Annotated in this window: 52 protein-coding genes (1 of these 52 running past the window's edge); 24 read left to right on the top strand and 28 right to left on the bottom strand. The window is 61.4% G+C overall.

The window, feature by feature from the left end:
- Positions 1-164, top strand: the 3' portion of a protein-coding gene (locus AC07W7_RS06040; protein WP_495038927.1) for a hypothetical protein. It extends 1,030 nt beyond the left edge of the window; only the last 164 of its 1,194 coding nucleotides appear in the window; its start codon lies off the left edge, out of view; its stop codon occupies positions 162-164.
- Positions 165-333: 169 nt separating this feature from the next.
- Here AC07W7_RS06040 and AC07W7_RS06035 read toward each other — a convergent pair whose 3' ends face one another.
- The 9 genes from AC07W7_RS06035 to AC07W7_RS05995 all read right to left on the bottom strand — a co-directional run bounded on the left by AC07W7_RS06035 (position 334) and on the right by AC07W7_RS05995 (position 9,467).
- Positions 334-1,491 carry a phospholipase D-like domain-containing protein gene (locus AC07W7_RS06035; protein WP_495038926.1) on the bottom strand — a complete coding sequence of 386 codons (1,158 nt, stop codon included), beginning with the start codon at positions 1,489-1,491 and terminating at the stop codon, positions 334-336.
- Between the two features lies 1 nt (position 1,492).
- Entirely contained in the window at positions 1,493-2,083 is a 591-nt protein-coding gene (locus tag AC07W7_RS06030) for a YceI family protein (RefSeq protein WP_076964905.1), read from the bottom strand.
- Positions 2,084-2,150: 67 nt separating this feature from the next.
- Positions 2,151-2,921 carry an IclR family transcriptional regulator gene (locus tag AC07W7_RS06025; RefSeq protein ID WP_076964906.1) on the bottom strand — a complete coding sequence of 257 codons (771 nt, stop codon included), beginning with the start codon at positions 2,919-2,921 and terminating at the stop codon, positions 2,151-2,153.
- A gap of 55 nt (positions 2,922-2,976) precedes the next feature.
- A complete protein-coding gene (locus AC07W7_RS06020; RefSeq protein ID WP_495038925.1) occupies positions 2,977-4,413 on the bottom strand; it encodes an amidase in 1,437 nt (478 codons plus the stop codon).
- On the bottom strand, positions 4,410-5,720 hold the full coding sequence (locus AC07W7_RS06015; protein ID WP_495038924.1) for a citrate-proton symporter: 1,311 nt from the start codon (positions 5,718-5,720) through the stop codon (positions 4,410-4,412). Before AC07W7_RS06015 ends, AC07W7_RS06020 begins: the two co-directional genes overlap by 4 nt.
- 58 nt (positions 5,721-5,778) lie before the next feature.
- Positions 5,779-6,954 carry a M20 aminoacylase family protein gene (locus AC07W7_RS06010; RefSeq protein WP_495038923.1) on the bottom strand — a complete coding sequence of 392 codons (1,176 nt, stop codon included), beginning with the start codon at positions 6,952-6,954 and terminating at the stop codon, positions 5,779-5,781.
- Positions 6,955-7,062: 108 nt separating this feature from the next.
- The gene (locus AC07W7_RS06005; RefSeq protein ID WP_169865470.1) at positions 7,063-7,377 is read right to left on the bottom strand and encodes an amidase; all 315 of its coding nucleotides are present in this window, start codon (positions 7,375-7,377) and stop codon (positions 7,063-7,065) included.
- Positions 7,374-8,456, bottom strand: coding sequence for a serine hydrolase domain-containing protein (locus AC07W7_RS06000; RefSeq protein ID WP_495039000.1), 1,083 nt, complete (start codon positions 8,454-8,456; stop codon positions 7,374-7,376). Before AC07W7_RS06000 ends, AC07W7_RS06005 begins: the two co-directional genes overlap by 4 nt.
- A 132-nt stretch (positions 8,457-8,588) precedes the next feature.
- On the bottom strand, positions 8,589-9,467 hold the full coding sequence (locus tag AC07W7_RS05995) for an acyl-CoA dehydrogenase middle domain-containing protein (RefSeq protein ID WP_495038922.1): 879 nt from the start codon (positions 9,465-9,467) through the stop codon (positions 8,589-8,591).
- Positions 9,468-9,597: 130 nt separating this feature from the next.
- Here AC07W7_RS05995 and olsB point away from each other — a divergent pair, with 130 nt between their 5' ends.
- Both olsB and AC07W7_RS05985 read left to right on the top strand, forming a co-directional pair.
- On the top strand, positions 9,598-10,353 hold the full coding sequence (gene olsB, locus AC07W7_RS05990) for an L-ornithine N(alpha)-acyltransferase (RefSeq protein WP_057439788.1): 756 nt from the start codon (positions 9,598-9,600) through the stop codon (positions 10,351-10,353).
- The gene (locus AC07W7_RS05985; protein ID WP_169865466.1) at positions 10,353-11,144 is read left to right on the top strand and encodes a lysophospholipid acyltransferase family protein; all 792 of its coding nucleotides are present in this window, start codon (positions 10,353-10,355) and stop codon (positions 11,142-11,144) included. The genes olsB and AC07W7_RS05985 overlap by 1 nt, the downstream gene beginning before the upstream one ends.
- Positions 11,145-11,233: 89 nt before the next feature.
- On the opposite strand, the gene AC07W7_RS05980 is transcribed toward AC07W7_RS05985, so the two are convergent.
- Positions 11,234-11,818, bottom strand: coding sequence for an acyl carrier protein phosphodiesterase (locus tag AC07W7_RS05980; RefSeq protein WP_495038921.1), 585 nt, complete (start codon positions 11,816-11,818; stop codon positions 11,234-11,236).
- A 154-nt stretch (positions 11,819-11,972) separates the two neighbouring features.
- Here AC07W7_RS05980 and AC07W7_RS05975 point away from each other — a divergent pair, with 154 nt between their 5' ends.
- The 3 genes from AC07W7_RS05975 to AC07W7_RS05965 are packed head-to-tail and all read left to right on the top strand — an operon-like array spanning position 11,973 to position 14,546.
- Positions 11,973-12,287 carry an ArsR/SmtB family transcription factor gene (locus AC07W7_RS05975; RefSeq protein WP_495038920.1) on the top strand — a complete coding sequence of 105 codons (315 nt, stop codon included), beginning with the start codon at positions 11,973-11,975 and terminating at the stop codon, positions 12,285-12,287.
- 10 nt (positions 12,288-12,297) lie between these two features.
- The gene (locus AC07W7_RS05970; RefSeq protein ID WP_495038919.1) at positions 12,298-13,464 is read left to right on the top strand and encodes an MFS transporter; all 1,167 of its coding nucleotides are present in this window, start codon (positions 12,298-12,300) and stop codon (positions 13,462-13,464) included.
- A 26-nt stretch (positions 13,465-13,490) separates the two neighbouring features.
- A complete protein-coding gene (locus AC07W7_RS05965; RefSeq protein ID WP_076964916.1) occupies positions 13,491-14,546 on the top strand; it encodes an alkene reductase in 1,056 nt (351 codons plus the stop codon).
- Between the two features lie 252 nt (positions 14,547-14,798).
- Here the strand turns inward: AC07W7_RS05965 and AC07W7_RS05960 are convergent, their stop codons facing one another.
- Positions 14,799-15,431: a TetR family transcriptional regulator gene (locus AC07W7_RS05960; RefSeq protein WP_495038918.1), complete on the bottom strand. Its 633-nt coding sequence runs from the start codon at positions 15,429-15,431 to the stop codon at positions 14,799-14,801.
- A 265-nt stretch (positions 15,432-15,696) separates the two neighbouring features.
- Here AC07W7_RS05960 and AC07W7_RS05955 point away from each other — a divergent pair, with 265 nt between their 5' ends.
- The 7 genes from AC07W7_RS05955 (at position 15,697) to AC07W7_RS05925 (ending at position 27,170) form a co-directional block, all read left to right on the top strand.
- The gene (locus AC07W7_RS05955; protein ID WP_495038917.1) at positions 15,697-16,836 is read left to right on the top strand and encodes an efflux RND transporter periplasmic adaptor subunit; all 1,140 of its coding nucleotides are present in this window, start codon (positions 15,697-15,699) and stop codon (positions 16,834-16,836) included.
- Positions 16,837-16,839: 3 nt separating this feature from the next.
- A complete protein-coding gene (locus AC07W7_RS05950; RefSeq protein WP_495038916.1) occupies positions 16,840-20,007 on the top strand; it encodes an efflux RND transporter permease subunit in 3,168 nt (1,055 codons plus the stop codon).
- Complete coding sequence (gene adeC, locus AC07W7_RS05945) at positions 20,007-21,464, top strand: AdeC/AdeK/OprM family multidrug efflux complex outer membrane factor (protein ID WP_076964920.1); 1,458 nt, start codon at positions 20,007-20,009, stop codon at positions 21,462-21,464. The genes AC07W7_RS05950 and adeC overlap by 1 nt, the downstream gene beginning before the upstream one ends.
- A 166-nt stretch (positions 21,465-21,630) precedes the next feature.
- On the top strand, positions 21,631-22,881 hold the full coding sequence (locus tag AC07W7_RS05940) for an OprD family porin (RefSeq protein WP_495038915.1): 1,251 nt from the start codon (positions 21,631-21,633) through the stop codon (positions 22,879-22,881).
- A gap of 187 nt (positions 22,882-23,068) precedes the next feature.
- Entirely contained in the window at positions 23,069-24,511 is a 1,443-nt protein-coding gene (locus AC07W7_RS05935; protein WP_495038914.1) for a M91 family zinc metallopeptidase, read from the top strand.
- Between the two features lie 86 nt (positions 24,512-24,597).
- Positions 24,598-25,497 (top strand): polysaccharide deacetylase family protein, encoded by a 900-nt coding sequence (locus tag AC07W7_RS05930; RefSeq protein WP_495038913.1) that lies wholly within the window; start codon positions 24,598-24,600, stop codon positions 25,495-25,497.
- A 113-nt stretch (positions 25,498-25,610) separates the two neighbouring features.
- Positions 25,611-27,170, top strand: a complete 1,560-nt coding sequence (locus AC07W7_RS05925) for a M91 family zinc metallopeptidase (protein ID WP_495038912.1) — start codon at positions 25,611-25,613, stop codon at positions 27,168-27,170.
- A gap of 26 nt (positions 27,171-27,196) precedes the next feature.
- Here AC07W7_RS05925 and pcaC read toward each other — a convergent pair whose 3' ends face one another.
- From pcaC to pcaR, 11 genes are all read right to left on the bottom strand, one after another.
- Positions 27,197-27,589, bottom strand: coding sequence for a 4-carboxymuconolactone decarboxylase (pcaC, locus tag AC07W7_RS05920; RefSeq protein WP_076964923.1), 393 nt, complete (start codon positions 27,587-27,589; stop codon positions 27,197-27,199).
- Positions 27,590-27,599: 10 nt separating this feature from the next.
- The gene (gene pcaD / locus AC07W7_RS05915; RefSeq protein ID WP_076964924.1) at positions 27,600-28,391 is read right to left on the bottom strand and encodes a 3-oxoadipate enol-lactonase; all 792 of its coding nucleotides are present in this window, start codon (positions 28,389-28,391) and stop codon (positions 27,600-27,602) included.
- A gap of 10 nt (positions 28,392-28,401) precedes the next feature.
- Positions 28,402-29,766, bottom strand: a complete 1,365-nt coding sequence (locus AC07W7_RS05910; protein ID WP_495038911.1) for a 3-carboxy-cis,cis-muconate cycloisomerase — start codon at positions 29,764-29,766, stop codon at positions 28,402-28,404.
- Between the two features lie 10 nt (positions 29,767-29,776).
- A complete protein-coding gene (locus tag AC07W7_RS05905) occupies positions 29,777-31,072 on the bottom strand; it encodes an MFS family transporter (protein WP_076964926.1) in 1,296 nt (431 codons plus the stop codon).
- Positions 31,073-31,254: 182 nt separating this feature from the next.
- Complete coding sequence (gene pcaG, locus AC07W7_RS05900) at positions 31,255-31,821, bottom strand: protocatechuate 3,4-dioxygenase subunit alpha (RefSeq protein WP_495038910.1); 567 nt, start codon at positions 31,819-31,821, stop codon at positions 31,255-31,257.
- A gap of 1 nt (position 31,822) precedes the next feature.
- A complete protein-coding gene (gene pcaH / locus AC07W7_RS05895; protein WP_495038909.1) occupies positions 31,823-32,527 on the bottom strand; it encodes a protocatechuate 3,4-dioxygenase subunit beta in 705 nt (234 codons plus the stop codon).
- A gap of 28 nt (positions 32,528-32,555) precedes the next feature.
- On the bottom strand, positions 32,556-33,761 hold the full coding sequence (pcaF, locus tag AC07W7_RS05890; protein WP_495038999.1) for a 3-oxoadipyl-CoA thiolase: 1,206 nt from the start codon (positions 33,759-33,761) through the stop codon (positions 32,556-32,558).
- Positions 33,758-34,537: a CoA-transferase subunit beta gene (locus AC07W7_RS05885; protein WP_076964930.1), complete on the bottom strand. Its 780-nt coding sequence runs from the start codon at positions 34,535-34,537 to the stop codon at positions 33,758-33,760. The genes pcaF and AC07W7_RS05885 overlap by 4 nt, the downstream gene beginning before the upstream one ends.
- Entirely contained in the window at positions 34,537-35,394 is an 858-nt protein-coding gene (locus AC07W7_RS05880) for a CoA transferase subunit A (protein WP_076964931.1), read from the bottom strand. Before AC07W7_RS05880 ends, AC07W7_RS05885 begins: the two co-directional genes overlap by 1 nt.
- A gap of 214 nt (positions 35,395-35,608) precedes the next feature.
- Positions 35,609-36,955, bottom strand: coding sequence for a 4-hydroxybenzoate transporter PcaK (gene pcaK, locus AC07W7_RS05875; RefSeq protein ID WP_169865439.1), 1,347 nt, complete (start codon positions 36,953-36,955; stop codon positions 35,609-35,611).
- Positions 36,956-37,132: 177 nt separating this feature from the next.
- Entirely contained in the window at positions 37,133-37,975 is an 843-nt protein-coding gene (pcaR, locus tag AC07W7_RS05870; protein ID WP_076964933.1) for a pca regulon transcriptional regulator PcaR, read from the bottom strand.
- Positions 37,976-38,575: 600 nt separating this feature from the next.
- Here pcaR and AC07W7_RS05865 point away from each other — a divergent pair.
- Both AC07W7_RS05865 and AC07W7_RS05860 read left to right on the top strand, forming a co-directional pair.
- Positions 38,576-38,776, top strand: coding sequence for a hypothetical protein (locus AC07W7_RS05865; RefSeq protein ID WP_029297082.1), 201 nt, complete (start codon positions 38,576-38,578; stop codon positions 38,774-38,776).
- Between the two features lie 331 nt (positions 38,777-39,107).
- The gene (locus tag AC07W7_RS05860) at positions 39,108-40,583 is read left to right on the top strand and encodes an inorganic phosphate transporter (protein WP_076965342.1); all 1,476 of its coding nucleotides are present in this window, start codon (positions 39,108-39,110) and stop codon (positions 40,581-40,583) included.
- A gap of 129 nt (positions 40,584-40,712) precedes the next feature.
- Here AC07W7_RS05860 and ccoM read toward each other — a convergent pair whose 3' ends face one another.
- The 3 genes from ccoM to AC07W7_RS05845 all read right to left on the bottom strand — a co-directional run bounded on the left by ccoM (position 40,713) and on the right by AC07W7_RS05845 (position 41,531).
- Positions 40,713-40,829, bottom strand: coding sequence for a cytochrome c oxidase subunit CcoM (gene ccoM / locus AC07W7_RS05855; protein WP_029297086.1), 117 nt, complete (start codon positions 40,827-40,829; stop codon positions 40,713-40,715).
- 143 nt (positions 40,830-40,972) lie between these two features.
- Positions 40,973-41,203 carry a hypothetical protein gene (locus AC07W7_RS05850; RefSeq protein ID WP_130898270.1) on the bottom strand — a complete coding sequence of 77 codons (231 nt, stop codon included), beginning with the start codon at positions 41,201-41,203 and terminating at the stop codon, positions 40,973-40,975.
- Positions 41,190-41,531, bottom strand: a complete 342-nt coding sequence (locus AC07W7_RS05845; RefSeq protein WP_169898486.1) for an aspartate-semialdehyde dehydrogenase — start codon at positions 41,529-41,531, stop codon at positions 41,190-41,192. Before AC07W7_RS05845 ends, AC07W7_RS05850 begins: the two co-directional genes overlap by 14 nt.
- Before the next feature lie 218 nt (positions 41,532-41,749).
- Between AC07W7_RS05845 and rapA the strand changes: the two genes are divergently transcribed.
- Complete coding sequence (rapA, locus tag AC07W7_RS05840; protein ID WP_495038908.1) at positions 41,750-44,596, top strand: RNA polymerase-associated protein RapA; 2,847 nt, start codon at positions 41,750-41,752, stop codon at positions 44,594-44,596.
- Positions 44,597-44,913: 317 nt separating this feature from the next.
- Here the strand turns inward: rapA and AC07W7_RS05835 are convergent, their stop codons facing one another.
- The gene (locus AC07W7_RS05835; RefSeq protein WP_076964810.1) at positions 44,914-46,260 is read right to left on the bottom strand and encodes a spinster family MFS transporter; all 1,347 of its coding nucleotides are present in this window, start codon (positions 46,258-46,260) and stop codon (positions 44,914-44,916) included.
- A 245-nt stretch (positions 46,261-46,505) separates the two neighbouring features.
- On the opposite strand from AC07W7_RS05835, the gene AC07W7_RS05830 reads away from it, so the two are divergent.
- From AC07W7_RS05830 to AC07W7_RS05820, 3 genes are all read left to right on the top strand, one after another.
- A complete protein-coding gene (locus AC07W7_RS05830) occupies positions 46,506-46,874 on the top strand; it encodes a YkgJ family cysteine cluster protein (protein WP_076964809.1) in 369 nt (122 codons plus the stop codon).
- Positions 46,875-47,017: 143 nt separating this feature from the next.
- A complete protein-coding gene (locus AC07W7_RS05825; RefSeq protein WP_076964808.1) occupies positions 47,018-49,243 on the top strand; it encodes a putative bifunctional diguanylate cyclase/phosphodiesterase in 2,226 nt (741 codons plus the stop codon).
- A 208-nt stretch (positions 49,244-49,451) separates the two neighbouring features.
- Positions 49,452-51,632: a hypothetical protein gene (locus tag AC07W7_RS05820; protein WP_076964807.1), complete on the top strand. Its 2,181-nt coding sequence runs from the start codon at positions 49,452-49,454 to the stop codon at positions 51,630-51,632.
- 297 nt (positions 51,633-51,929) lie between these two features.
- Here AC07W7_RS05820 and AC07W7_RS05815 read toward each other — a convergent pair whose 3' ends face one another.
- Both AC07W7_RS05815 and AC07W7_RS05810 read right to left on the bottom strand, forming a co-directional pair.
- On the bottom strand, positions 51,930-52,235 hold the full coding sequence (locus tag AC07W7_RS05815) for a DUF2288 domain-containing protein (RefSeq protein ID WP_076964806.1): 306 nt from the start codon (positions 52,233-52,235) through the stop codon (positions 51,930-51,932).
- Positions 52,232-52,393 (bottom strand): hypothetical protein, encoded by a 162-nt coding sequence (locus AC07W7_RS05810; RefSeq protein ID WP_162843706.1) that lies wholly within the window; start codon positions 52,391-52,393, stop codon positions 52,232-52,234. The genes AC07W7_RS05815 and AC07W7_RS05810 overlap by 4 nt, the downstream gene beginning before the upstream one ends.
- A 183-nt stretch (positions 52,394-52,576) precedes the next feature.
- On the opposite strand from AC07W7_RS05810, the gene AC07W7_RS05805 reads away from it, so the two are divergent.
- From AC07W7_RS05805 to AC07W7_RS05785, 5 genes are all read left to right on the top strand, one after another.
- Complete coding sequence (locus tag AC07W7_RS05805) at positions 52,577-53,704, top strand: branched-chain amino acid ABC transporter substrate-binding protein (protein WP_076964805.1); 1,128 nt, start codon at positions 52,577-52,579, stop codon at positions 53,702-53,704.
- A 228-nt stretch (positions 53,705-53,932) separates the two neighbouring features.
- Positions 53,933-54,856: a high-affinity branched-chain amino acid ABC transporter permease LivH gene (livH, locus tag AC07W7_RS05800; RefSeq protein ID WP_057958729.1), complete on the top strand. Its 924-nt coding sequence runs from the start codon at positions 53,933-53,935 to the stop codon at positions 54,854-54,856.
- Entirely contained in the window at positions 54,853-56,106 is a 1,254-nt protein-coding gene (locus tag AC07W7_RS05795; protein WP_029297111.1) for a high-affinity branched-chain amino acid ABC transporter permease LivM, read from the top strand. The genes livH and AC07W7_RS05795 overlap by 4 nt, the downstream gene beginning before the upstream one ends.
- Entirely contained in the window at positions 56,103-56,870 is a 768-nt protein-coding gene (gene livG, locus AC07W7_RS05790) for a high-affinity branched-chain amino acid ABC transporter ATP-binding protein LivG (protein WP_032858084.1), read from the top strand. Before AC07W7_RS05795 ends, livG begins: the two co-directional genes overlap by 4 nt.
- Positions 56,871-57,572: an ABC transporter ATP-binding protein gene (locus AC07W7_RS05785; protein ID WP_029297115.1), complete on the top strand. Its 702-nt coding sequence runs from the start codon at positions 56,871-56,873 to the stop codon at positions 57,570-57,572.
- Positions 57,573-57,671 lie beyond the last annotated feature (99 nt).

Raw genomic sequence — 57,671 nt, 5'->3', positions numbered from 1 at the left:
TCCCAGAAACCACCAAATCGCAGGACCACAGCAATGAGTCCATTCTCAAGCAGCAAAACCTAATTAACGAGTTTGAGACAACTTATACAAACCAACAATATAAAAAACTTGCAGAAGAACAAGAAAAGCTAGCAATTGAAATCTCATCAATCACAAACCATTAACAATCACATAAAACACCTAAATAGAGTCTAACCCTGGCCCCTCCATGATTCAGGGGGCCAGTTACCGCGACACCCCAGGGCCAACTGGACTATTAGGCTGTCATGACATACCTGGTCGGCACTGCCACTGACCCAAGCCCCTCACCTTCATTTACCCTGAGGTGCCCTTCTAACCCCGCCGATCCAACACATTCACCACCAACCGATCAATCCACCCCCACACCCGCTGCTTCACCCGCCGCCACAAGGGCCGGGCCTTCCACGCTTGCAGGCTGACCGCCTGGCTCTGGGCAAAATCGCGCTCGAAACTGCCCGCCACCGCCAGCGTCAACTCCGGGTCCAGGGCTTCCAGGTTGGCCTCCAGGTTAAAGCGCAGGTTCCAGTGATCGAAATTGCACGAGCCGATGCTCACCCAATCGTCCACCAGCACCATCTTCAGGTGCAGGAAGCACGGCTGGTATTCAAAGATCTTCACCCCGGACTTGAGCAGGCGCGGGTAATAGCGGTGCCCGGCGTAACGCACCGACGGATGGTCGGTGCGCGGCCCGGTCAGCAGCAGGCGCACGTCCACGCCGCGCGCGGCCGCGCGGCGCAGGGCCCGGCGTACGCTCCAGGTAGGCAAGAAGTACGGCGTGGCCAGCCAGATACGGCGCTGGCCGCTGTTCAAGGCGCGGATCAGCGACTGCAAAATGTCCCGGTGCTGGCCGGCATCGGCATAGGCCACCCGCCCCAGGCCCGGCCCGGTTGCCGGCACTTTGGGCAGGCGCGGCAGGCCGAAGTGCGTGGCCGGTTTCCAGGCACGGCGGTGATCGTTGACCCGCCATTGGCGGTCGAACAGGGCTTGCCAGTCCAGCACCAACGGGCCGCTGATGTGCACCATCACCTCATGCCACTCACAGGTATCTTGCCCTGGGGTCCAGAACTCATCAGTAACCCCGGTGCCGCCCACGAAGGCGACGTGCTGGTCGATCAACAGCAGTTTGCGGTGGTCGCGGTACAGGTTGCGCATCCAGCGGCGCCAGCGCAGGCGATTGTAGAAGCGCAGCTCCACCCCGGCCTCGGTCAGGCGCCGCCGCAGGCTGAGGGTAAATGCCAGGCTGCCGTAGTCATCGAACAGGCAACGCACCTGTACCCCGCGCTCGGCCGCCTGCACCAGGGCCTGGACCATCGCCTCGGCACAGGCGCCCGCCTCCACCAGGTACAGTTCCAGCTCCACCTGATGCTCGGCACGGGCGATGCTCACCAGCATCTGCGGGAAAAAATTCGCGCCGTCGATCAGCAATTCAAAGCGGTTGGCGCTGCGCCAGGGGAACACCGCGCCGCCCATCTCAGCGCGCCGTGAAAATCAGTACCGCACCCACCGGCACCGACAGGCTGATCGCATCCAGGCCGGCAGCCTTGCGCAAGGTCTCGACACCGGCGAGCAGGTCAAAATCCCTGGCATGCAGCACCAACGGCTCCAGGGTCACCACCTGGAAACGCCGGTCGTCCAGGCGCGTGATCAGCAATTCGGCGTTGTAGGCCTGGGTCTTGCCATGCAGGGTGACCGACAGCGGCAGGCGCAACTCCAGCTGCGCGCCGGTGGCCAGGTCGTTGAGCGGCTGCAGGTTGATTTGCGCGTTGATCAGCGCATTGGGCTGAGCCTTGATCTGGAACAGCTCGTTGCGCATGCGCTCGTCACGCAGCGGGATGCCACTGTTGATCGACTCCAACTCGACTTCCACCTGCGCGGCACCTTTCTCGTCGACCTTGCCGTGCAGCACCAGGAAGCGCTGGACTTCGGAAATATCGGTGTTCTTGGTGGTGACGAACGACAGCCGTGAGGATTCGTTATCCAGATACCAGGCGGCCTGCGCAGGCATGGCGGCAGCGGCCAGCAGCAGGAAGGCCAGGGGCTTGAAGACGGATGCGTTGAACATTAATTAAACACTCGCGCGCAGAAAAACCTGCACAAACCTTAACTGGCCGGCTTGTTGTACGCAATGTTTAGACCAGTGCGTGCTGCACCCCTTGCACGGTCGCCTCCAGGCTCGCCAGATGCAAACTCAACACCCGCTCCACCGGCGCCTGGTGCATGGGCCAATGCAGCGCCATGCTCCCCACCAACCGCCCATTGGCCCGCACCGGCAACGCCACCGCGCGGATCAGGAATGGCAAGCGCACCGGGTATTCCCAGTACCCTTCGGTGCGCTGGCCAAACCCCTGGTGTTGGGATTGCTCGCAGGCGCGGTACTGATCGTCGGCCGCCACCTGTTCGCGACAGGCCAAGCGCTGCACCTCGTCAGCCGCCAGCTCGGCCAGGCACGCCTTGCCCATGGCCGAATGGAACAGGCTGGCATGCTGGCCAACGATCTGGCAGTTATTCGGGTACAGCTTGCGCAATACTGTGGGGATCGCGCTTTCCATGACTTCCAGGCGCTCGCCGTCAAAGTTCGACAGATCCGCCACCAGCCCGGTGCGTTCGCTGAGTTCCACCAGCCAGGGCGCCGCGCACTCCACCAGGCGCCGCTTGAAGCGTTGCTGGGTATCGCCAAACAAGCGCTGGGCACTGAGGCGATAGCGCCGGTCGCTCAGGCCGCGATAGATCCAGCCCTGTTCCTGCAAGGTCAGCAGCATCCGCGACACCGTGGCCTTGGGCAGGCAGGTCAGGTAATGCAGTTCTTCAAGCCCCAGGGCCTGGTGCTCGCCCAGCAGCTCGATGATGGCCAGTGCCCGCTCCACTGAACGTACAGTCCCTGTGTCGACGTTGCTGCCCATGGCTCGATCTCCGATTGCGGGTGGATGAACGAATTTCACAGCAAGATACAGGCCGTCACCCGCCCAGGCATTCCGGGGGGCGGCGCTGCACCCAGTGCGTCAGTTGCTCATGGGCATACGCCAGTTGCAGCACGGCGCGATCCGCCTGGGCCGGGCCGATGATTTGCAGGCCCATGGGCAAGCCTTGCGGGTTGAAGCCCACCGGTACACTCATGCTCGGCAAGCCGGCCAATGTCGGGCCGATCACCACCTCCATCCAGCGGTGATAGGTGTCCATGGCTTGCCCTGCCACGACGCGTGGCCAGGGTTGTTGTGCATCGAAAGGGAACACTTGGGCGGTGGGCAACAGCAGGAAATCGTAACGTTCAAACAACCTGGCCAGGGCGCGATACCAGTCACTGCGCGCCAGCGACGCCTGATACACATCCGCCGCGCTCAGGGCCAGGCCGCCCTCCACCTCCCATTGGGCTTCGGGCTTGAGCAACGCACGTTTTTGCGGGTCGGCATACGCCGCCCCCAGCGTGCCCTGCACCAGCCAATGACGATGGACCAGCCAGGTTTGCCACAGGCGCGCCATGGAAAAGTCCGGCTGGCAGCTTTCGACCGCGCAACCCAGCGCGCTGAAATCGCCGAGGGCCGATTCACACAGGCTCAGCACGCCCTCTTCCATCGGCAGATAGCCGTTGTAGTCCCCCAGCCAGCCCAGGCGCACGCCCTTGAAATCCCGGGCCAACGCCGTGCCAAAGACGCGGGGATCGTCCTTGAGCGACAACGGCACCCGCGAGTCATACCCGGCCTGGATGCTCAACAGTTGCGCCACGTCCGCCACACTGCGGCCCATCGGGCCCTCGGTGGCCAGTTGCTGGACAAACACCTCCGGCGCCGGGCCATGGGGCACGCGGCCCAGGGACGGGCGCAGGCCGAACACATTGTTGAACGCCGCCGGGTTGCGCAGCGAGCCCATCATGTCGCTGCCATCAGCCACCGGTAGCATGCGCAACGCCAGGGCCACCGCCGCCCCGCCGCTGCTGCCACCCGCCGCCAAGGCCGGGTCGTAGGCATTGCCGGTGGTGCCGAATACGCGGTTGTAGGTCTGCGAACCCAGGCCGAACTCCGGCACGTTGCTCTTGCCGATGATAATCGCGCCGCTGGCCCGCACCCGCGCCACGGCGATCGCGTCTTCGGTGGGCATCTGTTCGGCGAACAGGGGCGAACCCAGGGTGGTGCGCAGGCCTTTGGTCGCCGCCAGGTCCTTGATGGCCTGGGGCATGCCGTGCATCCAGCCACGGGAACGGCCCTGGTCCAGCTCAAGGTCACAGGTACGGGCTTCGGCCAGCACATCGGCTTCGTCACGCAACGACACCAGGGCATTGACCGAGGGGTTCAGGCGCGCGATCTGCGCCAGGTAGGCCTGCATCACTTCGTGGCAGGACACCTGCCGGGCATGGATCGCCCGGGACAGCCCGAGCGCATCCAGTTCAACGATGTTCAAGGTTTCACTCCCCTGGCAAAACGCGCCGGCGCCGCGGCCCTTGGCGCTTCCTGCATGCAGTAGGTGCCCAGCAGCGTCAGCACGCAAGCAAACAGCACATAAAACGCCGGCGCGACCGGTGTGCCCAACTCTTTGCTCAACCAGGTGACAATCAGCGGGGCGAAACCGCCGAACACCATCACCGCCACGTTATAGGCCACCGACACGCCGGTGGAGCGCACCTCGATGGGAAACTGCTCGGCCAGGGCCGTCGGCGCCGGGCCGAAGAAGCCGCCGATGACGGTGCACAGCATCACTTGCATCACCAGCAGGCGCTCGATGGACGGCGCCGCCGCAACCCACACATACAGCGGATAGACCATCACGAAGAACGCCAGGGTAAAGCCCATCAACACCGGGCGTCGGCCCAGGCGATCCGAGAGCAGGCCGGACAAGGGAATGACCACGGTCATCAACGCCACGGCGAACATCTGCACCATCAACACCTGATCCAGCGGCAGGCCAAGGTTCTTGTGGGCGAAGGTCGGCATATTCACCAGCACCACATAGAACGACACCGTCGCCCCGCAGGCCAGGCCCATGCTCACCAGGATGCTGCGCCGATGCTCACGCAGCACCGTCATCAGGCTCGGTGCCGGGCCGGTGGCCTGTTTGCGCGCTTGGATAAATTCCTCGGGGTCTTCCATGTGCCGGCGAATCCACAAGCCCACCGGGCCGATCAGCAGGCCGAACACAAACGGCAGGCGCCAGCCCCACAGGTCGAGGGTCTCTGGGGAAAAGAAGTGGGTGACCAACGCCACCATCGCCGCGCCGCCAAATACCGCCAGGCACTGCCCGACCAATTGCCAGGAGCCGTACAGGCCCTTGCGATGGGCCGGTGCGCTTTCCACCAGGAACGCCGTGGCGCTGGCATATTCGCCGCCGGTGGCAAAGCCCTGGAGCATCCGCGCCACCACGATCAACAGCGGCGCGCCCATGCCGATGGCGGCGTAGTTGGGCGCAAACACGATCAGCGCGATGGACACGGTCATCAAGCGGATAATCAACTGCATGGCGGCCTTACGGCCTTTGCGGTCGGCGTACATGCCGAGCAGGATGCCGCCCACCGGGCGCATAAAGAAGCCCACGCCGAAGGTGGCCAGGGCCATCAGCAGCGAGGCGTACTCATCGTCCGAGGGGAAGAACTGCCGGGCGATGATGCTGGCCAGAAAGCCATAGACGATGAAGTCGTACCACTCCAGCGCGTTGCCGACCACCGCCGCGACCACTTGCCGGGTGCGGGACACGCCTTTTATTGAAGTCTGCATGAGAACACTCCATTCAACCTGTTGAGGAAAGGTCCAGCGGCAGGAAAAAGGCAGGTGGTCAGGCCGGCTTGAGCCAGCTCTCGGCCAGGGCGCCCCAATAGGCGGCGCCGGTCAGCAGGATCTCGTCGTTGAAGTCATAGGCAGGGTTGTGGACCATCGGCCGCGACACGCCGTTGCCGATAAACAGGTAGCTGCCGGGGCAGCGTTGGAGCATCCAGGCGAAGTCTTCACTGCCCATCAACTTGGGCGTATTGGCGTCGACCGCCGCGTCACCGAGCAAGGCAATGCCGACCTGGCGGGCGAACTCGGTTTCGGCGCCATGGTTGACCAGCACCGGGTAGGCCGGGCGATGTTCGATCTGCGCGGTACAGCCAAAGCTGGCGGCCTGGGTCTGGATGATTGCCTTGACCCGCTCCAGCATCTGCTCGCGCACCGGCGCATTGAGGGCGCGCAGGCTCAGGCGCAGGATGGCCTGCTGGGGAATCACGTTGGCAGCCTGCCCCGCTTGCAGGGCGCCGACGGTCACCACTGCCGCTTCCTGGGCGTCGATATTGCGCGCCACCACCGTCTGCAAGGCCATCACCGTACTGGCGGCGGCCACCAACGGGTCCACAGTCAGGTGCGGCATGGAGCCGTGGCCGCCGACGCCTTCGAGGGTCACGGTGAGCAGGTCCTGGGAAGCCATCATCGGCCCGGTCCGCAGGCCCAGGTGGCCGGCGGGCAAGCCGGGCATATTGTGCATGCCGAACAACGCGTCGCAGGGGAAGCGCTCCAGCAAGCCATCGGCAAGCATCGCTTCGGCGCCGCCCTGGCCTTCTTCGGCCGGCTGGAAGATCAGGTTGAGGGTGCCGTCGAACTGACGCGTCGCCGCCAGGTAGCGCGCAGCGCCCAGCAGCATGGTGGTGTGACCGTCGTGACCGCAGGCATGCATGCAGCCGGTGTGTTGGCTGCTGTAGGCGACGCCGGTGTTTTCGATGATCGGCAAGGCGTCCATATCGGCGCGGATGCCGAGGGTGCGCGTGCTGCGGCCATTGCGTAGCACGCCGACCACACCGGTGTGGCCGATGCCGGTATGCACCTCAAAACCCCAGTTTTTCAGGGATTGGGCGACCAGGGCCGCAGTGCGGTTTTCTTCAAACCCGAGTTCAGGGTGGGCGTGGATGTCCTGGCGCACGGCGTGCAGGTCGCTGGCGACATCGCTCAGCCAATCCAGGATGTGCTGGTGTGGGCGCATGGTGATTCTCCTCGCAGGCGGGTATTCCCGTTCTTTTTTGTGGCACCACCACAGATAACCGCGATGGGCGTGCGAGGACAATCAAAGGTGGTTCCACCCTGTGGAACCTCAGGGCAGCAGGCGGCAACCCTGGCGCTCGCCCAGCCATTGGGCGCTGTGGCTGCGGCCCAGGCCGCTGGCGGTGACCAGGCGGGTGTCCGGGTGATCGGCAAACGCGCTGGTGGGGATGTATTGCTTCACGTAACCCAGGCAATAGTCCGCCGGGTTGCCCGCCACATACCGGCACGAGCAGTACTCCTTGGCGGTGTAGGCGGCGATGATGTCGGGGAAGGCTTGCAGGTTGACGCGCTCATGCCAGAGCCACCCCAGCAAGACAAGCAACAGCAGGAGCAACAGGCTGCTAAACGGACGGCGCCGGATCATGGTTGTACCGCCGCAAGCACGCGCTTAAGCAGTTCGTTGTGGCGATAGCGGCCATCGCGGTCGTCGCCGTAGCGCACGATCACCAGCTTGGCCTCGGGCAACACATACAACGCCTGGCCCCAATGCCCCAGGGCCGCGAAGGTATCGGCGGGCGCATCCGGCCAGGGCCTGGCGGCGCCCTGTACCTGGCGGTTGAGCCACCAGTGGCCGCCGGGCACGGCTTCGTCCTGGCCCGCCGTGTACTGCGCCAGGGGTTGGCGATTGAAGTCGACCCAGGCCTTGGGCAGCAATTGCCGCTCGCCCCAACGCCCGTCCCGTGCCATCAACAAGCCGACCCGCGCCAGGTCGCGGGCAGTGAGGTAGGCATAGGACGAGGCAACGAAGGTTTCAGTGGCATCGCTTTCCCACGTCGCACTGCGCATGCCCAAAGGCGTGAACAGCGCGGTCCACGGGTAATCGACATAGGCCTTGTGCCCGAGCATGCCCTTGAGGGCGGCAGACACGAGATTGCTGTCACCGCTGGAGTAGCGAAAGGCCTGGCCTGGTGCTGCGAAGGGAGTGCTCTGGGCGGCAAACTCCGCCATATCGGCGCGGCCACGGGTGTAGAGCATGGCCACCACCGAGGATTTCAGCGGGGCGTATTCGTAGTCTTCCTGCCAGTCCAGGCCCGAGGCCCAGTTCAGCAGGTGCGCCAGGGTGATGGTTGGGTGTTGCTTCATTGGCGGATAAAAGCGCGCGGCCGGGTCACTCAGTTTGAAGCGGTTTTCACCGTAGGCCACGCCCAGCACCGTGGCCATCAGGCTTTTGCTGATGGACCAGGTCAGGTGTGGCGTGGTGGCCGTGGTGGGTGCGGCGTAGCGCTCATAAATAATGGTGCCGTCGCGGATCACCAGCAGTGCGTCGGTGCGAATGCCGTCGCGGGTGATGTCATTGCGCGCCGGGAAGGCATAGTCCTCCAGCGCCTTGACGGCGGGGCCGGCCAGTTGCGGGCCCAGGGGCCAATCCTTCGCCGGCCAGGCCTGGGCATGTGCGGTAGCGGTGAACAGCAGCCAGGCGACGCACAGCAGGCCTTTGACCATGGACAAATACTCGGGGGGCATTCAAGCCCGCGAGCCTAATGCAGATAAATGACGGTTTGGCGACAGGCCTGGGAGCCACTCCGTAATGCCAGTGGGAGCGGGCTTGCCCGCACACACACGCTCATCCCACAGTCAGCGGGGGGCTGGGTTCAGGGCTTTTTCCAGGCGCTTGGCCCGGGCGCTGGCGGCCAGGTCCAGCACGGCCTGGTCGCGCTGCCACATGGCGGCCCACGCCCCTTCGGCCATCGCTTGATTGATCTGTGGCTTCAGCGCCTCGAACTGCGCAAACAATCCCCCCAACACCACATGCCCCGCCGCCGATGCACTGGGTTGGCGAATGACCTCGGCGCAGCCGGCCAGCAACGCCAGTAACTGCAGGCGCAGGGCCTGGGGCCAGGCACACTCCTGGCCGATGCCATGCAGCCAGGCGGTCATCGCGCTCAGTACATAGGTGTCCTCCAGGGTGCGGAAGGGTTTGACGTAATCGTCCCAGCCATCCCCCGGCAAGCGCTCGCAGGCGGCATGGTCGAGGTGGACGCGGCCGTGGCTGATATCGGGCATCAAGGGGATCGCGGGCAAGGGTTCCACCCGTACGCCGGGCTCGCCGGCCAGCACCACGGCCAGGGTCAGGCGCGGCTTTTCATCGGCAGCCTCGCAGCGGGCGGCGATCAACAGCCAGTCGGCGGCATCGCCGGCGGTGACGAAGTCCTTGCGCCCGCTCAGGCGCAGGTCGTCCAGGCGCGTTTGCATGTCCAGCGGGCGCAGGCTGCGCTGTTCGGTCGCACACAGGGCGCCCAGGCTGTGGGGCGCGCTGGGCCATAACGCGCGCAACGCCGCTTGATAGCCCACCAGAAACGCCAGGCCGGGCGTGGCCATCAGGCGCGCGCCCTGGGTCGCCAACTCGAAGGGCGTGACCTGCCCCAGGCGTTGCAATAAAACGCTGTAGCCCTCGGCCAGGTTAGCGTGGGCGGGCAGTCGGGCAGGTCGGTCGAGCAAAGCGTGCCAGGGCATGGAAGGCTCCTTGGGGGCTGTCATCTAAGCGTCACCGTAGATTCATGGAGATGACACCGGGGGTACATAGCCTGACTTTGCACAACAAAGTCGACTGGCCGCAACCCTGGCCGGCACCTGGAGACTCGCCATGACTCAGATCGCCCGCATCAGTGACACCGGCAATGAACGCCGTCTGCAAGCCGAACGCCTGATCGGCGCCCAGGCCTTGCAGGAAGCCCAGGCCTTGCGTTTCAGCGTTTTCAGCGGCGAGTTCAATGCCAAGCTCAAAGGCGCAGAACTGGGCCTGGACATGGATGACTATGATGTTCACTGCAGCCACATTGGCGTACGGGACTTGAACACCGGGCGACTGGTTGCCACCACCCGGCTGCTGGATCACCAGGCGGCCAGCACCCTGGGCCGGTTCTACAGCGAAGAAGAATTCAGCCTCCACGGCCTGCTGCATTTGCAGGGGCCGATCCTGGAGATCGGCCGCACCTGTGTCGACCCGGCCTACCGCAACGGCGGCACTATCGCGGTGCTGTGGGGCGAGTTGGCCGAAGTCCTCAACCAGGGCGGCTACAGCTACCTGATGGGGTGCGCGAGCATCCCGATGCACGACGGCGGCATCCAGGCCCACGCGATCATGCAGCGCCTGCGCGAACGCTACCTGTGCAACGAACACCTGCGCGCCGAACCGAAAAAGCCCCTGCCGAGCCTGGACCTGCCGTCCAACGTCATCGCCGAAATGCCGCCACTGCTCAAGGCCTATATGCGCCTGGGCGCGAAGATCTGCGGCGAGCCGTGCTGGGACGAGGACTTCCAGGTGGCCGACGTGTTTATCCTGCTCAAGCGCGACGAGTTGTGCCCGCGTTATGCGCGCCACTTCAAGGCGGCCATGTGATGGGCCGCCTACGGGTCTACGGGCGGATCGCCCGCGTACTGCTGGTGGTAAGCCTGGGCTTGAGCATGGCCGGGGTATTTGGCCTGTTCGAGCGCCTGGGAATCGCCAACTCCATGGTGCGGCGCCAGCGCTGGTCGCGGTTTTTCATGGCGCGCCTGAGCAACGCCCTGCCCTTTCGCGTGACCGTGCACGGTGAGCTGCCGCAACAGCCGATGCTGTGGGTCAGCAACCATGTGTCCTGGACCGATATCCCGCTGCTGGGCATGGTGACGCCGCTGTCATTCCTGTCCAAGGCCGAGGTGCGCACCTGGCCGGTGGCCGGCTGGCTGGCGGCCAAGGCCGGCAGCCTGTTTATCCGCCGCGGCTCGGGGGACAGCCAATTGATCCGCAAGCAGATGACCCGTCACCTGGAGCAAAAACACCCGCTGCTGATGTTCCCCGAAGGCACCACCACCGATGGCCGCAGCCTGCGCACCTTCCATGGCCGGCTACTGGCCAGCGCGATTGATGCCGAGGTGGCGCTACAGCCGGTGGCGATCCGTTATTTGCGCGATGGGCAGGTTGATCCGCTCGCACCGTTTATTGGTGACGATGATTTGCTCTCGCACCTGATGCGTTTGTTTGCCCATGATCAGGGCGACGTTGAGATTCATCTGCTTAAACCCATTGCCTGTGCCGGACAGGAGCGTGCGGCGCTGGCGTACCAGGCGCAGCAGGCGGTGCAGAAGGCGTTGTTTGGGCCGGTGCCACAAAGCCAGCAGGTGCCGGTTCGGCCGGCGTATGCGGCCTGAAGCAAACACGCAAAAAATGTAGGAGCTGGCTTGCCTGCGATAGCAGTGGCGACTGATACACCGCTATCGCAGGCAAGCCAGCTCCCACATTAGATCGGCGTGGATATTTGACTATCTGCATAGGCCTGCAATTGGGGATAGAACACCCGGAAATCCTCGCTCAACGGCTCATACAGCACCCGCAGTTCCTGCATCGCCTGGCCCAGTTCCTGGGGTTGGCTCAGGCGCCGGGAAATGCCCCGCAGCACGTGCTCCATCACCGCGAACTCGCGGTAGGAGCCCAGCCAGTCATCCGCCGCCATATAAGGGGCAATCTGCGCCAGGCGCCCCGGCAGTTGCGGTTCGGCCGCGAGCACCCGGTACACCTGGGAGGTAAAGCGTTCCAGTGGCTGGTCGGCATACTGTGCCCAATCGCGCGCCAGGCAATGGTCGAAGAACACATCGAGGACGATCCCCGCATAGCGGCGCCGGGTCAGGGTGAACCGTGACAACGCCTGCCCCACCAAGGGGTGGCTGTCGGTAAAGCGGTCGATGGCGCGATGCAGCTGGATCGCCGCCTCGATTTGCGGGGGGTACTGGCCCTGCAGGTGGCCTTTGACGAAATCTCCATAGAGGCTGCCCAGCAGTTGTGCAGGAAGTTGGCCGCCAAGGTGCAGATGTGCGAGATAATTCATGACGCGCAGTTTAGCACTGCCGCCAGCGTATCGTTATAACCCGATATACAGATTTATGCGGTTACAAGATCAAAATCGTATTGGTATATCGGGATATAGCGATTTAAAGTTCGCCTCATCGCGATATAACGTTTTACCCACACCGAGCCCTGCCATGTCCATTGACCTCGACGACATAATAAAAGCCCTGGCACACCCAGTACGGCGAGACATTCTCAACTGGCTGAAAGACCCGAAAGTGCAGTTCCCCGAGCAAGTGCACAACCACGAGTACGGCATCTGCGCCGGCCAGATCGACCAGCGCTGCGGCCTGTCGCAGTCCACCGTGTCGGCGCACCTGGCCACCCTGCAACGGGCAGGCTTGATCAGCAGCCAGAAAGTCGGGCAGTGGCACTTTTTCCGCCGTAATGAAGACGTGATCCAAGGGTTTATCCAAGCCCTTGCCGAAGAACTCAGCCCACCGCTGTAAAGGACCCCACATGCCTCTTTCGCTACTCATCCTGGCCTTAAGCGCCTTCGCCATCGGCACCACCGAATTCGTCATCATGGGCCTGTTGCCCGATGTGGCGGCCGACCTCGGTGTGTCGATTCCAGGCGCCGGCTGGCTGGTGACCGGCTACGCCCTGGGCGTGGCCATCGGTGCGCCCTTTATGGCACTGGCCACCGCCAGGCTGCCGCGCAAGGCGGCCCTGGTCGCGTTGATGGGTATTTTCATTATCGGCAACCTGCTCTGCGCCCTGGCCAGTGACTACAACGTGCTGATGTTTGCCCGGGTGGTGACTGCGTTGTGCCACGGCGCCTTCTTCGGCATTGGCTCGGTGGTGGCCGCCAACCTGGTGCCGGCCAACAAGCGCGCATCGGCGGTGGCCCTGATGTTTACCGGCCTGACCCTGGCCAACGTGCTCGGCGTGCCCCTGGGCACCGCGCTGGGCCAGGAAGCCGGCTGGCGCTCGACCTTCTGGGCCGTGACGGTGATTGGCGTAATCGCACTGATCGGCCTGATCCGCTTCCTGCCGGCCAAGCGCGATGAAGAAAAACTCGATATGCGCGCCGAACTGGCAGCCCTCAAGGGGGACGGGATCTGGTTGTCGCTGAGCATGACCGCACTGTTTGCCGCATCGATGTTCACCCTCTTCACCTATGTCGCGCCGTTGCTGGGGGATGTCACCGGCATCTCACCCAAAGGTGTGACCTGGACCCTGCTGCTGATCGGCCTGGGCCTGACCGTGGGCAATATCATCGGCGGCAAACTGGCGGACAAGCGCCTGGCGGCCACCCTGATCGGCGTATTTATCAGCATGGCCGTGGTGTCCACCGCACTGACCTGGACCAGCGTCGCCATCATCCCCACCGAAATCACCCTGTTCCTCTGGGCCACCGCTTCGTTTGCCGCCGTGCCGGCGCTGCAGATCAACGTGGTGACCTTCGGCAAGGCCGCGCCCAACCTGGTCTCGACCCTCAATATCGGCGCTTTCAATATCGGCAACGCCCTCGGCGCCTGGGTCGGCGGCAGTGTGATTGCCCACGGTTTCGGCCTGACCAGCGTGCCATTGGCCGCCGCAGCCCTGGCGATCCTGGCGCTGCTGGTCACGTTGATCACGTTCCACCAAAGCAGCGATGCCAACCTGGCCCCTGCGACCCATTAATCACTTAGAACAGACGAGTATTTGCGATGACGACTATTTTCGATCCGATCAAACTGGGTGATGTGCAGCTGTCGAACCGCATCATCATGGCGCCCCTGACCCGCTGCCGTGCCGACGCTGGCCGCGTGCCCAATGCCCTGATGGCTGAATACTACGTGCAGCGGGCCTCTGCCGGGCTGATCCTCACCGAAGCCACCTCGGTGACGCCGATGGGCGTGGGCTACCCGGACACCCCGGGCATCTGGTCCAACGACCAGGTGCGCGGCTGGACCAACATCACCAAGGCGGTGCACGGCGCAGGCGGCAAGATCTTCCTGCAACTGTGGCATGTGGGGCGGATCTCCCACGGGGCCTACCTGAACGGCGAAACCCCGGTGGCGCCGAGTGCGGTCCAGCCGGCCGGCCATGTCAGCCTGATGCGCCCACTGGCGGACTACCCGACCCCACGCGCCCTGGAAACCGCGGAAATCGCCGATATCGTCGACGCCTACCGCGTGGGCGCCGAGAACGCCAAGGCCGCCGGTTTTGACGGGGTGCAGGTGCATGGCGCCAATGGCTACCTGCTCGACCAGTTCCTGCAAAGCAGCACCAACCAGCGTACCGACGAGTACGGCGGCTCCCTGGAAAACCGTGCACGGCTGTTGCTGGAAGTGACCGATGCGCTGATCGAAGTCTGGGGCGCTGGCCGCGTGGGGATGCATTTATCGCCACGGGCCGACCTGCATGACATGGGCGATGACAACCTGGCAGAAACCTTCACCTACGTCGCCCGTGAACTGGGCAAGCGCGGCATCGCCTTTATCTGCGCCCGCGAGCAAGAAGCCGGCGACAGCCTGGGTCCGCAATTGAAAGCCGCGTTCGGCGGGCCGTACATTGCCAACGAGCTCTTCACCAAAGACAGCGCCAATGCCTGGCTGGCCTCGGGCAAGGCCGATGCGGTGGCGTTTGGCGTACCGTTTATCGCCAACCCGGACCTGCCGGCGCGCCTTAAGGCCGATGCGCCGCTGAACGAAGCCAACCCGCAGACCTTCTACACCCAAGGCCCGGTCGGCTACATCGACTACCCGACCCTGGCGCTCTGAGCGCGGCAACGCAAAAGCCCCGGCTCGCAAGAGCCGGGGCTTTTTATTGGATCGTGAAGCAATCGCGCGCCCACAGGTTCAGTAACACTCCTTCACAGCAATGCAACAATATCGCTACAAAATACTTAGCCGGCTACCTTTCAACCCGACCCCAGCACGTATATAACGTCACCCCACAAATAAGCCGGAAGGATGATTGACCGTCCTTGGGCTTTACTGTTGACACAAGCGGACGCAATTACGCATTTTGTATCAATTGCGCAGGTTGGGGCTCAGGCGCAGCATGTCCAGCCCGATATCCACTAGGCACTCGGCCTGCTGATACAGCTCAAAGCTGTCCGGCACCAATAGCCACTGACCGACCAGCCCATTGATATAGGCATGGATGCACACTGCTCCGCGAGCGGTGTCGAGGTTTTCCGGCAGTTGCCCGCGGTGGACTGCATTGCGCAGTGTCAGGACGATGCGCAGGTTGCACTCAAGGCTGTGGGTCTGGCGCTGACGGCGCATGTCGCACATGTCATCGGTAAATTCGCACTTATGGAACAGGATCTCATTAATGCGCCGAGTCTTCGGGTCCAGGGCCACCTGATGAAAAAGATGGATCAGCAGCTTGCGCATGCAGCCCAGCGGATCGACCTCATCCTCGCTTTCACTGGCCCTGGCCAATTCATCCAGGGGTTCGTGCAGCGTGTCGAGCAGTGCCTGCAACAGGTCCGATTTGTTGCTGAAATGCCAGTAAATCGCGCCCCGCGTCACGCCGGCCCGCGCCGCGATATCCGCCAGCGTCGTGCGCGCAACACCGCGCTCATAAAAGGCTTGCTCGGCGGCTTCAAGTATTTGGCTGCGCGTTTCCTGAGCTTCCTCTTTGGTACGACGAACCATGGCAGTAACACCTCAATCAGGACACGTGCGGGGGTGGATAACCACCTTCTGAATAATTATGGGACGACGCCTTCATGGGCGGCGAACGTACTAGAATCGAGGCTTGCAGCGTTGCTTTGTCAGGAATCCGCGAAGCCTGTCAAGAGTTTACAAACAACCATGAACGTAAGTATATTGCCTAGCAAGCTACTTATCTACTCACTGCCTGTTTTTTACCCTTCCACACTTCTTGTGCGTATCAAACGCGCCTGACCCGAGGATCTTCATGCAACTTAAGCCAGCTGTTACCGCTCTGGTCACTGCCGTCGCCCTGGCATCGCTGCTCAGCGGATGTAAAAAGGAAGAAGCGGCACCGCCCGCTCAAACCCCTCAGGTCGGCGTGGTCACTATTCAACCTCAAGCCTATACCCTGACCTCCGAATTGCCGGGGCGCACCACTGCGTTCCGCATCGCCGAAGTCCGGCCCCAGGTCAATGGCATCATTCTCAAGCGCCTGTTCAAGGAAGGCGGCGACGTCAAGGAAGGCCAGCAGCTTTACCAGATCGATCCGTCGGTCTATGAAGCCACGCTCAAAAGCGCCCAGGCCAACCTGCAGCAGACCAAGTCGATTGCCGACCGCTACAAGCAACTGGTCAACGAGCAGGCGGTCAGCCGTCAGGAATACGACACCGCCGTGTCCAACCGCCTGACCTCGGAAGCCAACCTGCAGAGCGCCCAGATCAACGTGCGCTATACCAAGGTGTTCGCGCCGATCTCCGGGCGCATCGGGCGTTCTTCGGTCACCGAAGGCGCGCTGGTCAGCAATGGCCAGGCCGACGCCATGGCGGTGATCCAGCAACTGGACCCGATCTACGTCGACGTCACGCAATCCTCCGCCGAGATGCTGAAACTGCGTCGCGACCTGGAAAGCGGCCAACTGCAAAAAGCCGGCGAAAACGCCGCCATGGTCAAGCTGACCCTGGAAGACGGCAGCGAATACAGCCAGCAAGGTCGCCTGGAGTTCTCCGAGGTGTCGGTCGACCAGACCACCGGCTCGGTCACCCTGCGTGCCGTGTTCCCCAACCCTGAGCACACCCTGCTGCCGGGCATGTTTGTCCACGCGCAATTGCAGGCCGGTGTGAACAGCAAGGCGATCCTCGCCCCGCAGCAAGGCGTGACCCGCGATATCCGGGGTATCCCGACGGCGCTGGTGGTGACCGCCGACAACAAGGTCGAACACCGCGTGCTGGTGGCCAACCGTACCGCCGGCGCCTACTGGCTGGTGGAAAAAGGCCTGAATGCCGGTGACCGTGTGATTACCGAAGGCTTGCAGTTCATCAAGCCGGGCATCACGGTTGACGCGAAGGAAGCCACCAACGCCAAGCCCGCCGGTACTGCTCCTGCCGCCGCTGGCAAAGGGGAGTAATACATGTCGAAATTTTTTATCGACCGTCCCATTTTCGCCTGGGTAATCGCCCTGGTGATCATGCTGGTCGGGGCCTTGTCGATCCTCAAGTTGCCCATCAACCAATACCCGGCCATCGCGCCAACCGCCATTGATATCCAGGTGACCTACCCAGGCGCGTCCGCACAAACCGTGCAGGACACCGTGGTGCAGGTGATCGAGCAGCAACTCAACGGTATCGACAACCTGCGTTATGTGGCCTCGGACAGTAACTCCGACGGCAGCATGACCATCACCGCGACGTTCAACCAGGGGACCAACCCTGACATCGCCCAGGTCCAGGTGCAGAACAAGCTGAACCTGGCGACCCCATTGCTGCCGCAAGAAGTGCAGCAACAGGGGATCCGCGTGACCAAGTCGGTGAAGAACTTCCTGATGGTGATCGGCCTGGTGTCCGAAGACGGCAGCATGACCAAGGATGACCTGTCCAACTACATCGTTTCCAACATCCAGGACCCGATTTCCCGGACGTCTGGCGTGGGTGACTTCCAGGTCTTCGGTTCCCAGTACGCCATGCGTATCTGGCTGGACCCGGCCAAGTTGAACAACTTCCAGATGACCCCGGTGGATGTCAGCAGTGCCATCTCCGCGCAGAACGTCCAGGTGGCCACCGGCCAATTGGGCGGCCTGCCAGCCCTGCCCGGCACCCAGTTGAACGCCACCATCATCGGCAAGACCCGCCTGCAGACCGCCGAGCAGTTTGAAAAGATCCTGCTGCGCGTCAACGCCGACGGCTCCCAAGTACGCCTGGGCGATGTCGCCCGTATCGAGCTGGGTGGCCAGAACTACAGCATCAGCGCCCAGTTCAACGGCAAGCCGGCCTCCGGCATGGCGATCAAGCTGGCCTCGGGCGCCAACGCCCTGGACACCGCCAAGGCCATCCGTGCCACGGTCGCGTCCCTGGAGCCGTTCTTCCCGCCGGGCATGAAGGCGGTGGTTCCGTATGACACCACCCCAGTGGTGACCGAATCGATTTCCGGGGTTGTCGATACCCTGATCGAGGCGATCGTCCTGGTGTTCCTGGTGATGTACCTGTTCCTGCAAAACTTTCGCGCCACCATCATCACCACCATGACTGTACCGGTGGTGTTGCTGGGTACGTTCGGTATCCTTGCGGCCTTCGGCTTCACCATCAACACCTTGACCATGTTCGGCATGATCCTGGCCATCGGCTTGCTGGTGGACGATGCGATCGTGGTGGTGGAAAACGTCGAGCGGGTGATGGCCGAGGAGCACCTGTCGCCCAAGGAGGCGACGGTCAAGTCCATGGGCCAGATCCAGGGGGCCCTGGTGGGTATCGCCCTGGTCCTATCGGCGGTACTGCTGCCGATGGCGTTCTTTGGCGGCTCCACGGGGGTCATCTATAAACAGTTCTCCATCACCATTGTGTCGGCGATGGCCCTGTCGGTGCTGGTTGCCCTGATCTTCACCCCGGCCCTGTGCGCCACCATGCTCAAGCCGATCGACCCCGAAAAACATGGCCAGCCCAAGCGCGGGTTCTTCGGCTGGTTCAACCGCACCTTCGACCGTGGCGTCCTGAGCTACGAGCGCGGCGTGGGCAACATGATCAAGCACAAGGCACCTTCGTTCCTGGTGTACCTGATCATCTTTGCCGGCATGATCTGGCTGTTCACCCGGATTCCAAGCGCGTTCCTGCCCGAGGAAGACCAGGGTGTGATCTTCGCCCAGGTGCAAACACCGGTCGGTTCTTCGGCCGAGCGTACGCAAGTGGTCATCGACGAAATGCGCGCGTTCCTGTTGAACGACAAGGAAGGCGAGCCGGGCGAAGGCAAGGCCGTGAAGTCGGTCTTTACCGTGAACGGTTTCAACTTCGCCGGTCGTGGCCAAAGTTCGGGCCTGGCGTTTGTCATGCTCAAGCCGTGGGACGAGCGGGATGCCTCGCTGTCGGTGTTCGAGGTGGCCAAGCGTGCCCAGGGCTACTTCTTCCAGACCTTCAAGGACGCCATGGTATTTGCCATCGTGCCGCCTTCGGTACTGGAATTGGGTAACGCCACCGGTTTCGACGTGTTCCTGCAAGACCAGGGCGGTGTGGGTCACGAAGCGTTGATGAACGCCCGTAACCAGTTCCTCGGCATGGCTGCACAAAGCAAGATCCTCGCCGGCGTGCGCCCCAACGGCGTCAACGATGAGCCGCAGTACGAGCTGACCATCGATGACGAGAAGGCCAGTGCCCAGGGCATCAGCCTGTCGAGCATCAACCAGACCCTGGCGATTGCCCTGGGTGGCAGCTACGTCAACGACTTTATCGACCGTGGCCGGGTGAAGAAGGTCTATGTGCAGAGCGAGGCTGCTGGCCGGATGTCCCCGGAAGACCTGAACAAATGGTTCGTGCGCGCCAATGACGGAAAAATGGTGCCACTTTCAGCAATTGCCTCTGGCAAATGGATCTACGGCTCGCCGAAACTGTCGCGGTACAACGGTGTAGCGGCAATGGAAATCCTCGGTACACCGGCACCGGGCTACAGCACCGGTGACGCCATGGCCGAGGTCGAACGCATCGCCAAGCAACTGCCGGCGGGTGTGGGCTATGCCTGGACCGGCCTGTCGTACGAAGAACGCTTGTCCGGCTCCCAGGCACCGGCGTTGTACGCCCTGTCGCTGCTGGTGGTGTTCCTCTGCCTGGCAGCGTTGTACGAAAGCTGGTCGATTCCGATTGCGGTAGTGCTGGTGGTACCGCTGGGCGTGATCGGTGCACTGATGGCGACCAGCCTGCGAGGACTGTCCAACGACGTGTTCTTCCAGGTGGGGCTGTTGGTCACCGTGGGCCTGGCCTCGAAGAACGCCATCCTGATCGTAGAGTTCGCCAAGGAGCTGCATGAACAGGGCAAGGGTATCGTCGAGGCAGCCATCGAGGCGTCCCGCATGCGCCTGCGTCCGATCATCATGACGTCCATGGCGTTCGTCCTCGGCGTACTGCCGCTGGCGATCTCCTCGGGCGCTGGTTCAGGCAGCCAGCACGCAATCGGGACCGGGGTAATTGGCGGTATGATCACCGCCACCGTCCTGGCGATCTTCTGGGTGCCACTGTTCTTTGTGACCGTGTCTGCCATTGGCAGCCGCAAAAAAACTGACAAGTCCGATACACCGCACACTCCTAAAGAGGCTGGCTAATGCGCAAGTCGCTACTTTCCCTGGCAGTCACCGCATTCGTGCTCAGTGGCTGCTCGCTGATCCCTGACTATCAGCGACCTGAAGCACCGGTTGCCGCCCAGTTCCCGCAGGGGCCGGCGTATTCGTCGGCCCAGGCGCCGAGCCAGGCCGCTGCCGAGCAAGGCTGGAAGCAGTTTTTCCATGACCCGGCCCTGCAACAGCTGATCCAGGTCGCGCTGGTGAACAACCGTGACCTGCGCGTCGCCGCGCTGAACATCGACGCCTTTGCCGCGCAGTACCGTATCCAGCGTGCCGACCTGTTCCCGGCCGTCGGCGTCAATGGCAGCGGCAACCGCCAGCGCGTTCCGGCACGGGCCTCGCAAACCGGCGAGTCGAACATCACCAGCTCTTACTCGGCGACCCTCGGGATCAACGCCTATGAGCTGGACCTGTTCGGCCGGGTGCGCAGCCTGAGCGAAGAAGCGTTGCAGAAGTACTTCGCCACCGAAGAAGCACGCCGCAGCACGCAGATCAGCCTGGTAGCCAGCGTGGCCAACGCCTACCTGACCTGGCAGGCGGACAAGGAACTGCTGAAACTGACCCAGGACACCCTGGCGGCGTACGAGCAGAGCTTCAAGCTCACCTCGCGCAGCAACGAAGTCGGCGTGGCCTCGGCCCTGGACTTGAGCCAGGCCCGCACCTCGGTTGAAAGCGCCCGCGTGCAACTGGCCCGCTACACCCGCCAGGTAGCCCAGGACGAAAACAACCTGACCCTGCTGCTGGGCACCGGCCTGCCGGCGAATCTCGCCACCCAGCCGCTGTCCGACGACCTGTTGAGCGAAGTACCGGCTGGCCTGCCTTCGGACCTGCTGCAACGTCGCCCCGATATCCTGCAGGCCGAGCACAACCTCAAGGCGGCCAACGCCAATATCGGCGCGGCACGGGCGGCGTTCTTCCCGAGCATCAGCCTGACCGCCAATGCCGGCACCCTGAGCCCGGACCTCGGCGGCCTGTTCAAGGGCGGCTCGGGCACCTGGTCGTTCGCGCCGCAGATCAACATCCCGATCTTCAACGCCGGTAGCCTGCGCGCCAGCCTGGACTACTCGAAGATCCAGAAAGAGATCAACGTCGCCACCTACGAGAAGTCGATCCAGACCGCGTTCCAGGAAGTCTCCGACGGCCTGGCAGCACGTGCGACCTACAACCAACAGTTGCAGGCCCAGCGTGATTTCGTCGAGGCCAACCAGGACTACTACCGCCTGGCCGAGCGTCGTTACCGGATTGGGGTGGATAGCAACCTGACCTTCCTCGACGCCCAGCGCCAATTGTTCGCTGCCCAGCAAACGCTGATCACCGACCGCCTGGCCCAACTGACCAGCGAAGTGACCTTATACAAGGCCCTCGGTGGCGGCTGGAACGAACAGACCGCGAAAAATGAGCCGGTGAAAGAAGAAGCGCCGAAGCTCAAGTTGTTCTAAGCGGCGTAGCCACACACGAAGCCCACCTTTTGGTGGGCTTTTTCATGGACGCACAGTTTCGTTCGATCACCGCCCAAAACCCGCCCTCCCCCAATTGAACCGCCCCACTCACGCCCCGCACCATGGCCCGCACCTGAAAACCACCAATAACAACAGGTTCCACGCCATGAACACCTTGCACCCTCGCCGGCTCTTGCTGGCTACCGCTGTCGCCAGCCTTGCCCTTCCCGCTGTCGCCGAGGAACACGGCTTTCTGGAAGATGCCAGCGCCCACCTCAACCTGCGCAATTTCTTCTTCAACCGCAATTTCACCCACCCGACCAAGGCCCAGGGCGGCGCGCAGGAGTGGACGCAGAGTTTCATCCTCGATGCCAAGTCCGGTTTCACCCAGGGCACCGTGGGGTTCGGGGTGGATGTGCTGGGCATGTATTCGCAAAAGCTCGACGGCGGCGGCGGCTCCAGTGGCACCCAATTGCTGCCCCTGGATCATGATGGCAAACCGGCGGACAACTTCGGCCGCCTGGGGGTGGCGTTCAAGGCACGGATTTCCCAGACCGAGTTGAAAGTCGGCGAGTGGATGCCGGTGCTGCCGATCCTGCGTTCGGACGACGGCCGCTCCCTGCCGCAAACCCTGCGCGGCGGGCAGATCACCTCCAAAGAGATCGCCGGCCTGACCCTGTATGGCGGCCAGTTCCGCGCCAACAGCCCGCGTGACGACAGCAGCATGACGGACATGTCGATGTTCGGTAAAACCGCATTCACCTCCGATCGCTTCAACTTCCAGGGCGCCGAATATGCGTTCAACGACAAACGCACCCAGCTCGGCGTATGGAATGCCCAGCTCAAGGACATCTACCGCCAGCAATACCTCAACCTGACCCACAGCCAGCCCGTGGGCGACTGGACCCTGGGCGCCAACCTCGGCTTCTTCTACGGCCAGGACGACGGCAGCGCCCGGGCCGGCAAGCTGCACAACAAGACCTGGTCCGGCCTGTTCTCGGCCAGGTACGGCGGCCACACCTTCTACGTCGGCCTGCAAAAACTTAGCGGCAACAGCGCGTGGATGCGGGTCAATGGCACCAGCGGCGGCACCCTGGCCAACGACAGCTTCAACGCCAGCTACGACAATGCCGAGGAAAAATCCTGGCAGGTGCGCCATGACTACAACTTCGCCCCCCTCGGCGTGCCGGGCCTGACCTTGATGAACCGCTATATCAGCGGCAGCAACGTGCACACCGCCACCGTCAGCGACGGCAAGGAATGGGGCCGGGAAAGCGAAGTGGGCTACACCGTGCAAAGCGGCAGCCTGAAAAGCCTTACCCTGCGCTGGCGCAATTCGAGCATGCGCCGGGACTACAGCAACAATGAGTTCGATGAAAACCGCTTGATCGTCAGCTATCCCATCAGCCTTTTGTAATGCTTGGAAAAACGGCAAAAAGACCCCGCGGTTTGCCAACTTTTCTCCGCCGGGCAAGCCTGTTCTATTACGCCCGGTAACAAAACATCGACAGGAGGACGGAACACTTTCATTCAAGCACACAACCTAGGTAGCACCGTTGCCACATCCTGCAAAGGCGGTCGTGCATAACTGAAAGGTACTTGCCATGAACTCTATCGCTCCACAGCACGCTATGCCTGCCTTTCCCATCCAGACCTCCGGGGCCGCCAATCCCCGCAGCGTGGATCTCACGTCGCAAAACAAGCAATCCGTGCTGCTCGATGACGGGAATCTCACTGTCCGCAAGTCCGTGGACGAGGTGCCACTCGGGCCCGGGAAGTCGATCATCCTAAATGACACCCTGACGTTTGAAACCGGCAACAAATCCGACACCATTTATCTTCGCAACCACACCGATGGACAGCTCAATGTCGAGGTAAACGGCAAGTCCTACTTCTTTGATGTCCGAAACGGCAAGGATGGCTCACAAACCAACCTCCATATCAAAAGCAATGGCGGTGATGACAACATAAAAATCGATGCCCGCGTCATGCTCCCCGTAAAGGTCGAGGCCGGCGATGGTAATGACAATGTACAAGCAGGTGGCGGTCCCAGCATGCTATTTGGCGGACGGGGCAATGACACCCTGCACCTGGGCAGTGGCTCCGGTTATGCCGAAGGCAACGACGGTGATGACACGATGATAGGAGGTTCGGGCCACAACGTCATGTACGGCAATAACGGCAACGACCGGCTATATGCAGGTGCCGGGAGCGCCAAGAAACAAAGCTATCTGGACGGAGGCAGTGGTAACGACCAGCTCTATGCCGGCAACGGTCATACGGTCATAAACGGCGGCAAAGGTGATGATTTGATGGTTGGCCATGACCGCACCACCTTTTACAGCGGCAAGGGCAAAGATACGGTCTGGTCCAACCATCGCAATGACCGCATCTACGCAAAAACCAGTGACCGGCTTATGGGTTCTTCCGCAGCCCTCATCACCCCGGTGACGCCGAGCGATGCAGGTAAAGAAGGCTTCAAGGCCCAGGGTTCAGAGGCGTTCAAACAACGCGTCGAAGATGACCTTGAACTCCTGCGCGGATCTCCCCTCGGCCAGAAAATGCTCGCGGGAATGGACGCCATCGGCAGACGAAATGGCGCACCGCTGCCAATTACAGAAGGCCCCATCAACCATTTTGACGACCGCCTATCGGAAGAGGAGACGAAGAAAAATCATATCAAAGACGGTGTCCCGAGCCGCCCCATCAACAATGGCATCCTGCAGTACAATCCATCCGATATCTACAGCGACCCCAAGGTCCCGGCTGCACCGATCATCACCTTGCAGCATGAGTCGGCACATGCCTGGAACGCCGGCACAGGGACCTTTTTACCAGGCCACACCCCAGAGCGGGTTGATGGAAAACCTCCAGTGAATACACCCAATGCCGAACGCCAGGCTGTCGGTCTACCGAGCACTGCCCCGCCGTTTGACTTTGACAACGATCCACTCACCCCGCCCGCCTCTACCAATCCCAAGCCGTTCACAGAGAACGGATTGCGCGAGGAAATGGGCTATGACCTACGCGAAAACTACGCAGACTGACAGTGTACGGGGCAGGCGCTTGCTGTATGTTGCCTGCCCCGATGCCCCAGGATGACAAGGACGCTCATCATTGACCCCAGAGCCTCATGAATCCCATTGCCACTGTGTTTGCAACGCTATTGATCAGCCTCACCCTCAGTGGCTGCATCGGCGCACCCGTTGCCTTGACGCCGCAGACCGCACAACGCCTGCAAGCCCAGGCGCCGATCCGTTTTCTGCTGACCTTCGATGACGGGCCCAGTGCCTCGGGGTACGCCAACCCTAGCCGTTCGGTAATCCAGGACCTGGCCCACAACCCGGTGCAGCCGGGGATCAAGGCGATTTTCTTTTTGCAGACCGAGGCCTGGCGTTCAGGCGGCAGCCCGCGGGGGCGTAAAACCATGGAGCGCGAGCACGCGGGTGGGCATATCCTGGCCTTTCACACCGCGACGCGCTGGCACAGTAACCATCGCCTGTTAAACGACGAAGACCTGGCCCAGACCCTGCGCCTGGGCGCGGCGACAATTGCCTCGATCACTGGCGCTGCGCCGAGCCTGGTACGCCCGCCCTTCTGGAACTACGACCTGCGCACTTTCGCCGCCTACCAGCGACACGGCATGCACATCTTGCTCACCGACTTGAGTGCCAATGACGGCAAGATCTGGGGTTTCAATGCCAGCCCCCAACGCCGGGCCAACCTGCTGCGGCAACTGTCGCTGGTGCGCGAACGCATTGCCCTGGGCGAACTGCCGACCGTGGACGGGGTGATTCCGGTGGTGGTGACCTTTCACGACATCAACCGCTATACCGCCCGGCACCTGCCGGAATACCTGCAGATCCTGATGGACAGCGCCCAGGCCAATGGCCTGAAGACCGCCGCCGAGCCGTTCTACACCGACCGCTCGGCACTGGAACGCGGGGCCCTGGCGCGCACAGTGAAGGATGCCTACGACGTGGTGCACTTGCCGGGGGTGTGGAACTGGGTGTGGGACGCCGACGCCCACTGAAAGCCGCACGGCCACCCGGGTCCTGAAAAAAATTGTATTGGTCCCCTGCGGAATCCTTAGCCACTGCTCAGCCACTAGTACTCAAAACGCACACACTATAGCGAGAGTACGTCATGGTAATAGCAACTAGCTTACAACCGTTAAATCTACCCCCTCCAAGCCAGCCTGCTGTAGCACTGGCGGGTAACTCCGTCTCGAATCCCATCACGATTCAAAGCCCGCCACTAAAAAAATTACATGCACAATTCACGTCAAGTTCAAAGTTGACCCCCGATCAAAACTACGTTGAAAAATATCCAGTCTATACAAACTCTTTCACCCTCTTTAGCGACAACCATATAAAAATAACCCATAAAGTCACTTGGGAAAAAACCAAGGATGATGGATATATAAACAGAAATAACGCTCTGCAAATCGTAACAGGTGATAATTCAGACCTCATAAAAGTCAACCCTTCGTCAGGCAACGACATTCACCTAGAAGTCAATGGCACTCACTACCTATTAAAAATCAACAACCATGAAGACTACCCAGAGCAATTGCACATCAAGTCAAAAGGCGGTGATGATCACATCAGGGTTGATCCTCGCGTCACTATCCCCATCACCATTGAGGGGGGTAGGGGCAACGACAGGATTGAAACCCTTGGCAGCGGTGCAACCCGTGTCTACGGCGGTGCAGGAGATGACGACATTACCTTGGGCAGCGGCGACAGCTACGCCGAGGGCAATAGCGGCAATGACAAAATGCGTGGCGGCACGGGCAAGACCGTCATGTATGGCAACAACGGCGCTGACCTGATGTTCTCCGGCCCCGGCAGCAAGGGAACGTTCAGCTATATGGATGGCGGCACGGGCAACGACACCATGATCGGCGCCAGCCCCTTGAACCTGATGCATGGCGGCCCCGGAGAAGACTTGATGTACAGCATAGGGCCGACCACGTTCTACACCGGTCGAGGCCGGGACACCGTGCTGGCAAACCATGCAAGCGACAGGATCTACGCCGACGCCGGTGATCGTGTCGCCAGGGTTGCCGGCTCTACCCTAAGACAGGTCCGAATAAACGATGCCGGCCACAAAGCCTTTAAAATCGAAGGCTCAGACAAGTTCAAACAACAAACCCAAGACGATCTTGAATTTTTCAGAAATTCGCCAACTGCACAAACAATGCTCACTGAACTGGACCAGGCGGCCGAACTCAATGGTTCCCCCGTCACCATTCGCGAGACCGGTGACCGCCCTAATTATTCATTCCGCAACAACCTCACAAGAGAATACGATAAACAACTAAAAGAATATGACGACCTCGCAGAATCCCCCTTGCTAGGTTTTATCCAAGGTCAAGCCAAGGGTTCGGTAGCAACTGGCGCGGCAATAAACAACAACCCCGGCCTCATCGTCGAAGAACCGCCGGTCATTAGTCTTTACCATGAAATGGCCCATGCTTATAACGGTGCCCATGGCACACTCCTACCAGGCCAAACCAATGACGAGCCCAACCTGGAGCGCCAAGCCGTTGGGTTGGAGACCAATGCTCCCGCCTTTGATTTTGACAACAACCCCAGGACGCCCCCCACCACAACCAACCCCAAGCCCTTTACCGAAAATGCGCTGCGTGAAGAAACCGGCTTTCCACGGCGTAACTCCTACATTCAACCTGCTGAAGAATGACTTGGCATAAGAGTGGCAAATCGTCGTCAGCCCAGCGACTCCACCCCCAGCTCGTCCCACACCGACTCGGCCAGGTGAAACGTTGCATTGGCCGCCGGAATCCCGCAGTAGATCGCGCTCTGCATCAGCACTTCCTTGATCTCGGCGCGGCTCACGCCATTGCTGGCGGCCGCGCGCAGGTGCAGTTTGAGCTCTTCGCTGCGATTCATGCCGATCAGCATGGCAATGGTGATCAGGCTGCGGGTATGCCGGGGCAAACCGGGGCGGGTCCAGATATCGCCCCAGGCATGGCGGGTGATCATGTCCTGGAATTCGCTGTTGAACTCGGTCAGGGCATTGAGGCTGCGCTCGACATGGGCATCGCCCAGCACTTCACGACGTACCTTGAGGCCCTCGGCATAACGTTGTTTCTCGTCCACAAAAGCGCCCTCAGCGATCCAGCAGGAAAGTCAGTACCCGGTCGCTGAATGCGTCCCCGGCTTGCACGTTGGACAGATGCGCCGCGTAGAACTCGGCGTACTCGGCACCCGGCACCTGTTGCTGAATAAACAGGCTGCCGGACGGCGGCGTCACCGCATCCTCAGTGCCGGCAATCACCAACGTCGGCACCTGGATGGAGGCCAGTTGCTCACGCAGATCCGCATCGCGCACCGCGCCGCAGTTGGCCGCATAGCCTTGGGGCGATGTGGCCGCGAGCATGTCGGTAATGCGCTTGGCCTGGTCGGGATGAGCCTGGGCAAAATCGGCGGTAAACCAGCGCGCAATCGAGGCATCGCGCAAGCCGATCATGGCCGCCTGGCCATCGCGCAGGACCATGTCGATCCGGGGGTTCCAAATTTCCGGGCTGCCGATCTTGGCCGCCGTGTTGCACAGCACCAGCTTGAGCAAGCGCTCGCCGGCATTGATCCCCAGCCACTGGCCGATCAACCCGCCCATGGACAGGCCGCAGAAATGCGCACGCTGGATATCCAGCGCATCCAGCAACGCCAGCACGTCACGCCCCAGTTGCTCAATGCTGTAGGGCCCCTCGGTGACCAGGGACTTGCCGTGGCCACGGGTGTCCAGGCGCAGCACCCGAAAATGCTCGGTAAAGGCCGGCATCTGCGTATCCCACATCTGCAGGTCGGTGCCCAGGGAGTTGGACAGCACCAGTACCGGCGCGCCTTCGGGGCCTTCCAGTTGATAGTTCAGTTCGCCATCGGCGAGTTTTACAAATCCCACAGCAGCCTCCTCAGGCAGACAATACAAAGTGTTCAGCCACGGCGCGGCTGACCCAGGTGTGTGCCTGGCCCAGGTAATGCGCCGGGTCCAGCAGGCGATCCAATTCCAGCGCCGACAGCTGGGCGGTGACTTGCGGCTCATCGGCCAATACCGCGCGCAAATGGCGCTGCTCGGCGACCGCGCGTTTGCAGCACTGTTCCAGCAGGTGATGGGCGGTTTCCCGGCCCAGGCGCTGGGCCAATGTGATACTGACGGCTTCGGCCAGCACCAGGCCCTGGGTCAGGTCGAGGTTGTGGCCCATGCGTTGCGCATCGACCTCCAGGCCTTCGCTCACCAGCAGCGCCTGCTGCAAGGCACCGGACACCAGGCGGCAGATTTCGGGCAGGGTTTCCCATTCGGCATGCCACAGCCCCAGGCTACGTTCGTGCTCCTGGGGCATGGCGCTGAACATCGTCGCCACCAACCCCGGGACCCGCGTGGCCGCGCTGATCAACACCGCAGCGCCGACCGGGTTGCGCTTGTGCGGCATGGTCGAGGAACCGCCCTTGCCCGGCGCCGACGGCTCGAACACTTCCGCCGCTTCGGTCTGCATCAGCAGGCTGATGTCCCGCCCGAGCTTGCCCAGGCTGCCGGCGATCAGGCCGAGCACGCTGGCAAACTCCACCAGACGGTCACGCTGGGTATGCCAGGGTTGTTCGGGCAGCGTCAGTTGCAACTCCGCCGCCAGGGCCCGTGCCACCGGCATGGCCTGTGCGCCCAGTGCCGCCAGGGTGCCGGACGCGCCACCGAATTGCAGGACCAGCAGGCGCGGCTTCAACTCCAGCAGCCGTTGGCGACTGCGCGTCACCGCCCCCAGCCAACCGGCGATCTTCATACCCAGGGTGACCGGTGTTGCGTGTTGCAACCAGGTGCGCCCGGCCAAGGGCACGTCGGCATAACGCTGCGCCTGGGCGGCAAGCACCGCGCCCAGCCGGGCCAGGTCCGCCTCGACCAGTTCCAGCGCCCGCCGCAGTTGCAGCACCAGGCCCGTGTCCATCACATCCTGGCTGGTGGCGCCCAGATGCACATAGCGCTCGGCGCCGGCGTCTTCGCTGGCAATCAACTTGCCCAGGGCCTTCACCAATGGAATCGCCGAATTGCCCGCCGTGGCAATCGCCACGCCGAGGGCATCCACGTCGTACAGCGAGGCCAGGCACGCCTGGGCAATCGGTGCGACGGCGGCCGGCGGGATCAACCCGACCTGGGCCTGCGCCCGGGCCAATCCGGCTTCAAAGTCCAGCATGCCCTGCAAGCGTGCCTGGTCACAGAACACTTCGGCCATGCTACCGGCGGTGAAGTAAGCGTCGAACAATTGGTTGCTCGTGCGCAGCGTCATAACTCATCCCTTACAGATCGTGGTGCAAGTACTCAGCCTGTTTCGGCAGGCGCAGGCTGAACAGGAACGCAATCGCCATCATGCCGGTCACGTACCAGTAGAAGGTGTTTTCCAGGCCGATGGACTTCAGGCCCAGGGCCACGTATTCCGCCGAACCGCCGAAGATCGCGTTGGCCACCGCATAGGCCAGGCCCACGCCGAGGGCGCGCACTTGTGGCGGGAACATTTCTGCTTTTACCAGGCCGCTGATGGAGGTGTAGAAACTCACAATCGCCAGCGCCAGGGTAATCAGCACAAAGGCCAGGAACGGGCTGGTCACGGTTTTCAGGGTCAGCAGGATCGGCACCGTGCACAGGGTGCCGAGGGCGCCGAACCAGAGCATCGAGTTGCGCCGGCCGATCTTGTCCGAGAGCATGCCGAACAGCGGCTGCATGCACATATAGAGGAACAGCGCGCCGGTCATGATGTAGCTGGCGGTCTTGGCGTGCATGCCGGCGGTGTTCACCAAGTATTTCTGCATGTAGGTGGTAAAGGTGTAGAAGATCAGCGAGCCGCCGGCGGTGTAGCCGAGCACGGTGATAAACGCCGCCTTGTGATCGCGAAACAGCGCCCTGATGCTGCCAGCGTCCTTGTTTTCACGCATTTCCTGGCTGGTGGTTTCTTTCAGGGAGCGGCGCAGCAGCAGCGAGATCACCGCCGCCACCGCACCGATCACAAACGGAATGCGCCAGCCCCAGGCCCGCAGCTCGTCCTCGGTGAGCAGTTGTTGCAGGATCACCACCACCGACACCGCCAGCAGTTGCCCGCCGATCAGGGTCACGTATTGGAACGAAGCGAAGAAGCCGCGCTGGCCCTTGAGCGCAACTTCGCTCATGTAGGTGGCCGTGGTGCCGTACTCACCGCCCACCGACAAGCCCTGGAACAGCCGCGCCATCAGCAGCAGGGCCGGGGCCCAGGCGCCGATGTCCTTGTAGGTGGGCAGGAAGGCGATGACCAGGGAGCCGGCGCACATCATCAGCACCGAGATCATCATCGAGTTCTTGCGCCCGTGCTTGTCGGCGACCCGGCCAAACAGCCAGCCGCCGATGGGGCGCATCAGAAAGCCTGCGGCGAACACGCCGGCGGTGTTGAGCAGTTGCACCGTGGGGTCGTCGGAGGGGAAAAACGCCGGGGCGAAGTAGATCGCACAGAAGGCGTAGACGTAGAAGTCGAACCATTCGACCAGGTTGCCGGAAGAAGCCCCGACAATCGCAAAAATCCGTTTGCTGCGTTCTTCTCCGGTGTAGTGACTGGTAGTCGTTGTCATTTTTTTTCACTCGTGGGGAACGGGTTAGATTCTAGACATACTTTGCAACAACCTCGTTCCGCAAGCAGACCTTTGGATAACCGTTGCCTGTGCCGGCCCTATCGCAGGCAAGCCAGCTCCCACAGGTGAGCGCATTCCAGTGTGGGAGCGGGCTTGCCCGCGATGGCGCCCTTGTAGCCAACTCAATAATCGAAGAACACCGTTTCTTCATCGGTGCCCTGAAGAATCACATTCCACTGATACCCCCCCGACGCATCCGTCTTGGCAACCAATGTATGCCGCCGCTCTGCCGGCACACTCGCCAGCAACGGGTCATCGCCGTTGGCCGCCTCGCCGTCGAAATAAATCCGCGTCAGCAAGTGCTTGACCAAACCACGGGCAAACACCAGCACCACCAAATGCGGCGCCTGGGTCGTGCCCTTGAGGCCCGGCACGCTACCCGGCTTGATGGTGCTGAAGCGAAAGCGCCCTTCGCCATCCACCGGCACCCGGCCAAACCCTGCGAAGTTGGGGTCCAGGGCTTTGTCCTGGTCATCCTCGGGGTGGTCATACTTACCGGCGGCGTTGGCCTGCCAAACTTCCAGCATGGCATCGTTGACCCCCTCGCCGTTGCCATCCACCACCTGCCCGGTGATAGCCACGCGCTCGCCGAGGGTGCCCGCACTGGCCAGGTCTTCGCGGTTCAGCCAGGTCAGGCCGATGTGGTAATACGGCCCGACGGTGTGGGACGTGGTTGCATTAAGGGTCATGTCATTTCTCCATCGGCGTGGCGTCGCGGCCGCGCAGGACAATGTCCCAGCGGTAGCCGAGGGCGTAGTGCGGCACGGTCTTTTCCAGGTCGAAACGGGCGATCAGGCGTTCCTTGGCCGCGGTGTCCGGCACGCAGTTGTAGATCGGGTCGTAGGCCAGCAGCGGGTCGCCGGGAAAGTACATCTGGGTCACCAGGCGCGTCAGCACACTGGGGCCGAACAGCGAGAAGTGGATATGCGCCGGGCGCCAGGCATTGTGGTGGTTGCCCCACGGATAGGCGCCGGGCTTGATGGTCTGGAACTGGTACCCGCCATCGGCATCGGTGACGGTGCGGCCGGTGCCGGTAAAGTTGGGGTCCAGGGGCGCGTCGTGCTGGTCGCGCTTGTGGTGGTAGCGCCCGGCGGCGTTGGCCTGCCAGATCTCCACCAGGATGCCCGGCACAGGCAGGCCGTTTTCATCCAGGACCCGACCGTGAATGATGATGCGCTCGCCTTGGGGTTCACCCTCGTGCTGGGCGGTCAGGTCGTTGTCGTGTTCGGCAATGCGTTCGGCGCCGATGGTCGGGCCGGTGATTTCCGACAGCGAATGGGGCAAAAACACCAGCGGCTTGGACGGCGCACGCAGGTTCGTCGACTGGTAGGCCGGATGCAGGTAATCCGGCTGAGTACCTGCTTGCGGGCGCCGGTATCCGGGCTTGTCACTCATGGAGCAATCCTCTTTATTCTTGTAGGTCTTAAACGCGTTCGATCGCCAGGGCCAAGCCTTGGCCGACGCCGACACACAGGGTCGCCAGGCCTTTGCTGCCGCCGGTTTTTTCCAGTTGATGCAGTGCGGTCAGCACCAGGCGCGCGCCGCTCATGCCCAACGGATGGCCCAAGGCAATGGCGCCACCGTTCGGGTTGACCTGGGGCGCGTCGTCCGCCAGGCCCAGTTCACGCAGCACCGCCAAGCCCTGGCTGGCGAAGGCTTCGTTGAGTTCGATCACATCAAAATCGCTGACCACCAGGCCCAGGCGCTCGACCAACTTGCGCACCGCAGGCACCGGGCCGATGCCCATCACCCGGGGTTCGACCCCGGCGCTGGCCATGCCCAACACCCGGGCGCGGGCGGTCAGGCCGTGTTTTTTCACAGCATCGGCGCTGGCCAGGATCAAGGCGGCGGCGCCATCGTTGACCCCGGAGGCGTTGCCGGCGGTGACGGTCTTGTCCGCGCCATTGACCGGCTTGAGCCTGGCCAGGGCTTCAAGGGTGGTGTCGGCACGCGGGTGTTCGTCGTGCTCCACCAGGGTCTCGCCTTTTTTATGGGCGACCCGCACCGGCACGATTTCTTCCGCGAAGAACCCCGCAGCCTGGGCCACGGCCGTGCGTTGCTGGCTGCGCAAGGCGAAGGCGTCCTGGTCGGCGCGCGAGACGTTATAGTCATCCGCCACATTGTCAGCGGTCTGCGGCATGGCATCCACGCCGTACTGGGCCTTCATCAACGGGTTGATAAAGCGCCAGCCGATGGTGGTGTCTTCCAGCTTCATGTTGCGCGAGAACGCGGCATCCGCCTTGCCCATCACAAACGGCGCACGGGACATCGACTCGACGCCACCGGCAATCGCCAGCTCCATTTCGCCACTGGCGATGGCGCGGAACGCGGTGCCGATGGCGTCCATGCCCGAAGCGCACAGGCGGTTAAGGGTGACGCCTGGGATGCTCGGCGCCAAGCCGGCCAGCAGCGCGGCCATGCGCGCCACGTTGCGGTTGTCTTCACCGGACTGGTTGGCACAGCCGAGGAACACTTCGTCAACCGCGTTCCAATCCACCGACGGGTTGCGCGCCATCAGTGCCTTGATCGGCAAGGCCGCCAGGTCATCGGCGCGGACGGTGGACAGGCCACCGCCGAAACGGCCGATGGGGGTACGGATGGCATCACAGATAAACACGTCGCGCATCAGGCTTCTCCTGGGGCTTGGCCATGGGCGGCAGCCGTACGGGCTTCAAGGTCGCGCAAGGCGTTCAGTTCGATGTCGGTGGGTTCGGCGCTGGTGCCGACCTGCTCGGCAAAGCGGATTGCCCAACCGGTAGCGGCGACCACTTGCTCGCGGGTCACGCCAGGGTGCAAAGCCGTGACCACGAACTCATGGGTGCCCTCTTCCGGCTCCATGATGCACAGGTCGGTAATGATGCCGACAGGGCCTGCGCCTGGCAGGCCGAGGCGCTTGCGCGAATCGCCGCCTTCGCCATGGCCGACCGAGGTAATGAAGTCCAGTTTGTCGACAAACGAACGGGACGACTGCTTGAGGATGATCAGCACGCTCTTGGCGGAACCGGCGATTTCCGGCGCGCCACCGGCACCCGGCAGGCGCACCTTGGGCTGGTGATAGTCACCGACCACGGTGGTGTTGATATTGCCGAAGCGGTCGACCTGGGCCGCGCCGAGAAAGCCGACGTCAATGCGCCCGCCTTGCAGCCAGTAGCGAAAAATCTCACCGGTGGGTACAACGCTGTCGGCGGTTTCCGCCAACTCGCCGTCGCCGATGGACAGCGGCAGTACCGAGGGCTTGGCGCCAATCGGGCCAGACTCGTAGATCAACACCACATCCGGCGAAGACGTCAGGCGCGCCAGGTTGGCGGCCTTGGACGGCAGGCCGATACCGACAAAGCACACTGCACCGTTCTTCAGGCGGCGCGCGGCGGCGACGGTCATCATCTCATTGGTCGAGTAAGTCATTACTTGGCCTCCTGGGCGGCAGCCAGCTTGGCCTGGAATTGACTGAAATCAGCGGTGCCATGGATGTATTCATCGATCCAGGCGGTAAATGTCCCACGATCCCGAGCGATCGGATCCCAGGCTTGATAGAAGCGATTGTCACGCTCGGTGTAACCGTGGGCGTAGGACGGATGCGCCCCACCCGGCACATGGCACACGGCAGTCAGGGCCCAGGTCGGCAGCACGCAGGCGTTCATCGGTGCGTTGAGGTCATCGACCATTTCTTCGACGGTGACGATGCAACGCTTGGCCGCCAGCGCGGCCTCTTTCTGCACCCCGAGGATTCCCCACAACAGCACGTTGCCCTTGCGGTCGGCCTTTTGCGCATGGATCACGGTGATGTCCGGGCGCACCGACGGCACCGCCGCCAGCACTTCGCCAGTGAAGGGGCAGGTCACGGTCTTGATCAACGGGTTGACCTTGGGCAGGTCGGAACCGGCATACGCCCGCAGCACCGCGAACGGCAGGCCGGATGCGCCGGCCACATAGGCGTTGGCCAGGTCCGCATGGCTGTGCTCTTCGATCTCCAACGGTTGCGGCCATTGCTTCTCGACCGCGTCCCGCAGGCGATGCAGGGAGCCGACACCAGGGTTGCCGCCCCAGGAGAAAATCAACTTGCGCGCACAGCCGGCCCCGATCAGTTGGTCGTAGATCAGGTCGGGGGTCATGCGTACCAGCGTCAGGTCTTTCTTGCCCTGACGAATGATTTCATGACCCGCTGCTGTAGGGATCAGGTGGGTAAAGCCTTCGAGCGCGACGGTATCGCCGTCATTGACGAACTGCTTTACCGCATCAGCCAGCGAAAGAATTTCAGCCATGGGGTTGGGCTCCCGATGTAGGTCGAAAAAGGCGCTGGAGGCAGCGCCGAAGTGCTTGAAGAGTAAGCCGGGGTAAGGGCCCAAACAATCCGATAATCGACTAACCGTTCGATAATCGAACAGATTGTTGCCTGGCTAACATTCCTCCAAACACCTCTGATTTCCATGTGAACACCGTCCCTGTGGGAGCGGGCTTGCTCGCGATTACGGTGTATCAGGTGGCATCGGCGTGGCTGACCAGGCCCTTGATCACTACCGCCGTGGTGGCCAATGCCGCCGGAATCACCAACGCCGTCAACACCTGCTCGAAGTTCCAACCAAGCCCCAACAGCGTGGCCCCCATCCACGCGCCGAGGATCGCGCCAAAACGCCCGATCCCCAGCATCCACGAGACCCCGGTGGCGCGCCCCTGGGTCGGGTAAAACCGCGCAGCCAGCGAAGGCATGGCCGATTGCGCACCGTTGACACACATCCCGGCGATCAACACCAGGGTCGCCAATAACGTGATATTGCCCAGGCTCTGGCCCACGGCGTAGGCAAACACCCCAGCCAGCAGGTAGAAGGTGCCGATGACCTTGTGCGGATTGAACCGGTCCATGGCCCAGCCCACGCCCACGGCGCTGAGCACCCCGCCAAACTGGAACAACGCGCCGATAAACGCCGCCTGTTCCATGCTGGCGCCGCTGTCGCGCATCAGGGTCGGCAACCAACTGGTCAGCAGGTACACAATCACCAGGCCCATAAAGTAGGTGAGCCACAGCAACAGGGTGCCGGCGCTGTAGGTGCCGCCGAAGATCACCGCGAACACATTGCGCGCCTTGACGGTTTTCTGCTCCGGGACACTGAAGCTTGAGGCCTGGGCGACGGTGGCCGGGTCGATGGGCGCCAGGGCCTGGCGCACCTTGTCCGTACCGCGATTGCGTACCACCAGGTAGCGCGCCGATTCCGGCAGCCACAGCACCAGCACCCCCACCAGGATCAAGGGCAGGATGCCGCCGAGCAGCAGCAGGCTGTGCCAACCGAACATCGGGATCAGCATGGCCGAGATAAACCCGCCACCGGCCATGCCCAGGTTGAATCCGCAGAACATGCTGGTCACCAGCAACGATTTATGGCGCTCCGGGGTGTATTCAGACAACAGGGTCGTCGCATTCGGCATGCCGGCACCCAGGCCCAGGCCGGTCAGGAAGCGCAACACCAGCAACTGATCAACGTTGCTGCTGTAGGCCGAAGCCAGGCTGAACGCGCCGAACACCAGCACCGCCCCCACCAGTACCACCTTGCGCCCGAAACGGTCGGCCAAGGGCCCGGAACCCAGGGCGCCAAACACCATGCCGATCAACGCGGCACTCATCACCGGGCCGAGGCTGGCGCGGTCGATCCCCCAATCCTGGGACAGCGCCGGCGCAATAAAGCCCATGGCCGCCGTATCCAGGCCGTCGAGGAAGACAATCAGGAAACACAGGATTACCACCCGCCATTGATAGCGGGACAGCGGTTGCGCATTGATAAAGGACTGCACGTCCAGACAGGTACCAACAGCAGGCGAAGGTTGATTCATTGTTTTTATTTCCACACCGATGGCGGGCGGACGACGGCGAGTCGTCATTATTATGGGGGCGAAACCAGAACGGCGACGGTAGACGCCGTCGCGGTCAATCACGCTGCCGCGACATTAATAAGCCAGGGGAAACACCGTCAATTCGTCAAACCGGGATCTGTGCGGTCACCGAACAGCTTAAGCAAACAACTGGGTACTCAGCTCCTGGCTGGCGCTCAGCATGCTCGGCAGGAAGCGCTGCTCCAGCTCGCTGCGGCTGACCCGGCCGGCGTGGGTGCTCACGTTCAGCGCGGCCAGCACCTGGCCAGACGCGTCATACACCGGCACGGCAATGGAACGCAGGCCCTGCTCCAGTTCCTGGTCGACAATGCACCAGCCCTGCTGCCGCACTTGTTGCAGGCACTCGAACAACGCCTGGGGCGTGGTCAGGGTGCGGCTGGTCTTGGTTTGCAGGTCGGCATGGTCCAGGTAATCCTGCAGCGATGCATCGTCCAGGGCCGCCAGCAGGATCCGGCCCATGGAGGTGCAATAGGCCGGCAGCCGGCCACCGACCGACAGATCCACCGAGATCAGGCGCTGGGTCGTGGCGGACCGGGCGATGTAAAGGATGTCGTCGCCTTCCAGGGTCGCCATGTTGCAGGCTTCATGAAGCTGCTCGCTCATGCGGTCCAGGTAAGGCTGGGCAGAAACCGCCAGGGGCGTGGACGACAGGTAGGCGTGGCCCAGGGTCAGGACCTTGGGCAGCAGCGAGTACGTGCGCCCGTCGGTGGTGGCGTAGCCAAGCTTGATCAAGGTATGCAGGCAACGCCTGACGGCAGCGCGGGGGATTTCCGTGCGATGGCTGATCTGGGCGATGGTCAGGTGGCGCTTGCGCTCTTGGAACGCTTGCACCACGGCCAGACCGCGCGCCAGGGAGGTCATGAAATCCGGATCGCCGGTAAACGCCTGGATGCGCTTGGCCGGTGACGCAACGATCGGTGGCGCCACAGAGGCAAAGGAGTTGCGCAATTGATCGTTCATTTCAGGTCCTTTCTCTTATTGTCGACCGCCATTACAAGCCGGCGGGCCACGGATGTACAAGGCAAGGGCGCCAACATTGGGCGATTATCGGACGCTCATTCGATAATCGCAATTTGCTGCCGTGGGCGCTGCCGGGCCCCGGAGAGACTCCCCAGCACGGGATGTATTGCGTTCACTTAACAGGCCGGCACTCGACACAACGTCCTTGATTCAATTAATGACATCTACTTTCAACTGTCACAGACAGACTATTAGCCAAGTGTGGCGTCAAGTTCTCGACACTACCGGGCTGACAACATATGCAAGCAAAGTTGACGATTTTTAACTTGTTGGCGATAGTCTTATTCAAATGCGCCGCTATAATGCAGCGTGCAACCAGAGCGAACTGGCCTCAAGAGCGCTCCCCGCGAGCCTCAGCTTTTCCTTGTCCAGACCTTGGTTGCAAATACCGGGAGCCCAGTTCCACTGTCCACCCGTTATTTGTGAAGTAAAAAGAAAACTGTTGCTACGACAGCTGTTCTTCCCGGTGTCGTGGCCGCGTGCAATTATGAAGTGGCATCGCGTTTCACCGGAATCAACTCAACTCAATTAGGTAATAATGTGACGAAAGACGAACTGCGCGCGGAACTTGAGCGCCAGGAACAACGTTACAAGGATGTTTACGGCGGGGAAGTCACCACCTACGCCGCCCAGCCAGAGCCCGAGCGCAAACCCTGGCGCAAACGAGCCAGCCTGCTCGACCAGGCGTTTGCCCAGGAAATCCAGAAGATCGAAAAAGACCTCAAGGCCGAAGAGCCATAAGCCCTGTCGGACTGAGCCTTCCTGGCAAGTCATCGCCCTGCCAGCTACCTCTGGCAGGGGCGCCTTGGGCATGCCCGTCAATCGGCATCTTTCGCGCTATCACGAAATTTCATACAAGCGTTTCAGATCTGCAACATTAATTGTCGCACCCCGCTCTACGCCTTCTATTCTTTACAAATCAATGAGTTGCAAAACCACCGAGATCTCTGGTAGCCGCACCCTTCCCACAAACTAATTCGTTGAAGAATGTTACCAACGAGCAGCTAGTGCATAGATTACTGAGGTTTTCTGGCATAATCGCGCCCCCTTACGACCGGGTCATAAAACCTTCATGATCGATTTATTCAGCGGACTGGATGCTTGGGTTCTTGTGAGCCTGCTGCTCGCCCTCGCCTTTGTCCTCGCCTTCGAGTTCATCAATGGCTTTCATGACACCGCTAACGCGGTGGCCACAGTCATCTATACCAAAGCGATGCCGCCACACCTGGCCGTATTCTTTTCCGGGGTGTTCAACTTCCTTGGCGTGTTGCTCGGCGGGGTAGGCGTTGCCTATGCCATCGTGCATCTGCTGCCGGTGGAGTTGCTGATCAATGTAAACACCGGCCATGGCCTGGCCATGGTGTTTTCATTATTGGCAGCGGCCATCACCTGGAATCTCGGCACCTGGTATTTCGGGATCCCGGCATCCAGCTCCCACACCCTGATCGGTTCGATCCTCGGTGTCGGCCTGGCCAATGCCCTGATCAACGATATTCCGCTGGCGGACGGGGTCAACTGGCAGAAGGCTATCGATATCGGCGCCTCGCTGGTGTTCTCGCCCATGGCCGGCTTCCTGGTCGCTGCCCTGGTGTTGATTGGCCTTAAATGGTGGCGTCCGCTGTCCAAGATGCACAAGACGCCGGACCAGCGCCGCAAGCTCGATGACAAGAAACACCCGCCCTTCTGGAACCGCCTGGTACTGGTGATTTCCGCGATGGCCGTGAGTTTCGTGCATGGCTCCAACGACGGCCAGAAAGGTATCGGCCTGATCATGCTGGTGCTGATTGGTATCGTGCCCGCGCAGTTCGTACTCGATCTGGGCAGCACCACTTACCAGATCGAGCGAACCCGCGACGCCACCCTGCACCTCAACCAGTTCTACCAGCGCAACCACGAAACCCTCGGCGAATTCCTTGCCCTGGGCAAAAGTGTCAAAGACGACCTGCCAGGCAAGTTCCGTTGCAACCCGCAACAGACCGAGCCGACCATCACCGCCCTCCTCGGTACATTGAAGGGTGTTTCTGACTACCGTTCCTTGACCTCCGATCAGCGCATTGAAGTACGTCGCTACCTGCTGTGCCTGGACGACACCGCGAAAAAAGTCGGCAAGCTGCCAGGCCTTGATTCCCGCGAGAAGTCGGACCTGGAAAAACTGCGCAAAGACCTGACCGCCACCACCGAATACGCCCCGTTCTGGGTCATCCTCGCCGTGGCCCTGGCCCTCGGCCTGGGCACCATGGTGGGCTGGAAGCGTGTGGTACTGACGATTGGCGAGAAAATCGGCAAGCAGGGCATGACCTATGCCCAGGGCATGTCGGCGCAAATCACCACCGCCACTATGATTGGCTTTGCCAACATCTTTGCCCTGCCGGTGTCCACCACCCACGTGCTGTCTTCGGGTGTGGCCGGGACCATGGTCGCGAACAAGAGCGGCCTGCAAGGCGGCACCGTGAAGACTATCCTGATGGCCTGGGTCCTGACCCTGCCGGCCACGGTGAGCCTGTCGGCCGCACTGTTCTGGCTGGCGTCCAAGGCGCTGGGCAGTTAACCGCCTGCGCAATGAATAAAGGCGTGACCTGCGAGGGTCACGCCTTTTTTAATGGCCAAATTCCAGTCAAAAAAAAGGGCGACCGAAGTCGCCCAAAATGCCTTGCGTGCTCATGTAACCCGGAAAAACCTATGGTTTTTTACGCTTGTTCGCGTCTTTCCAGATAAAAAACCCAAACCCTACAAAAAACAGCACCATGAGGCCGACAGTCAGCACCCCGGCAAAAACCACATTATCGAAAAACATGACCGGCCTCCTGCTCTTGCCTTGTTGCGATAGGGCTAAGTTAACCAAGAAGTCGGGGGGAGAAATTGACGGGGATCAATGTCGCCCGCAACGGGGCGTAAAGAAGGGGAATAACTGACCTGTATCAACAGATTCAGGGCATTTCAGCGCTTTTTCGTTTTGTTTTTCGGCTTTTTCTTGGTTTTGCCCAAGGGCATGGCCTGCTCGAACGCCTGGCGCACGTCATTAAGACGCTTGTCGTTGAGGTCGTGGACCCGTTTGGCCCGTTCGGCATTCAGGTCGATCAGCTTGTCGTCACTCATGGCTTGGCTTACGTGGTGGCTGGCGTGACGCAATAATGCGTCCTGGCCCACCCGGGGGTCAAACCTCGACATCCACCCACAACCCCTGGCGGGGCGCATCCTCGATCAACGGCGCGACCGGCACCGTGTTATCGGCATTCAGTTCGTCACCAGGAACGGCCAGGTGCTGCTCGGGATCTTCATCGGCCTCGCGCCGGCGCTTTTGCTGTTCCTGCTGGCGTCGTTGTTCCTCGCGCAGCATCAGGGTCGATTGCTCGGCGTCGCGGTGCTTGAGGTCGATGGTGCTTTCGTTGGAGCTCGGCTGCGCAGGCACCACCGGTGGAATATCGGGTTTTGGGCGCACGGGGTCGAGTTGCGACGTGACCGGCACAACACTCAAGGGCAAGATCGGTGGCAACATAATTATGGGTCTCCTGTCAGCAGGCTGTCGGCTGCTGTACCAGCGACTTGAGCCTGGGGCCGCCAACTTGTGACCCAGTCGTCAGTCGCCAGTGCCCCGCCACCCGTCGAATCGCCCTCTTTGCGCCCTGCAAGAGGAGTAGTTTTTGTCAGAGTCCTTTGGCTGGGGGCCTTGTTCCGTTAGAATAGTCGGCTTTTTCACGGCGGGAGTCAGGCAGCATGGCGCAGCAGTATCAACCGGGGCAACGCTGGATTAGTGACAGCGAAGCAGAGCTGGGGTTAGGCACCGTTCTGGCACAGGACGGCCGCTTGCTGACCGTGCTCTATCCGGCCACTGGCGACACCCGCCAGTATGCGCTACGGAATGCGCCCCTCACTCGCGTGAGGTTTTCGCCGGGTGACACCATCACCCACTTCGAAGGCTGGAAAATGACCGTGCGCGAGGTCGACGATGTCGACGGCCTGCTGGTCTACCATGGCCTCAATGGGCAGAACGAGCCCGTCACCCTGCCAGAAACCCAACTGTCGAATTTTATCCAGTTCCGCCTCGCCAGCGACCGTCTGTTCGCCGGCCAGATCGACCCGCTGGCCTGGTTCTCCCTGCGCTACCACACCCTGGAACACACCAGCCGCCAATTGCAGTCCTCGCTCTGGGGCCTGGGCGGCGTGCGTGCGCAGCCGATTGCGCACCAATTGCACATTGCCCGCGAAGTCGCCGACCGTATCGCGCCACGGGTACTGCTGGCCGACGAAGTGGGCCTGGGCAAGACCATCGAAGCCGGCCTGGTGATCCATCGCCAGCTGCTGTCCGGCCGCGCCAACCGCGTGCTGATCCTGGTCCCGGAGAACCTGCAGCACCAATGGCTGGTGGAAATGCGCCGGCGTTTCAACCTGCAAGTCGCACTGTTCGACGAAGAGCGGTTTATCGAAAGCGATGCCAGCAACCCGTTTGAAGACACCCAGCTCGCGCTGGTGGCCCTGGAATGGCTGGTGGACGACGAAAAAGCCCAGGACGCGCTGTTTGCCGCCGGCTGGGACTTGATGGTGGTCGACGAAGCGCACCACCTGGTCTGGCACGAAGAAAAAGCCAGTGCTGAATACCAACTGGTCGAACAACTGGCCGAGACCATTCCCGGCGTGCTGCTGCTGACCGCAACCCCGGAACAACTGGGCCAGGACAGCCACTTCGCCCGTCTGCGCCTGCTGGACCCGAACCGTTTCCATGACGTCAAGGCCTTCCGCGCCGAGAGCGAGAACTATCGCCCGGTGGCCGAAGCCGTGCAGGAACTGATGGACAAGGGCCGCCTTTCACCGGCTGCGCACAAGACTATCCAGGGCTTCCTCGGCAACGAAGGCGAAGCCCTGCTGGCCGCCGTCAACGATGGCGACACCCAAGCCAGTGCGCGTCTGGTGCGCGAGCTGCTGGACCGCCATGGCACCGGCCGCGTGCTGTTCCGTAACACCCGCGCCGCCGTGCAAGGCTTCCCCGAGCGCAAGCTGCACGCCTACCCGCTGCCGTGCCCGGACGAATACCTGGAGCTGCCGCTGGGCGAGCATGCCGAGCTGTACCCGGAAGTCAGCTTCCAGTCGCAGCCGGATATAGAAGAAGAAAACCGCTGGTGGCGCTTCGACCCGCGCGTGGAGTGGCTGATCGATCAGCTGAAAATGCTCAAGCGCACCAAGGTCCTGGTGATCTGCGCCCATGCCGAAACCGCCATGGACCTGGAAGACGCCCTGCGCGTACGTTCCGGTATCCCGACCACGGTGTTCCACGAGGGTATGAACATCCTTGAGCGCGACCGCGCCGCCGCCTACTTCGCCGACGAAGAGTTCGGCGCCCAGGTGCTGATCTGTTCGGAAATCGGCAGTGAAGGTCGCAACTTCCAGTTTTCCCACCACCTGGTGCTGTTCGACCTGCCGTCGCACCCGGACTTGCTGGAGCAACGCATCGGCCGTCTGGACCGCATCGGCCAGAAGCATGTGATCGAACTGCACGTGCCGTACCTGGAGACCAGCCCGCAAGAGCGCCTGTTCCAGTGGTACCACGAAGCCTTGAATGCCTTCCTGAATACCTGCCCGACCGGCAACGCCTTGCAGCATCAGTTCGGCCCACGCCTGCTGCCGCTGCTGGAAAATGCCGACGACGGCCAATGGCAAGCCCTGATCGACGAAGCCCGCACCGAGCGCGAGCGCCTGGAAGCCGAGCTGCACACCGGTCGCGACCGCCTGCTGGAGCTCAATTCCGGCGGCGCTGGCGAAGGTGATGCGCTGGTCGAGGATATTCTGGAGCAAGACGATCAGTTCACCCTGCCGATCTACATGGAAACCCTGTTCGATGCGTTTGGCATCGACAGCGAAGACCATTCGGAAAACGCGCTGATCCTCAAGCCCAGCGAAAAAATGCTCGACGCCAGTTTCCCCCTCGGCGACGACGAAGGCGTGACCATCACCTACGACCGCAACCAGGCACTGTCGCGCGAAGACATGCAGTTCATCACCTGGGAGCACCCGATGGTCCAGGGCGGCATGGACCTGGTACTGTCCGGCTCCATGGGCAACACCGCCGTGGCGCTGATCAAGAACAAGGCGCTCAAGCCGGGCACTGTGTTGCTCGAACTGCTCTATGTCAGTGAAGTGGTGGCACCGCGTTCACTGCAACTGGGTCGCTACCTGCCGCCGGCGGCCCTGCGCTGCCTGCTGGATGCCAATGGCAATGACTTGTCGGGCCGGGTGTCTTTCACCACCTTGAACGACCAGCTGGAAAGCGTGCCACGGGCCAGTGCCAATAAGTTCGTGCAGGCCCAGCGCGATCAGCTGACGCCTCGGATCAACGCCGGCGAAGAAAAAATCGCCCCGCGCCATGCCGAACGTGTAGCCGAGGCGCAACGTCGCCTGGCGGCAGACACTGACGAAGAGCTGGCGCGCCTGACCGCCCTGCAAGCCGTCAACCCAAGCGTGCGCGACAGCGAGCTGGTTGCCCTGCGCCAACAGCGCGAGCAAGGCCTGGCCATGCTCGACAAGGCGGCGCTGCGGTTGGAGGCGATTCGGGTGCTGGTCGCCGGTTGATCCGCGCCCTGCCCTGATGAACAAGAAGGCCCGCGCAATGCGGGCCTTTTTTATAGGGTCTTGCGGGCCTCATCGCGGGCAAGCCCGCTCCCACATTTGCAATGCATTCCCCTGTGGGAGCGGGCTTGCCCTAATGCCAGTCAGTTAAGCCTTTTTGTAGGAGCGAGCTTGCTCGCGAAGAACTTGAGAGCGCCGCGTTTACCTAGCAAACACGCGTTATCGTTGACGTCCTTCGCGAGCAAGCTCGCTCCTACAGAAAGCAGAATCCGCTTAACTGACTGGCATTAGGGCTTGCCCGCGATGCAGTCACCTCGGTCTCAAGCTGTCACCGCAGGCCCGGGCACCTCAACCTTCCCCAACCCATCCTTCATCCGCTGGGCATCGCGCACAAAACACCGCGAAGCCTGGAACAGAAACAGCATGGTCAGGAACAACGCCACCGGGATCAGGTACATGGCGTCATGCAGGCCCACGGCCTTGAACGCCTCGGTCATCTGCTCGGCACCCGCCGCGTACATCGCCGCATGGGCAAAGTAATCAGACAGCGCCCCCACCACCACCGGCCCCATGCCGCCACCCAGCAGATACAGGCCGGCGAAGAACAGCGCCATGGCCGTGGCCCGCAGACGCGGTTCCACCACGTCCTGGATCGCCGTGTACACACAGGTGTAGAAGTTATAGGCAAACAACCAGCCCACACTGAACACCGCCACAAACACCCCGATCTCGATCCGCCCGGCGTGCAGGGCCCAGGCCGTGGTCAGCGTGGAGATGATCAGGCTGAACGCGGCAAACAGCAGGCGGCCATTGGCTATGCGCTGGTGAATCTTGTCGGCCACCAGGCCACCCAGGGTCAGGCCGAACAAGCCGGTCACCCCCACAATGACCCCGGTAGCAACCGCCGCCTCCTGCAAGGGCATCAAGAAGTAGCGTTGCAGCATCGGCACCAGGAACGAGTTGCAGGCATAAGTAGCAAAGTTGAAGCACAACCCCGCCAGCACCAGCCACAGGAAGGTCGGCACCGCCAGCACCCGACGGATCGGCCGATCGACCTTCTCCTGGGAGACTTGCACGGTTTCGGCGGCGCCGCGCTTGGGCTCCTTGATGTAGAACATAAATACCGCGAGGATCAGCCCCGGGATGGCCGCAATAAAGAACGGTGCTCGCCAGCTGTCGAACGCCTTGACCATCGCACCGATGGTGAAGAAGGCCAGCAACAGGCCCAGGGGCAGGCCCAGCATGAAAATCCCCATGGCCCGGGCGCGACGGTGGGCCGGGAACAGGTCGCCGATCAGCGAGTTGGCCGCCGGCGCATAGCTGGCTTCGCCAATGCCGATGCCCATGCGCACCAGCAGGAACGTCCAGAAATTGCCAACCATGCCATTGACCGCCGTCAGCGCGCTCCAACTTGCCAGGCCCCAGCCCATCAGCTTGCTGCGCGAGCCGGTATCGGCCAGGCGCCCCAGGGGCAAGCCGGCAATAGCGTAGACGATGGTGAACGCGGTGCCGATAAGGCCGAGCTGGAAGTCACTGAGGTGCCATTCCATGCGGATCGGCTCGATGATGATCGCCGGGATCGTGCGATCAAAAAAGTTGAACAGGTTGGCCAGGAACAGCAGGAACAGAATGCGCCAGGCATTCGCCGCTTGGGTCGAGTTCTGCATGGGTCCGTCTCTTTTATTGTTATAGAGGCTCGATGCCGACGCATCCTGCCCGGAACCTGCAATCTAGTCAGACGCGGCGCGGTTGTCTGTAATGATTCGTAAAGCTGATAGGGCGTAATTTCATCCAGGACAGCAGGATTTCCCCGGCAAAAAAATAAGCACGCGCCCCCCTTCCCAAGCGCCTTGGCAGGCATAGAATAGCGAGCCTTCCGCTGTTCCCCCTTACCTCTTATTGATGACGTGCCATGTCCGATGCCAGTCCGTGTCTGAATTGCGGTGCCTGCTGTTCACACTTTCGCGTGTCTTTCTTTTGGGGCGAATGCGCTTCATCAGGCGGCACCGTGCCCGATGAGCTGGTGACCCAGATCAACCCCACCCGGGTGGCGATGATCGGCACCGACCAAAAACCGGCACGCTGCTGCAGCCTTGAAGGTGAAGTGGGCAGCGCCACGCGCTGTTCGATCTACGAGCAGCGCTCCAGTGTATGCCGGGAGTTCGAGTCGTCGTGGAGCCAGGGCGAGGTGAACGTCGATTGTGACGCCGCACGCGCCGCGTTCGGCCTGGCGCCGCTGGAGCAACCGCCTTACGCGTTTGAGCTGCCCATCAGCGCTTAGCACCATTGGCTATAGCCTGCATGCCAAAATCAAAGTAATCAAAATGCCATTACCCCTTGCGATTCCATTGAGCCCTCTATACTCGACTGCATAGGTCATCGCCGCGCGCCGTGACACGAGATGACTCTGTAACGGGACATGCTATGGAATGGCTAGGCCTGCATTTTTTTACCGCCCTTCCCGAGAGCGGGTATTTGTTACTCGATTGCACCCACAACCCCTTCCTGGTGCTACTGGCGTACCTGGTTGCCTGCGCAGCGGGCTTCGGCACCCTGGACATGGCCGAGCGTGTCGGCCACGTTGACAACCTGACGGCACAGCGCCGCTGGCGCGGGGTCGGTGCCGGTTGCCTGGCCGGCGGGATCTGGTCGGCGCACTTCATCAGCATGCTGGCGTTCCAGGCGCCCATTACCATCCATTACCAATGGTTCCTGACCTTTGCCTCGTTGCTGATCGCACTGATCGCGTCATTGTTCGCCATGCAAACCCTCAGTCATGCCCAACTGCGCATTCACCAGTACTTGGTAGCGGCCATCTGGATGGGCCTGGGCATCGCCCTGATGCATTACGTGGGCATGGCCGCCATGCGCTCCGAGGCCCAGATGTATTTTTCCAGCGGGCTGTTTGGCTTGTCGGTGGCGATCGCCATCGGGGCCAGCCTGGCGGCGCTACTGTTGTCCCAATACCTGCGCAATGGCAGCGGGATGTTCCACCAGTTACTCAAGTACGGTGCCAGCCTGGTGCTCGGCGCCGGTATTATCAGCATGCACTTCACCGGCATGGCCGCCATGCAATTGCTGGTGCCCAGCGGGGCGGTGTCGTCATTGCCAAGCAACAACAACCCGACACAACTGGGCCTGTCGGTGGCCGTCATCACCTTGCTGGTGATCGGCAGCAGCATCAGTGCAGCCCTCGCCGACAAGAAACTGCAGCATAAGGAGCGCGACCTGCGTCGGGTCAATGCCTTGCTTGGCGAGCTGGACCAGGCGCGTGCGTCCCTGCAGCAAGTGGCCCATTACGATGCGTTGACCAGCCTGCTCAATCGCCGGGGTTTCAACCAGGTCTTCGCCGAAAAGCTGGCGCAGAAAACCCAGGCCGGGGGCATGCTGGCCGTGATCTTTCTCGACATCGACCACTTCAAGCGGATCAACGACAGCCTCGGCCACGATGCCGGCGATGAGCTGCTGACGGTGCTGGCCGACCATATCAAGAGTTCGGTCCGCAGCCACAATGATGTGGTGGCGCGGTTTGGCGGCGATGAGTTCTGCATCCTGATCAATATCCATCATCGCGACGAAGCGCGGCACATGGCCCAGCGCATCATGCAGAAAATGAAAGAACCCATCGAGCTGGCCGGCCGGCGCCTGGTAATGACCACCAGCATCGGGATCAGCGTGTTTCCCGAAGACGGGACCAGCTGTGAGGAACTGCTGAAAACCGCCGACCTGGCGCTGTATCAGTCCAAGGATACCGGGCGCAACGGCCTGAACTTCTTCAGCGCCAACCTGAAGACCCGGGCCTTTCTCGAACTGCAGTTGGAAGAGGAACTGCGCCATGCATTGCGCAAGCAAAAAGAACTGACCCTGTACTACCAACCGATTCTTGACCTGCGCAAAGGCAAGGTCACACGGCTCGAAGCCCTGGTGCGCTGGCAACACCCACAACATGGGCTGCTGACGCCCGAGCGGTTTATCGGCATTGCCGAAAACAACGGCCTGGTCGCCGAGCTCGACAACTGGGTACTACGCCAGGCCTGTGCCGACCTGGGCTGGCTGACGGAGCAAGGCCACCCGGACCTGATCATGGCCGTGAACTGTTCGGCCCTGAACCTGGCCCGTGACGAGCTGGCCGATGAAATCGAATACGCCTTGCGCAGCAGTGGCATCGCCGCCAGCCGCCTGGAACTGGAAGTGACGGAAAATGCCTTGATGGGCAATATCAGCAGCACCCTGATCCTGCTGCGGCAAATCCGCGCGCTGGGGGTTGCACTGTCCATCGACGACTTTGGCACCGGCTATTCCTCCCTCTCCTACCTCAAGCGCCTGCCCCTCAATACGCTGAAGATCGACCGTTCATTTATCCAGGACATTCCCAAGTCCACCACCGATATGGAGATTGTCCAGGCGATCATCGGCATGGCCCACACCCTGCACCTGCAGGTCATCTGCGAAGGGGTGCAAACCCTGCAGCAACTGGAGCTATTGAGCAAGTATGGCTGCGATTACGCGCAGGGCTACCTGCTCAGTGCAGCGGTGCCGGCCAGTGAAATCAGCGCCGTGATCATGGCGCTTGACCAGCAGCCCCCACTCCCCCCGATGGACCTGGCGGGAGGCAAGGCCCCATCAGCGGTTGTACATCCCATCCGCTGAAGTCCAAAGACCTTGGCATATCGCCATCATTTTGATTAAAGAACGCCGACAAACGGCCGATTCATGAGAGTCCGGCGTCGCTTTTCCCCAGAAATACTAGGGTTAAGCCTGAGCGCTGAGGCCTAAACGCGCTGTAAAAGTCGCGAACTCTCACTCGGTGATGGCTCTTTAATGCTTTCCAGCCATCCGTCCAGGCACATGGCGCACAATGACTTCTAAAAATAATCCTGTTACCGCGGTATCCGACGTGTTGCTGACAGCTCCTGCGGAAAAACCCTCAGGTTCAAAGTCATTGAACAGTCAACGTGCACTGGGCACCCAGCAATACCTGTACTTCACCGAGACCAACACCGACCGCATCCTCGATAACCTCGACGGCCTGCGCGACATGGTGTTCCCACGTGCGCCGCACCTTGAAGGTGACAGCGAGCAGCGCAGTGAGCAGGAGTTTCCCTCGGTCTGCCTGATCGGCCTGGGGCGCTGTGGGTCCAACATTGCCCTGGATGTGGCGGAGCTGGTGTACAACGCCCGCAAGTTCTATCTGAACGAGTTCAGCACCGAAGACAAATCCTACGTTGAAAAGGGCTACAGCCCAGCCCAGTGGATCCGCAACAACCTGCGCCTGGGTGCCAACAAGGCCAGCAAGCCGGTGTTCCTGGTAGAACCCCTGGTGATGCTTGGCGACCTGGACAAAGACATTGCCGGGCGCATCCGTTTCTCGCGCAAGGGCGAGAAAAGCGGCTTTTTACGCGACTACAGCAAGATGAAGATCATGGACCTGTCGGAAGTGCACGCCGGCGGCGCCGGTAACGCACCGATCCTCGGCCAGTACCTGGCCAAGATCATCCTCAACAAAGACACCCAGCGTTTTTCCAGCCCCGACTGGAAGATGATCCATTCGTACCTGATCGACTCCTGCGGGATCAAGGCCAACCAGTCGCGCCTGTACTTCTCGATCTTCAGCGCCGGCGGCGGCACCGGCTCGGGCATGGCCTCGGAGTTTGGCCTGGCCCAGCAACACTCGTACATGAACAAGACCTTCGACACCAAGCCTGCCGACGAGCACGACAGCAAGAGCGGCCATGCCTTTGTGTTCGAGCCGATCTTCACCAGCGGCATCTGCGTGCTGCCGAATATCTCCGACCACCGCAGCGAAATGTCCGAGGCGCTGCACATCAACGCCGGTCGGCTGCTGTGCAAATACCTGTCGGAGGAATGGGACTTCTCGTACAACTTCGCCAATGAAGACAGCAGCGAGGCCAGCGTCAAGGGCCGCATTCGCCCGTGGAACGCGATGATGCTGATCTCCAACGACATCATGCGTTATGCCGAAGAAAGCGACGACGGCAACATCCAGAATATTGATGTCAATGCCATGGAAAAACACGCCAACCAGTACATCTCACAACAGATATTCAACATTCTGACGGCCCAGGCGGTGACGACCGACTACGACCAGAACTATTTCCGCCGCGCCGGCATCGATATCGGTGAAACCATCCGCCTGGACGCCAACGACCTGTTCATGAGCCTCGCCGGGCCGGTGGCGATTGCCTATGCCGAGTCCGTGGTGCCGGAAACCCCGGCGCCGAGCGGCGACAAATTCAAAGTGTTTGAAAAAGAGCCCCAGCGCCTGAACATCGACGATTTGTTCTTCCGCTCCATCGACCTGCCCCACTTCAACAAGGTCACCCAGGCCATCGAAGGCATCAGCCTGTTGCCGATCGAATCCAAGCGCTACAAGGCGTCCCTGGAGCAGTACAAGAACTCCGGCTATGACGCGGCGGCCCTGCATGACCTGCACTTCTTCAAGAACTGTTCGTCGGTGGTGTCTATCGTCTCCCTGCCCAAGGACTACAAGCTGTCCTATATGGACCTGAACCGGCTCAAGACCCACCTCAACAGCCTGTTCCCCAACACCACCCTCAAGCGCTACGCCCTGGTGATCGGCGCCTCGGCCAACCTGTCGCTGACCACCCTGATCGCCAAGAGCCCGTGCCTGTCGGACGACTTCCTGACGTTGATCGTGGCCTTTATCAAGCGCTGCTTTGCCCGCAACCCGTACCGTTTCGACGACACCCTGGACAACTCGATCCTGGACTTCATCATCCACGAAGACTTCGACGAGGACCGTATCGACGAATTGCTCAACGAATTCGAGAACCCGGCGAAGATCCTCGACACCAACTGGTACGCGATCAAGCCGATGTATGAGAAGAAGTACCGCGAGCTGATCAACGACAAGGAGAAGTTTGTCTCGATCAACGACATTCGCCTGTCGCGGGACTGTGTGAAGAAGGCGATCAAGTACCTGCGTGAGATCTACCGTCACCGGATTGGCAAGACCAAGGTGATCTCGCTGAATAACCATACCGGGAAGACTGCCTAGACCGCGGCGCGTCCATCGCAGGCAAGCCGGCTCCCACATTTTGAATGTATTCACACATCACAATGTGGGAGCTGGCTTGCCTGCGATAGCGGTCTAACCGGCGATCAATATCCCGAACCTTGCCACACCAAGAAACAATTCCCCAGGCGTTCCGCCCCTCGCAAAACTGTTCCCATGACGTTTACGTCACCCTCCCTTGTGACCTTTCTTCACGGCCAGTTGCCATCACGGGCAAAGCGGTTACTCCGCTACACACTTTCAACCGGGAAAAAACCGGCACCATTTAGGTGCAGGCATTTAGTTTGATGCCCTTTCCTGGATCAGAATCCACGGCGAAACCACCACCGCCCACAGGCCCGGATCACGCGCCACCAAGTCCAATGCCCGCGTCGCAGACACTTCGCCAAGGCTCCCCGAGGCCAGCCAGGCGGCCACTTTGTCACGGCTGTCCTCGGCCATGGCCTCGGCCGCTTCGATCAAATCCAGGCCCGCATCGACCCACAATAGGGCACCCTTGGCAAAGAACGGTTCGAGCTCCTTCCAGGAAATTTCCGCGGTTTCGCCGAGCAGCTTGGCATAGAGGGTGCTAGGTTCTTGCGTCATGGGAACTCACCTGAGGAAAAAATCGGCGCAATCATACCGTCGGGACTTCCCCAGAAAAACCCAGTAGCAATTGAGGCACCGATTGAAAGTGTCAGAAATGCCAAGGATTGCCCGAAACTCTGGCATGCACCCGCCGCAATTCTGTCTTTTTCTTTCATTTAAGCGACACACCCGGCGTTTGCCCCCAGCAGCCAGCTTTTCAAGCGATCAACCGGCGCTCTACACTGTACCGGTACAGTTGCCAGGTCGCTGCCGGGGGGATATCCGAGATATCCGATCCGGTTCTGCAGCTCACACGGCCGCTAGAACTATAAAAAATACAACAGTAAGAGTGGAGCACTATGAATAAGGCTACTAAGCAGATTTCCAAACTGTTTGCCGCTATGGTCCTGGCTGGGGTTGCCGGCCATTCGTTCGCAGCTGACACCATCAAGATCGGTATTGCCGGCCCTAAAACCGGCCCTGTGACCCAGTACGGCGACATGCAGTTCATGGGCGCCAAGCAAGCCATCAAAGACATCAACGCCAAAGGTGGTGTCGACGGCAAGATGCTCGAAGCCAAGGAATACGACGACGCTTGCGACCCTAAACAAGCCGTTGCCGTCGCCAACAAAGTGGTCAACGACGGCGTCAAGTTCGTGGTCGGCCACCTCTGCTCCAGCTCCACTCAACCGGCAACCGACATCTACGAAGACGAAGGCGTGATCATGATCACCCCGGCGGCCACCAGCCCGGATATCACCTCCCGTGGCTACAAGCTGATCTTCCGCACCATCGGCCTGGACAGCGCCCAAGGCCCTGCGGCCGGCAACTACATCGCCGACCACGTCAAGCCGAAGGTCGTCGCCGTGCTGCACGACAAGCAGCAATACGGTGAAGGCATCGCCACCGCCGTTAAACAGACCCTTGAGAAGAAAGGCACCAAGGTTGCCGTGTTTGAAGGCCTGAACGCCGGCGACAAGGACTTCTCCTCGATTATCCAGAAGCTCAAGCAAGCCAACGTCGACTTCGTCTACTACGGCGGCTACCACCCGGAACTGGGCCTGATCCTGCGCCAGGCCCAGGAAAAAGGCCTGAAAGCCAAGTTCATGGGCCCGGAAGGCGTGGGTAACGACTCCATCTCGCAAATCGCCCAGAAAGCCTCCGAAGGCCTGCTGGTCACCCTGCCGAAATCCTTCGACGCCGACCCTGCGAACAAGGCCATCGTCGATGCACTTAAGGCTGACGGCAAAGACCCAAGCGGCCCGTTCGTGTTCCCGGCCTACTCGGCGGTTGAAATCATCGCCGGCGGCATCGCTGCTGCCAAAAGCGAAGACACCACCAAAGTGGCCGAGGCCATCCACGCGGGTACCTTCAAGACCCCGACCGGCGACCTGAGCTTCGATAAGAACGGCGACCTGAAAGACTTCAAGTTCGTGGTCTACGAATGGCACTTCGGCCAACCAAAAACCGAAGTATCCCCTCAGTAAGCCAGGCGTTACTGGACAACAAGCCCACTGTGCAAGCAGTGGGTTTTGTTTTACGAGGTTTATGGGCCACGCACCCGCGATCCGGGCGCTGGCTCACCTGAAAATCTTAAAACCGTCACCAGCGGTTCGCTGGCAAATGCTTGGTGCAAATGTGCTCACAGAACACAGCACCGGGCGGGAAGATGACTCCACCAGTGAAATGCGTATCGGGTTTTTAGGAGCGCTGTAATGCCTGAGATCTATCATTTTTTCCAACAGCTGGTTAATGGCCTGACCATTGGCAGCACCTACGCCTTGATAGCCATTGGCTACACAATGGTTTACGGCATTATTGGAATGATCAACTTCGCCCACGGCGAGGTGTACATGATTGGCTCCTACGTGGCGTTCATCGCCATTGCCGGGCTGGCCATGATGGGTATCCACTCCCTGCCGCTGTTGATGACTGCCGCATTCCTTGCGTCAATCGTCGTAACCAGTGCCTACGGCTACAGTATCGAACGTGTTGCGTACCGCCCCTTGCGTGGCAGCAACCGCCTGATCCCGTTGATTTCCGCCATCGGCATGTCGATTTTCCTGCAGAACACCGTATTGCTGTCCCAGGACTCCAAGGACAAGTCCATTCCCAACCTGATCCCGGGGAGCTTTTCCTTCGGTCCAGGCGGTGCAGAAGAAGTGCTGATTTCCTACATGCAGATCCTGGTCTTCGTCGTCACCCTGGTGGCCATGCTGGGCCTGACCCTGTTCATCTCCCGCTCCCGTCTGGGGCGCGCCTGCCGGGCCTGCGCCGAAGACATCAAGATGGCCAACCTGCTGGGCATCAACACCAACAACATCATTGCCCTGACCTTCGTGATCGGCGCTGCATTGGCGGCCGTCGCGGCGGTGCTGCTGAGCATGCAGTATGGCGTGATCAACCCCAACGCCGGTTTCCTGGTGGGGCTCAAAGCCTTCACTGCGGCGGTCCTGGGCGGCATCGGCAGTATTCCGGGCGCCATGCTCGGCGGGCTGGTGCTGGGTGTGGCCGAAGCGTTTGGTGCCGATATCTTCGGCGACCAGTACAAGGACGTCGTGGCCTTCGGCCTATTGGTTCTGGTGCTGTTATTCCGGCCGACCGGCATCCTGGGCCGTCCGGAGGTTGAGAAAGTATGAGCAGATATCTTAAATCGGCGTTTTTCAGCGCCTTGCTGGTATGGGCCGTGGCCTTTCCGGTACTCGGGCTCAAGTTGAGCATTGTCGGGATCAACCTTGAAGTACACGGCACCGGGCCGGTGACGCTGACCATCATTGCCCTGTGTTCGGTGCTGATGTTCCTGCGGGTGCTGTTCACCCAGCAGGTCGGGGCGCTGCTCAAGTCCAACCGTGGCCCGCTGGTCTCGCCCAAGGTCAGCCAGTTCCTGACCCTGCCGCGCACCCAGCGCTACATCATCATCGGCCTGATCGTGGCCGCGTTGATCTGGCCATTCTTCGGCTCCCGTGGCGCGGTGGATATTGCCACCCTGATCCTGATCTACGTGCTGCTGGGCCTGGGCCTGAACATCGTGGTCGGCCTCGCGGGCCTGCTCGACCTGGGTTATGTGGGCTTCTACGCAGTGGGCGCCTACACCTACGCGCTGCTCTCGCACTACCTGGGCTGGAGCTTCTGGATCTGCCTGCCTCTGGCCGGCATGGCGGCGGCCACCTTCGGCTTCCTGCTGGGCTTCCCGGTGTTGCGCCTGCGCGGTGACTACCTGGCCATCGTGACCCTGGGTTTTGGTGAGATCATCCGTCTGTTCCTGCGTAACCTCACCGATATCACCGGCGGCCCCAACGGCATCAGCAGCATTCCCAAGCCAACGTTCTTCGGCTTGTCGTTTGATCGCTCCGCTGCCGAAGGCATGCAGACCTTCCACGAGTACTTCGGGATTGCCTACAACCCGGTGAGCAAGGTGGTGTTCCTGTACCTGGTCGCCCTGTTGCTGGCTTTGGCCGCGCTGTTCGTGATCAACCGCCTGCTGCGCATGCCAATCGGGCGTGCCTGGGAAGCGCTGCGTGAAGACGAAATCGCCTGCCGTGCGCTGGGCCTGAACCCGACCATCATCAAGCTCTCCGCCTTCACCCTGGGCGCCGCGTTCGCCGGTTTTGCCGGCAGCTTCTTTGCCGCTCGCCAAGGCCTGGTGACACCGGAGTCGTTCACCTTCATCGAGTCGGCAATCATCCTTGCCATCGTGGTGCTGGGTGGCATGGGCTCGCAGCTGGGCGTGATCCTCGCGGCCATCGTGATGATCCTGCTGCCGGAACTGATGCGTGAATTCAGCGAGTACCGCATGTTGATGTTCGGCGCCATGATGGTGCTGATGATGATCTGGCGCCCTCAAGGCCTGCTGCCCATGCAACGTCCACATATGGAGCTGCGCAAATGAGCCGCGAGATCCTGAAAGTCGAAAACCTGAGCATGCGCTTCGGCGGCTTGCTGGCGGTCAATGGCGTCGCCCTGACCGTCAAAGAAAAACAAGTGGTCGCCTTGATCGGCCCCAACGGCGCCGGCAAGACCACGGTGTTCAACTGCCTGACCGGCTTCTACAAGCCGGCCGGTGGCAGCATCCTGCTGGACGGCCAGCCGATCCAGGGCCTGGCCGGTCACGAGATCGCCCGCAAGGGCGTGGTGCGGACCTTCCAGAACGTGCGGTTGTTCAAGGACATGACCGCCGTGGAAAACCTGCTGATCGCCCAGCACCGGCACCTGAACACCAACTTCTTCGCGGGCCTGTTCAAGACCCCGGCGTTCCGCAAGAGCGAGCGCGAGGCCATGGAGTACGCCGCGTACTGGCTGGACAAGGTCAACCTGACCGAGTTTGCCAACCGCCCGGCCGGCACCCTGGCCTATGGTCAGCAACGTCGCCTGGAAATCGCCCGCTGCATGATGACCCGCCCGCGGATCCTGATGCTCGACGAACCGGCTGCGGGCCTCAACCCCAAGGAAACCGAAGACCTCAAGGCGTTGATCGGGGTGCTGCGTGAAGAAAACAACGCCACCGTGCTGCTGATCGAACACGACATGAAACTGGTCATGAGCATTTCCGACCATATCGTCGTGATCAACCAGGGCACGCCATTGGCCAACGGGACGCCGGAGCAGATCCGCGACAACCCGCAAGTGATCAAAGCCTATTTGGGGGAAGCGTAAATGCTGCAATTTGAAAACGTTTCCACTTTCTACGGCAAGATCCAGGCCCTGCACGACGTCAACGTCGAAGTGCGCCAGGGCGAGATCGTCACCCTGATCGGAGCCAACGGTGCCGGCAAATCCACCTTGCTGATGACCCTGTGCGGTTCGCCCCAGGCACACAGCGGCAGCATCCGCTACATGGGTGAGGAACTGGTGGGCCAGCACTCGGCGGCGATCATGCGCAAGAGCATTGCCGTGGTCCCGGAAGGCCGTCGGGTGTTTGCCCGCCTGACCGTGGAAGAAAACCTGGCCATGGGCGGGTTCTTTACCGACAAGGGTGACTACCAGGAGCAGATGGACAAGGTGCTGCACCTGTTCCCTCGGCTCAAGGAGCGCTTCAGCCAGCGCGGCGGCACCATGTCCGGTGGCGAACAGCAAATGCTCGCCATCGGTCGTGCGCTGATGAGCAAGCCCAAGCTGCTGTTGCTGGACGAGCCTTCCCTGGGCCTGGCGCCGATCATCATCCAGCAGATTTTCGATATCATCGAGCAACTGCGCAAGGACGGTGTGACGGTGTTTTTGGTGGAACAGAACGCCAACCAGGCGTTGAAAATTGCCGACCGCGCCTATGTACTGGAAAACGGCCGGGTAGTGATGCAGGGCAGCGGCGAACAACTGCTGACCGACCCGAAAGTGCGCGAGGCGTACCTGGGCGGCTAATAACGGTTGCTAACTAAATGTGTGTGCGAGCTTGTGTGGGAGTGGGCTTGCCCGCGATGGCTGTGGGTCAGTTAATGCAACTCTGACTGAAACACCGCC

The sequence above is a fragment of the Pseudomonas sp. GW821-FHT01D09 genome (assembly GCF_059422465.1).
Note: the sequence above shows the minus strand (reverse complement) of the source record. Positions and strands in the feature narration are given on the sequence as shown.

Coding starts and splice junctions, on each gene's coding strand:
- AC07W7_RS06035 (WP_495038926.1), bottom strand. CDS start 1,491: ATGGGCGGCGCGGTGTTCCCCTGGCGCAGCGCCAACCGCTTTGAATTG.
- AC07W7_RS06030 (WP_076964905.1), bottom strand. CDS start 2,083: ATGTTCAACGCATCCGTCTTCAAGCCCCTGGCCTTCCTGCTGCTGGCC.
- AC07W7_RS06025 (WP_076964906.1), bottom strand. CDS start 2,921: ATGGGCAGCAACGTCGACACAGGGACTGTACGTTCAGTGGAGCGGGCA.
- AC07W7_RS06015 (WP_495038924.1), bottom strand. CDS start 5,720: ATGCAGACTTCAATAAAAGGCGTGTCCCGCACCCGGCAAGTGGTCGCG.
- AC07W7_RS06010 (WP_495038923.1), bottom strand. CDS start 6,954: ATGCGCCCACACCAGCACATCCTGGATTGGCTGAGCGATGTCGCCAGC.
- AC07W7_RS06005 (WP_169865470.1), bottom strand. CDS start 7,377: ATGATCCGGCGCCGTCCGTTTAGCAGCCTGTTGCTCCTGCTGTTGCTT.
- AC07W7_RS06000 (WP_495039000.1), bottom strand. CDS start 8,456: ATGGTCAAAGGCCTGCTGTGCGTCGCCTGGCTGCTGTTCACCGCTACC.
- AC07W7_RS05995 (WP_495038922.1), bottom strand. CDS start 9,467: ATGCCCTGGCACGCTTTGCTCGACCGACCTGCCCGACTGCCCGCCCAC.
- olsB (WP_057439788.1), top strand. CDS start 9,598: ATGACTCAGATCGCCCGCATCAGTGACACCGGCAATGAACGCCGTCTG.
- AC07W7_RS05985 (WP_169865466.1), top strand. CDS start 10,353: ATGGGCCGCCTACGGGTCTACGGGCGGATCGCCCGCGTACTGCTGGTG.
- AC07W7_RS05980 (WP_495038921.1), bottom strand. CDS start 11,818: ATGAATTATCTCGCACATCTGCACCTTGGCGGCCAACTTCCTGCACAA.
- AC07W7_RS05975 (WP_495038920.1), top strand. CDS start 11,973: ATGTCCATTGACCTCGACGACATAATAAAAGCCCTGGCACACCCAGTA.
- AC07W7_RS05970 (WP_495038919.1), top strand. CDS start 12,298: ATGCCTCTTTCGCTACTCATCCTGGCCTTAAGCGCCTTCGCCATCGGC.
- AC07W7_RS05965 (WP_076964916.1), top strand. CDS start 13,491: ATGACGACTATTTTCGATCCGATCAAACTGGGTGATGTGCAGCTGTCG.
- AC07W7_RS05960 (WP_495038918.1), bottom strand. CDS start 15,431: ATGGTTCGTCGTACCAAAGAGGAAGCTCAGGAAACGCGCAGCCAAATA.
- AC07W7_RS05955 (WP_495038917.1), top strand. CDS start 15,697: ATGCAACTTAAGCCAGCTGTTACCGCTCTGGTCACTGCCGTCGCCCTG.
- AC07W7_RS05950 (WP_495038916.1), top strand. CDS start 16,840: ATGTCGAAATTTTTTATCGACCGTCCCATTTTCGCCTGGGTAATCGCC.
- adeC (WP_076964920.1), top strand. CDS start 20,007: ATGCGCAAGTCGCTACTTTCCCTGGCAGTCACCGCATTCGTGCTCAGT.
- AC07W7_RS05940 (WP_495038915.1), top strand. CDS start 21,631: ATGAACACCTTGCACCCTCGCCGGCTCTTGCTGGCTACCGCTGTCGCC.
- AC07W7_RS05935 (WP_495038914.1), top strand. CDS start 23,069: ATGAACTCTATCGCTCCACAGCACGCTATGCCTGCCTTTCCCATCCAG.
- AC07W7_RS05930 (WP_495038913.1), top strand. CDS start 24,598: ATGAATCCCATTGCCACTGTGTTTGCAACGCTATTGATCAGCCTCACC.
- AC07W7_RS05925 (WP_495038912.1), top strand. CDS start 25,611: ATGGTAATAGCAACTAGCTTACAACCGTTAAATCTACCCCCTCCAAGC.
- AC07W7_RS05910 (WP_495038911.1), bottom strand. CDS start 29,766: ATGACGCTGCGCACGAGCAACCAATTGTTCGACGCTTACTTCACCGCC.
- AC07W7_RS05905 (WP_076964926.1), bottom strand. CDS start 31,072: ATGACAACGACTACCAGTCACTACACCGGAGAAGAACGCAGCAAACGG.
- pcaG (WP_495038910.1), bottom strand. CDS start 31,821: ATGACCCTTAATGCAACCACGTCCCACACCGTCGGGCCGTATTACCAC.
- pcaH (WP_495038909.1), bottom strand. CDS start 32,527: ATGAGTGACAAGCCCGGATACCGGCGCCCGCAAGCAGGTACTCAGCCG.
- AC07W7_RS05885 (WP_076964930.1), bottom strand. CDS start 34,537: ATGACTTACTCGACCAATGAGATGATGACCGTCGCCGCCGCGCGCCGC.
- AC07W7_RS05880 (WP_076964931.1), bottom strand. CDS start 35,394: ATGGCTGAAATTCTTTCGCTGGCTGATGCGGTAAAGCAGTTCGTCAAT.
- pcaK (WP_169865439.1), bottom strand. CDS start 36,955: ATGAATCAACCTTCGCCTGCTGTTGGTACCTGTCTGGACGTGCAGTCC.
- pcaR (WP_076964933.1), bottom strand. CDS start 37,975: ATGAACGATCAATTGCGCAACTCCTTTGCCTCTGTGGCGCCACCGATC.
- AC07W7_RS05860 (WP_076965342.1), top strand. CDS start 39,108: ATGATCGATTTATTCAGCGGACTGGATGCTTGGGTTCTTGTGAGCCTG.
- ccoM (WP_029297086.1), bottom strand. CDS start 40,829: ATGTTTTTCGATAATGTGGTTTTTGCCGGGGTGCTGACTGTCGGCCTC.
- AC07W7_RS05850 (WP_130898270.1), bottom strand. CDS start 41,203: ATGTCGAGGTTTGACCCCCGGGTGGGCCAGGACGCATTATTGCGTCAC.
- AC07W7_RS05845 (WP_169898486.1), bottom strand. CDS start 41,531: ATGTTGCCACCGATCTTGCCCTTGAGTGTTGTGCCGGTCACGTCGCAA.
- rapA (WP_495038908.1), top strand. CDS start 41,750: ATGGCGCAGCAGTATCAACCGGGGCAACGCTGGATTAGTGACAGCGAA.
- AC07W7_RS05835 (WP_076964810.1), bottom strand. CDS start 46,260: ATGCAGAACTCGACCCAAGCGGCGAATGCCTGGCGCATTCTGTTCCTG.
- AC07W7_RS05830 (WP_076964809.1), top strand. CDS start 46,506: ATGTCCGATGCCAGTCCGTGTCTGAATTGCGGTGCCTGCTGTTCACAC.
- AC07W7_RS05825 (WP_076964808.1), top strand. CDS start 47,018: ATGGAATGGCTAGGCCTGCATTTTTTTACCGCCCTTCCCGAGAGCGGG.
- AC07W7_RS05820 (WP_076964807.1), top strand. CDS start 49,452: ATGACTTCTAAAAATAATCCTGTTACCGCGGTATCCGACGTGTTGCTG.
- AC07W7_RS05815 (WP_076964806.1), bottom strand. CDS start 52,235: ATGACGCAAGAACCTAGCACCCTCTATGCCAAGCTGCTCGGCGAAACC.
- AC07W7_RS05810 (WP_162843706.1), bottom strand. CDS start 52,393: ATGAAAGAAAAAGACAGAATTGCGGCGGGTGCATGCCAGAGTTTCGGG.
- AC07W7_RS05805 (WP_076964805.1), top strand. CDS start 52,577: ATGAATAAGGCTACTAAGCAGATTTCCAAACTGTTTGCCGCTATGGTC.
- livH (WP_057958729.1), top strand. CDS start 53,933: ATGCCTGAGATCTATCATTTTTTCCAACAGCTGGTTAATGGCCTGACC.
- AC07W7_RS05795 (WP_029297111.1), top strand. CDS start 54,853: ATGAGCAGATATCTTAAATCGGCGTTTTTCAGCGCCTTGCTGGTATGG.
- livG (WP_032858084.1), top strand. CDS start 56,103: ATGAGCCGCGAGATCCTGAAAGTCGAAAACCTGAGCATGCGCTTCGGC.
- AC07W7_RS05785 (WP_029297115.1), top strand. CDS start 56,871: ATGCTGCAATTTGAAAACGTTTCCACTTTCTACGGCAAGATCCAGGCC.